A 56,041-nucleotide genomic window follows, 5' to 3' on the forward strand; every position below is an offset into this window, starting at 1 on the left:
ACGACCGTTTGATTCTCGCGGACGAGTCGAGTCGACAGCTTGTGCAGGAAATCCCGGCGCCGGTCGGCGATCCGCGCATGCACCCGGGCGACCTTCCGCCGGGCCTTCTCCCGGTTGTTGGAGCCCTTCGCCTTGCGCGACAACTCACGCTGCGCCGTGGCGAGACGGGCACGGTCACGCCGCTCATGCCGGGGGTTGGCGACCTTTTCCCCGGTGGACAGCGTCACCAGAGAGGTGATCCCGGCGTCCAGGCCCACCACGTTCGTGGTGGCGGCGGCCAGGGCGATGTGGTCCTCGCACAGCAGGGACACGAACCAGCGACCCGCCACATCCCGGGACACCGTCACCGTGGTCGGCTCCGCCCCCTCAGGCAGCGGACGCGACCAGCGGATATCCAACGGCTCGGCCATCTTCGCCAAAGTCAGCTGTCCGTTGCGCCACGTGAAAGCGCTGCGGGTGTACTCGGCCGACGCACGCGACTTCTTCCGCGACTTGTAGCGCGGGTACTTGGCGCGCTGGGCGAAGAAGTTCCCGAACGCCGTCTGCAGATGCCGCAGCGCCTGCTGCAACGGCACCGAGGACACCTCCGCCAGGAAAGCCAGTTCCCCAGTCTTCTTCCATGCCGTGAGCGCGGCGGAGGACTGCACGTAGGAGATCCGGCGCTGCTCGCCGCACCAGGCCCGCGTGCGTTCCTCCAGGGCTTTGTTGTAGACGAGGCGGACGCAGCCGAACGTGCGGGACAGCTCAGCCGCCTGCTCGCTCGTGGGGTAGAAGCGGTACTTGAACGCCCGCTTGGCCTGCCGCGTCACGCCTCACACCGTATCAACTTCCGTGAGAGCAGCGGGTGTCGGCCGGTGGACGGCGCACGCCGGTCCGCCCTGGCGGCGAACCGGCCTTTCCTGCCCTGCTCCGCAGGAGCTTCGTTTCCTCCCCGGCCTGAAGGCCGGGGTATCCACGAAGGACAGACCCGATGACCGACTCCGTTCCCAAGGCCTCCATCGCACCAGGGGTGCGGTCCTGGTGGGGGATCCCATACGCCACCGCCGAGCGGTATCGCCGCCCCGTGGTCGCGGACTTCGATCCAGACCGACCCTATGACCGCAAGGGCGTCGTCTCTGTCCAGCCCGACAGCGGCGACTGGCTCGAAGCGGACAGCGGGATGGGCGAGGACTGCCTGAACCTGAACGTGTGGGCCCCAGAGCAGCCGGCCGACAAGGCGCTCCCGGTGACCGTGTACATCCACGGCGGCGGATTCGAGTACGGCGCCAACACACAGATCACCTCCAACGCCTCCGGTCTCGCCGTGACAGGGCGTGTGGTGAGCGTGTCGATCAACTACCGGCTCGGCGCACTGGGCGCACTCTCGCTCTCTCAGTACGGCGGGCAACTCGCCGAGACCAGCAACCTCTTCCTGCAGGACATCATCGCCGCGCTCACCTGGGTCAGGCAGAACATCGCCCACTTCGGCGGCGACCCCGACAACGTCACCGTCTACGGCCACAGCGGCGGCGCCTATGCCACCTTCGGGCTGCTCGGCGCCGCCTCCGCCGACGGCCTGTACCGGCGCCTGGCCGGGTTCTCCGGCGGGCCCGCGCGCAGCATCCCGGCCTGGTGGGCCGAGGAGCTCGCGCACCGGTTCGTCACCGAACTCGGCGTCGCGGACAACCCCGACAAGTTGCTCGACCTCGACACGGCCTCCCTGGTGGCCGCCCTGAGCAAGGTCGCCCCGACGGACCTCGGAGTCCGCGGCGGGGTGGACAACAAGGCCACCGGCGTCGTCCTGGACCTCGGGCAGCCCGGGGCGGTGGTGCACGCCCATCCCATGGACGTCCTTGCCTCGGGCGCGCACCGCGATGTCGACGTGCTTCTGAGCATGGCGAGTGACGACATGGGGTGGTGGGTAGCGAACGACCTCGACCGGTTCGACCCGCACACCCTCGACCAGGTCGTCGACGAGGTCGCGGGGTGGCGTATTTCCCGTTCCCGCGCGAAGAAGATCGTCGACGCCTACGACCAGGGCGGCCGTACCCCGGCCGAGGTCCGCGCCGCGGTCATGGCGGACTACCTCTTCGGGCTCCCCGCCGCTCGGGGTGCTCTGGCGCATGCCGCGGCGGGTGGCAACGCCCATCTCCTGATGATCGGGCCGGCCGCGGGCGCGCCCGCGGTGCACGGCACCGAGATGTACGCCCTCGTCGGCCAGGACAGGCCGGGCCGCAGCGCCGAACAGGCCGAGCGGGACACGCGGATCCGCGACATCGTCCTCGACTTCGCCACCGGCGAGGAGTCGCGCCTGTGGCCCGCCGTCACGGACCGGCTCACTTCGGGCAGCGTCGGTGACCTTCCCTTCGAGGCAAATGCCCACTACCAGGCGGCCCTCGACCTGTGGGAGGGCATCGCCCGCCCCTGACGGCCGGCGGGCGACACGGAACAACGCAGGGACAACACGGAGTGAGGCACTCGGAATGAGCCAACCGACAGCAGCAGCCGGCGGCGCCGCACCGGTGACGATGCGGGCCGTCGTCGTCACCAGGCCCGGCGGTCTCGACGCACTGGAGATCAAGGATGTGCCGGTGCCCGTACGCAAGCCCGGCTGGGTGCGGATCAGGGTGAAAGCGTTCGGCGTCAACGAGTCCGAGGTCACCACCCGCAAGGGTGAGTCGGACGCGGAGGTCAGCTACCCGCGTGTGCCCGGCATCGAGGGCGTCGGCGTGGTCGATGACGCCGACGAGGACAGCGGCCTGCGGCCGGGGCAGCAGGTGGCCACGATGATGGGTGGCATGGGCCGCTCGTACGACGGCGCGTACGCCGAGTACGTGACCGTCCCCGCGGCGCAGGTCATCCCGTTCGAGACCGGTCTGCCGTGGGAGGTCGTCGGTGCGCTGCCGGAGATGTTCCAGACCGCCTACGGATCGCTGACCCGCGGCCTGGACCTGAGGGCTGGGCAGACGCTGCTGATCCGCGGCGGCACCTCCACGGTCGGGCTGAGCGCGGCCACGATTGCGAAGGACCTCGGAGTCACCGTGCTGTCCACCACCCGCAGCCCGGACAGGGCAGGGGAACTGGGGGCTGCGGGCGTGGACCATCCCCTCGTCGACAACGGCACGATCGTCGGCCAGGTGCGCGAGCTGGTGCCGGACGGTGTCGACGCCGCACTGGAACTGGTGGGTTGCTCGGTCCTCGCCGACACCCTCCGCACCGTCCGCCCGCACGGCACGGTCTGCTTCACCGGAGCCCTGGCGGGCCAGTGGACGATCCCCGACTTCAGCCCGTTCATGATCCCGGGCGGGGTGCGGCTGACCTCCTACGGCGGTGAGGCCGCCGACCTCCCGGCCGACGTCTTCGCCCACCAGCTCCAGGCCATCGCCGCAGGACGCCTCAACGTCCCGGTCGCGAAGGTCTACCACGGCCTGGAACAGGTCCGAGACGCCCAGGCCGACGTCGAGTCCGGCACCACGCCGGGCAAGCACGTCGTCGTCCTGGACGATTGAGACCCGGGCAACCGAGAAACGACAACCAACCACTCCCGATGCGCGAGGGCCGACAACGTAAGCGCCGGTGAGCACGAAATCCTGACACCGCGTGAGGCGTAAGGGGCGCCCGTGCCTGCCCCACCAGGCACCTGTTCCCCTGGCCAGGAGCTCTGATGCGTCAGCAGGATGCGCCCATGGGCAGCGGCAACGGCGGCCGGCACCGTTTCGGTCATGTTCGAGCAGGCTGCCGCCGGTCCGGGCGACCTCAGCGTGCTCGAGGGAAAAGCCGCTCGACAGCGGTCACCACCGCGGCGCGGCGGGCGGCGGTGGTGGGGTCCACGGCGTGTGCGGCGGCGGCCTCGCTGTGTTCGGGCTGTGCCACCCAGGTCGTGGCGATCTGGTTGACCAGGGCGAGGACGTCGGCCGGGTCCCAGGCGGGATCAAGCTGTCCGGCCTGCTGCGCTTGGCGGAGCTGGTCGATTTTGCGGGCGATCAATGCCTGGGAGTGATCGTCGGCAGCCGTTGTGGTGCCCGGCAGTTCGAGGCGGCCCCAGGTGATCAGGCGGTGGTGGTCCGGACGGGCGACGAAGTAGTCGAACAGGCGGCCCGCATAGCCAGGGAGGTCGGAAGGGTCCAGCTGGGTGGCCTCGGCGATGACGGCGTGCTCCCGTGCGGCGACGTCGGCATAGAGCGCGTCCTTGCTGCGGAAGTAGGCGTAGACGCGTTCCTTGCTCGTCTTGGCGAGCTTGGCGAGGCGGTCCACGCGCGCGCCGGCGATGCCGTGGCGGGCGAACTCCTCCATGGCAGCGGCGAGGATGCGCTCGCGCGTGGTGTCGCTGGCGGGGGCGGGCGCTGCTGTCTGGCCGGAGTCGCGGGACTGGGACATGACCCCAGGATAGAGCACCAAACTATTTGGTTTGGTATCTGGGCGATCGGCGCGTAGAGTCAAACGGAACAGTTCGGTTTGGCCCCTGGGGGTGAAGCCGGCGAAACACTGAGGAGTGAACTCATGCAGCACCGCAATCTGGGCTCTCAGGGTCTGCGCGTCTCGGCGCTCGGCCTGGGGACCATGGGCATGTCCATGGCCTACGGCGCCTCAAACGACGACGAGGGCATCGCGACCATCCGCCGCGCCCACGAACTCGGGATCGACTTCTTCGACACCGCCGAGCTGTACGGCGCCGGTACCGGCAGCAACGAGATCCTCCTGGGCGAGGCGGTCAAGGACTTCCGCGACGAGGTGGTCCTCGCCACCAAGTTCGGCTTCGACATGACCGCCCCGCTGCACAGCCCCGGTTACAACAGCCGCCCGGAAAACATCCGCAAGGTCGCCGAGAACAGCCTGCGTTACCTGCAGAGCGACCACATCGACCTCTTCTACCAGCACATCTCCGACCCCGACGTTCCGGTCGAGGAGGTCGCCGGCGTGGTCGGCGAACTGATCGCCGAGGGCAAGGTGAAGCACTTCGGCCTGAGCAACGTCGGCCCCCAGTACATCCGCCGCGCCCACGACGTCACCCCGGTCTCCGTGCTCCAGTACGAGTACTCGCTCTTCGAGCGGGAGGTCGAGGAAAAGATCCTTCCCGTTCTGCGGGAACTCGGCATCGGCCTGGTGCCCTACTCCCCGCTCGGCCGCGGCTTCCTCACCGGCCAGGTCAAGCCCGCGAGCGAGTATCCCGCGGACGACATGCGCAGCTGGGACGAGCGCTGGCAGGGCGAGAATTACACGTACAACCTGCGCGCCACCGAACAGCTCAAGAATCTGGCCGACACCAAGGGCATCACCACCGCCCAGCTCGCGCTGGCCTGGCTGCTCGCCCAGGGCGAGGACATCGCGCCCATTCCCGGCACCCGCAGCACCAAGCGCCTCGAGGAGAACGCCGGCGCCACCGACGTCCAGCTCTCGGCCACCGATCTGGCCCGCATCACCGAGATCCTTCCCCACGGCTCGGCAGGCAGCCGCCTCCCGGCCGCGATGCTGTCCAGCTTCACCACAGACTGACCGCGCCGGGAGCCGTCTCCTCCTGATGGGCAAGGGGCCTGCGCCGCGTTTCCGTCACGCGTCGGTCCTGGCTGTGCGGGCCGCGAAGGTGGCCGGGGTGAAATCGGTGCGGTCGCGGAAGAAGCGGCCGAAGTTCGCGGGGTCGGTGAAGCCCCTGCGGCCGGCCACGGCCCGGGCGTCCCACCGGGCTGCTCCCAACAGGCGCCGGGCTTCCAGGAGGCGCCGCTCGTCGATGAGTTCACGTACTCCCTTGCCGGTGGCGTCGCGGGCGGCACGGCTCAGGGTGCGGACCGAGCAGCCGAGCAACTCGGCGTAATCCGCAGCGTGGTGCAGTTCGCGAAAGTGCAGCTCCAAGGCATCCAGGAAGCGTCGGTATCTGTCGGCGTGGCCCGCGCCGGGGGCGGCTGTCCCGGTGGGGGCGATGCCGGGGGAGGGGAAACTTCAGTGCCGGTCGGCACCAGCATGCTGGACGCCCTTCAGGAGGCGGGTGTGGAGATCATGTACGACTGCCTGCGCGGCGAATGCGGACTGTGCCGAGTCCGCATCCTCGAGGTGGATGGCTCGGTCGACCAGGGTGACGTCTTCCTCTCCTCCCGGCAGAGGACGGAAGGCCGTCAGATGCGTGCTTGCCTGGCCCGGATCGCCGGGCCCGGGGTGACCCTCGACTGCTGAGCGACTGTTCGGGGCGGTAGTTGTGCGTCCGGTGGGTGGGCACCAAGGGGACGCGCACTAGGCGGCTGTGCTGGTGAGATCGATCGACAGGACTCCCAGCGAGGGGCATGGCGTCGGCACGAGCACGGCAAGGTAACCCGGGTGATCGACCTCTGGGAGTGGCCGGCTCAACGCTGTCATCGAGCTGCGTGGCCCGAACGCCGGGCGACCGTGCCCCTCGCCGCCGATGCCGCGTGCAGCGGTGTCGCCCCGGTTAACGGCGCTCACTCGCCGTGCGGGAGTTCTTGTGCGGCCCGGTCGGCGGCTCGTCGGCCGTCGGCGCCCGGCGCGTTCTGGACTGCGAGGATACGGACGCGCTCGCGGTCGCCGAAGGCGCGCCAGCGGTGCGGTGTGCCGCCGGGGTAGGTGAGGCTGTCACCGGGGCCCAGGTGTTCGATGCGGTGACCGGTTGGTGTCCTCAGTTCGACCTCGATCTCGCCGTCCACGACGTAGAGGAACTCGTCGCCGGGGTGCTCGTAGTAGTCCTGGAAGTCCGCGTGCATTCCCCGGTATTCGACCGGGTGGAGCTGGAGCGGGGCGGTGCCGAGCATGCGGGCGACGCCGCCGTTGTTGGCCACGGACGCCCCGTCTTCGTCTGCGGCGCGCGTCACGCGGATCGCATTGCCGGGTTCGGCCGAGGTGGCCGGGGTCACCGCCTGGACGAACAGCGCCTGCTGGGTGGTGTCGAGGGCGCGGGCGATGCGGTGCAGCGAGGGCATGCTCGGCCGGGTCAGCCCCCGTTCGAGCTGACTGAGAAACGGGTGGGAGAGGCCGGCGAGCTTGGCGAGCTGGACCAGGGTCAGGCCGCGTTCCTTGCGCAACCGCCGGATGGCGGCGCCGAGTTCGGTGCGCAGGGCGGTGTCGTTGGGGGCCTCGGCTGCCGGGGTCGTAGATCCGGGCATGCCCGGGGTGGTGGGCGGCGGCGCGGGGTCGGGGGAGGGCTGAACCGGCATAGGGAGATCCTAATGGCGACGCGGGCGACGGTGTTCGGGTGTCGAGGTGCGGACGCGGAGATGTTTTACCCCCGTGAAACACCGTCTCCGTATGCTCAATGTTGATGGCACGAACATTATCGCATTCGTGGCCGTCTCCTCGTCCCCGACGCCCGGAGTCCGTATGCCTGCGGTCACCCCACCTCAGACTGTCACCCCTCCGTCCGATCCCTCCGAATCCTCCGATGCGGACTTCCTCGATGCCATGTCCGCCCTGGCCGGCGGAGTGTGCGTCGTCACGACGACAGCGGCCGACGGCCGTCCGGCCGGATTCACCAGCACGGCTGTGATGAGCCTGAGCCGGGATCCGCAGATGCTCGCGATCGGGATGGGGAGGGCGAGCCGCACCCTGCCGCTTCTCCTCGCCGCGGGCCGGTTCGCGCTGAACGTCCTGCACGCCGATGGTGAAGGCGTCTCGCGCCGGTTCGCCGCGCGCGGGCCCGACCGGTTCGCCGGGCTGGCCTGGGACGAAGGCTCCGACGGCCTGCCCCTGCTCACCGCGCACACCACCCACATGCTGGTCTGCCGGGTGGAGCGGAACGTGCCGGCGGGCGACCACCGGCTGATCATCGCAAGTGTCGAGAAGGTCCTGCGGGGCGTCGGCGCCGAGGCCGGTTGCCTGGTCTATGCGGGCCGCAGCTACCACGCGCTCGGCGGTGCGGCATGACACCCGGCCCGGGCTGGTTCTCCGCACGGGAGACCGGCCCCGGCGTGCACCTCATCGCCGAGCCCGGCCACGTCAACAGCTACCTGGTCGTGGGCGACTCACTCGCCCTGCTCTACGACACCGGCATGGGCATCGGCGACATCGGCCGCGAGGTCCGCGCGCTGACCGGTCTGCCCCTGCTGGTGGTCAACTCCCACCATCACTACGACCACCGGGGTGGCAACGCCTCCCTGGTCGGCGAGGCCAAGGAGTTCGCGGCCCACACCGCCGGCGCCGATCTGCACGGCTCGCCGGCCCCGCGCGACTGGCTGGAGTCCTACGCGCACATCGCGCGCGGCCTGCGCGAGCGGTACGAGGAGCTCCACGCCCTGGACACGGCGGGCTTCTTCCTCACCGACTCGCGCATCGAGGTGCGTCCGGTGCCCGAACTGACGCACTGGCGGATCGAGGCCGTGCGGCCCACCCGCCTGCTGCACGAGGGAGATGTACTCGACCTCGGCGGGCGCCGGCTGCACGTCCTGCACACCCCCGGGCACTCGCCGGACGGCATCTGCCTGTGGGAGCCCGAGACCGGACTGCTGCTCGCCGGGGACACCCTGATCAGCGGCACCTTCTTCGCCCACATTCCCGGCGCCGACGTCCCCGCGTTCGCCGACTCCACCCGGCGCCTGGCCGAACTGCCGGTCGCCACCGCGCTGCTCGGACACAATCTGCGCCACCGGGAGAGCGCGGAGTTCGTCTCCCGCGTCGCGGAGGCGTTCGAGCGGGTCCGGGACGGCCTTACCCGCCCGGGCAGGTGGGCCGACATGTTCGGCACCGCCGTATGGCGCCACGACTTCGACGGCTTCGCGGTGCTCACCGTGCTCGACGAAACCCCGGCGGTGCACCCGTGATCCCACCTCTGTTGTTGCGCGGAGCCCGGCTCCCCGACGGTCTCGTGTGCGACCTGCTGCTGGAGGGCGGCCTGGTGCGCCGGGTCGCCCCGGCCGGCTCCCTGCCCGTCGGCCCGGACGAACTCGACCTGTCCGGCTACCTCCTGCTGCCCGCCCCCGCCGAGCCGCATGCCCACCTCGACAAGGCTCTGACCTGGGACCGCGTGGGCGCCCCGCCGTGCGATCTGCCCTCGGCCGTGGCCGCCTGGCGGGCCTATGCCGAGCAGGTCGACGAGGCCGATGTCGCCGAACGTGCCCGCCGGGCCCTCGACCAGTTGGTGGCGAACGGCGTCACGGCCGTGCGCACCCATGCCGATCTCCTGCCCGGAGACGACCCGCTGCGCGGACTGCGCGCCCTGCTGCGGCTGCGTGACGAGGTGCGCGGTCGGGTGACGGTGCAGGTCGCCGTCCTGCACAGTGACGCACCGGAGCCGTTGCTGCGCGAGGCGCTCGCTCTGGGTGTCGATCTGCTGGGCGGCTGCCCCCATCTGACGGATGATCCGGGCGCCGCGGTCGAGCGTGCGGTGCGGCTGGCGGACGAGTACGGCGTCGGCCTCGATCTGCATGCCGATGAAAACCTCGACCCGGCCTCCCAGGACCTGCGACTGCTCGCGGCCGCTGTCCACCGGCATGGATTTTCCGGACCAGTGACCGCCGGGCACTGTGTGAGCCTCGGGGTCATGGAGCCGGAGGAGGCCGAGAAGGTGGCCAAGGAGGTCGCCCAGGCCGGCATCGGAGTGGTCGCGCTGCCTCTCACGAACCTCTATCTCCAGGGCCGTGGCCACCCGTCGGCCACCCCACGCGGCCTGACGGCCGTACGCGTCCTGCTGGACGCGGGCGTACGCCTCGCGGCCGGCGGTGACAACGTGCGCGACCCGTTCAACCCCGTGGGCCGTGGCGATCCCTTGGAGACCGCCGCTTTGCTGGTGGCGGCGGGTCATCTCAGCCCGCCCGAGGCCGTGCACGCGGTGACGAGCGGCGCGCGGGAGGTCCTGGGGCTGCCGGAGGCCGGACCGTACGAGGGTGCCTTGGCCGATCTGCTGGCGGTGCGCGGCGCGTCCCTGTCGGAGGCGCTGGGGGCGGCGAGTCCCGACCGTGTGGTGATCCGGGCCGGGCGGGTGGTCAGCCGCACCACGGTCGTGCGGGAACTGTACTGAGGCCCCACTGACGTAACGGAGACGCGCCTTGCGTCGATACGACCCGGAAACAATCAATGTTCATGCTATCAACATTCACTGCCGTACCGGATGAGGAGTAATGACATGCCGGTCGCACTGCAGACGGCGCTGAGCTTCGACGGCGTCCACAAGCAATTCCCCAACGGCACCACCGCCCTGGCGGACGTGTCCCTGTCCGTGGCCCCGGGCGAGTTCGTGGCGGTCGTCGGACCCTCGGGCTGCGGCAAGTCCACCCTGCTGCGTCTGGCCTCCGGCCTCGACACCGCGACCGCCGGCACCGTCCGCACGGCGGACGACTCGGTCGGCTACGTGTTCCAGGACGCCACGCTGCTGCCCTGGCGCAGTGTCCTCGCCAATGTCGAACTCCCCGCCGAACTCGGCAAAGCGGCCAGGGGCGAGCGGCGCGCGGCGGCGCTGGACGCGCTGCGGCTGGTCGGCCTGGAGGGCTTCGAGAAGCAGCTGCCCCGTCGGCTCTCCGGCGGTATGCGCATGCGTGTCTCCCTCGCCCGCGCCCTGATGACCCACCCCTCGCTGTTCCTGTTCGACGAACCGTTCGGCGCCCTGGACGAGATGACCCGGCTGCGGATGCAGGAGGAACTCCAGCGCATCTTCGCCGCGCAGGGCTTCGCCGGGCTGTTCATCACCCACTCCGTCTCCGAGGCGGTCTTCCTTGCCACCCGGGTGATCGTGATGTCCGCGCGGCCCGGACGGATCACTGCCGCCTTCGAGGTCCCCTTCCCTCATCCCCGCCCGGCCGAGCTGCGCTACGAACCCGAATTCGCACGGATCGCCGGCGAGGTCTCCGCCGCACTGCGAGGAGATGCCCCATGAGCGCCACCGCCTCCACCGCCCCGGCCGCCGAGGCGGCGCCGGCCTCCACCGTCCGGAAAACCGTCTCCACCGCTCCCGTCCGACGCCGACGGGCCGCCCGGCTGATGCCGGTCGCCTCACTGGCACTGGCCGTCGGCGTCTGGTACGCCGTCAGCTACCTCGCCCTCTCTCCCGACCGCCGCTTCCTCGTGCCGCCGCCCCACCAGGTGCTCACCGTCTCCTTCCTGGACTGGAGTCACCTGCAACCCATGCTCCAGGCCCTGGGACTGACCGCCCAGGTGGCCCTCGTGGGCCTGCTGATCGCGGCACTCATCGGCATCGGCACCGCCGTCGTGATGAGCAGGACCCGCCTGCTGGAACGGCTCCTGTACCCCTACGCCGTCGTGCTGCAGACCGTGCCCATCCTGGCCATCGTGCCGCTGCTCGGGATGTGGTTCGGCTTTGGCTTCACCAGCCGGGTCATCGTGTGCGTGATCATCGCGCTCTTCCCGATGATCAGCAACACCCTCTTCGGGCTCCAGTCCGTCGACCAGGCCCATCACGACCTGTTCACCCTGCAGAAGGCGGGCCGCTGGGCACGCCTGCGCAAGCTCGAACTGCCCGCCGCCCTCCCCGCGATCTTCACCGGGCTGCGCACCTCGTCGGGCCTGTCCGTGATCGGCGCGATCGTCGGCGACATGTTCTTCAAGCAGGGCAGCCCCGGCATCGGCACCCTGCTCGACGTCTACCGCGCCCGCCTCCAGTCGGAGGACCTGTTCGCCGCGATCCTGCTCGCCTCCCTGTTCGGCGTCGCGGTCTTTGCCGTCTTCACCCTCCTCGGCCGGATGCTCGTCGGCTCCTGGCACGCCTCGGCCGCCGACGAGCACTGATCGGCCCCGTCTCCCTCTCACGCTGCTCCACTCCTCTGGCTCTCTCCCTCACCGCGCTTCCCTCTCCCCGGAGTTCGCCATGTCCGTTGTCAGCAGACGCGCCTGCGTCGCCTACCTTTCCTCCGCAATTGCCCTTGTGTCGCTGAGCGCCTGCGGCGCCGGCGCGCAGACCTCCACCGGCTCCGCCGAGAAACTGGCGGCAGCGCCGAGCGCGGATCGGCTCGCGGGGATCTGCCCCAAGACCGTCGTCCTGCAGATCGACTGGGAGCCGGAGGCCGAACACGGCCCGCTCTACAACCTGGTCGGCCCCGGCTACACCGTCGACACCGACAAGAAGCGGGTGACCGGCCCTCTCGTCATCGACGGCCAGGACACCGGCGTCAAGATCGAGGTCCGGGCCGGCGGCTCGGCGATCGGCTACCAGAGCGTTGCCTCCCAGATGTACGTCGACAAGTCCATCACCCTCGGCACGGTCACCACGGACGACGCCATCGTGGCCGCTGCCAAGCAGCCCGTCACCGCGGTGGCGGCGCTGATGAAGAAGAGCCCGCAGATGCTGATGTGGGACCCGAAGACGCACCCGGACTGGAAGACGATCGCGGACATCGGCAAGTCCGACGTCAAGGTCGTCACCAGTGAGGGCGCCACCTACGCGGAACTGCTCGTCGACAAGGGACTCATCAACAAGGGGCAGATCGACACCAGTTACGACGGATCGCCGTCCCGGTTCGTGTCCGACCCGGCCATCGCCATGCAGGGCTTCGCCACCGCCGAGCCGTATATCTACGAGCACGAGATCAATTCCTGGGGCAAGCCGGTGAAGTACCAGCTCCTGTCGGACGTCGGCTACTCCGTCTATCCCGAGGCCATCTCGGTCCGCAGCGGCGAGCTGACCAAGCTCAGCCCCTGCCTGAAGAAGCTGGTTCCGATCATCCAGAAGTCCACCGCCGACTACGCCGCCGACCCCGGCCGCGCCCTGGACCTCGTCAACGACCTCGTGACGCAGTACAACACCGGCTGGGTCTACTCCAAGAACACCGGCGTGTACGCCGCCGAGGAGATGGTGAAGCTCGGCGTCCTCGGCAACGAGGCCGACGGCAGCGTGGGCGGCTTCGACATGGCACGGGTCAAGAGCTCGCTCACCACCTTCAAGCCCCTGATCACCAGCAGCGGCGCCACGGTGCCCGCCGCCCTGACCGCGGACAAGCTCGCCACCAACCAGTTCATCGATACCTCGATCGGAATGAAGACCTCATGACCGGCGACCCCACCACCGCCATGCTCCCCGCCGCCGAACTGCGCCGGCTCACCGAACTCGTCGCCGAGAGCACACCGCAGGTCGCCGCCCAGGCCACTGCTCAGGCCACTCCCGGCATCGCAGCGTTCTGCGCCGAGGCTGCCGCCCTCCTCGGCGCGGACGCCGTGATCCAGGACGACGCCGTACTGGACAAGGCTTCCCGCGACTGGGCCCACATGTCCCCGATCCTGTCCGAAAGACTGCCCGACGCCGGACGAGCCGAAGTCGTACTCCGCCCCGCCGACCACGGCCAACTGCCCGCGCTCCTCGCCCTCGCCCACCGCCACCGGGTGCCCCTCACCCCACGCGGCAAAGGCACCGGCAACTACGGCCAGGCCATCCCGCTGCACGGCGGCGCGGTCCTGGACCTCACCGGCTGCGACCGGATCCTCGACGCGGGCGACGGCTGGATCACCGCCGAGGCCGGGGCGAAGATGTCCGACCTGGAGGCGCACGCCCGTACGCGCGGCCAGGAGCTGTGGATGTTCCCGTCCACCTTCGGCACCACGCTCGGCGGCTTCCTCTCCGGCGGCAACGGCGGCACCGGCTCCCTGGTGTACGGCACCAACGCCGACGGCTTCGTGCGGGAGGTGACAGTCGTGCCCTGCACGGCCGACGCCACCCCCGTCACCTTCCGGGGCGATGACTGCGTGCCGTACCTGCACGCCTACGGAACCACCGGCGTCCTGGCCACCGCCACCGTCAGTCTCCAGCGGGCCCGCGCCTGGACGGGCCTGTTCACCGCCTTCGACACCTGGGCCGCGGCCACCGGCGCACTCGCCGACCTCGTACGCCTGGAACCGGCCCCGCGGCTGGTGTCACTGGACGAGGCGGGCCTGGTCGAGACGTTCGCGCCGGACGCGGCACTGGACCCGGCCGCGCTGAGCGTCCGCGCCATCGTCGAGGAGGAGGCCGTCGCCGACGCCCGCGAACTGTTCGCCCGGCACGGCGGACGTGTCCTGGACGTCCGCCCCGCCCCGGAGGGCCCCGCACTGATCAGCTCCCTGTCCTTCAACCACCCTACGTACCACCTGATGAAAGCCCAGGACGGCTACTTCCACCTGGAGATCGGCGGCGACGTGCTCCTCGGCGATCCGGCTCCCGTCAAGGCCGTCTTCCCCGGCACCCTGCTCCACCTGGAGGGAATGCGCACCGGAACGGTCGGCATGCTGATGGCCCCCTACGAGGACGAGAAGACCGTCTACGCCGGTATCGCCGCCCTCCAGGCCCTGGGCGTCCGGGTGCACGACGTGCACAACTGGTACGTCGACCGGCGACTGGACACCGTCCGCGCCACCGCCCGCACCACCGACCCGCTCGGCCTGCTCAACCCCGGCCACCTCCCCACGGCCTGAGAGGCAACCCCCATGGCCTTCACCCGCTTCACCGAACTCAGCGGACCAGCCGTCACCGGCCTGTCCCCGGACACCGTCGCCGTCCTCCCGGTCGGCGCGATCGAACAGCACGGACCCCATCTGCCCGTCGCCACCGACCACTTCATGGCCGAAGCGGTCGCGGAGGGGGCCGCGCGGGCGGCGGGGGAGGACTGCGACATCACCCTGCTGCCCGGTCTGTCCTACGCCAAGTCCGACGAACACGCCTGGCATCCGGGCACGCTGTGGCTGAGCGCGAGCACCCTGTTCGCCGTCCTCGACGACCTCGGCCGTGCCCTGGCCACCGGCCCCGTGCGCCGGCTCGCCTTCCTCAACGCGCACGGCGGAAACAGTGCTCTGCTGGCCGTCGCGCTGCGCGAACTGCGCGTCAAACACGGCCTGTTCACCTTCCTGCTGCACGCCTCCCTCCCCGCCGACCAGGGCGGTACGTCCCCGGCCGGCGAGCTGGGCCTCGGCGTGCACGGCGGCCTCAACGAGACCTCCGCGATGCTTCATCTCCACCCGGACCTGGTCGACATGAGCCTGGCCCGGCGCAGTGTTCCCGAACACCTCACCGCCTACGAGCACATCGGCTTCGGCAAGCGGGTGGCGTTCGGCTGGACCAGCGACGACTTCGCCACCGGAACGGGCGTGATCGGCGATCCCACCGACGCCACCCCCGAACTGGGCCGCAAACTCGTCGAGACCGCCGTGGCCAACGCGGCCGCCGCCCTGCGCGAGTGCGCCCGCTTCAGCCCAGCTCCCTGACACCGCCCAGGAGTTCACCCGCCATGTCCGTCCCCCCGCTGCACAAGCCGTTGCGCGAGATCACAGCCCACCACATCACCGCGGGCGACACCGTCAAGCTGGCCGTCCTGACCGGCCCCCGCGACGGTTCGCCCACCACCGTCGTCTTCGAGGTCTGGGAACCAGGTGGCGCCCAGCCGCTCAACTGGCACCCCGAGTCCGTGGAGACCTTCGTCGTCCTGGCCGGCCAGGGCCGCGCCGCCAGCGATGAACACGAGCGGGACCTCGCCCCGGGCGACGTCCTTGTCCTCCCCGTCGGCTCCAAACACCGCATCACCAACACCTCCACCACCGAACGCCTCTACACCCTCACGATCATGGCCCCCGACGAGGGCTTCGCCGATCTGATCGAACGCGGCCCGCTCGCCGCCCTCGACGACCAGGACCTCGCCGTACTGCGAGCGACCGCCTGATGCCCGACGAACTGCTGAGCGCCTTCTGGTCGTACGAAGCGGCCCTGACCGCCAACGACCTGGCAGCCCTCGACCACTGGTTCAGCGACGCCCCCGACACCCTGCGGGCGGAAGGCGACATCGTCCTGACCGGACATGAGGCGATCTCGGGCTTCCGGCGCACCCGTACCGGCGGCGCCCCGCCCCGCACGGTCGAACGGGTCCACGAGGTACGGCTGGCCCCGGACCTCGCCGTCCTCACCGCCGAGACCCTGCGCGCCGACGGCTCACGCGGACTGCAGACCCAGGTCTGGCAGCGCGGCGGGGACGGCTGGCGGATCCGGGCCGCCCACGTCAGCGCCACAAGGCCGCCCGCGGCCGAACACGGTCCCTCCGGCGCCGCGTCGGTGTGGCGGGTGACCGGCGAACCGCTGGTCGCGGGAGCGCAGAACGGCCCGCTGACCGGCGTCAGGGTCGCGGTGAAGGACCTCTTCGCCGTCGCCGGACACCGGACCGGGGCCGGCAATCCGGCCTGGCTCGCCGAGGCGCCGGTGGCGCAGGAGCACGCCGACGCCGTACGTCTCCTGCTGGACGCCGGATCCGAGGTCACCGGGATCGCCCACACCGACGAACTCGCCTTCAGCCTGGCCGGCACCAACAGCCACTACGGCACCCCGGCCAACCCCGCCGCCCCCGGCCGCATCCCCGGCGGGTCCAGCAGCGGCCCCGCCTCCGCCGTGGCCCACGGCTGGGCAGACCTGGGCCTGGCCACGGACACCGCGGGTTCCATCCGCGTCCCCGCCTCCTACTGCGGACTGTACGGCTGGCGTCCCACCCACGCGGCCGTACCGGCCGGCGGTCTGCTCGCGCTGGCCCCCGCCTTCGACACGGCAGGACTCCTGGCCCGCGACCCTGGCGTACTGCGTACGGCCGCCAGGGCCCTGCTTCCGCGCACGGACCCGGAACCAGTCCACCGGCTGGTCGTCGACGACCGGCTCACCACCCTTGCCGAGCCCGAGGTCCAGGCCTCCTTCACGGCGGCCTGCCGGGCGCTGGCCCTGCGTACCGGCCTTCCCGTGGGCCGGGTGACCGCCACCGACGACCTCGACGACTGGCTCGCCGCCTTCCGGACGGTGCAGGCGGCCCAGGCATGGCGGGAACACGGCACCTGGATCGACAAGCACCCGGGTGCTCTCGCCCCGGAGATCGAGACGAGGTTCGCCGCCGGGCGGGACGTCCCGCCGGATGGCCTGGCCGCCGCCGAGGCGACCCTGGCCGAGGCGCGCGCCCGCCTCGACGCCACCGTGCCTGCGGGCACCGCCCTGCTGCTCCCGGCGAGCAGCAGCCCCGCCCCGTTCGTCGATGCCCCGCAGGCCGAGGTGGAGGCCGTACGGGCCGCCACCCTGCGCCTGACCTGCCTGTCCTCCCTGGCCGGGCTGCCCGCGGTGGTCCTGCCGCGCTTGCGGGTGCGCGGACTGCCGGTGGGCCTTTGCCTGGTCGGGGCCCGCGGCACGGACGAGGCGCTGCTGGACCTGGCCGTCGTATGAAGTCGCCCTTGTGAGCTGCCGTATGAAGGAGCATCAGTTGCTCAGCCCGACTCGCGGCCTGATCGGCCCCAACACCCGCAACAGCTGGCAGGCGGACGCAGAGGGCGTGCGCCTGGCGCGCCCCGCCCGCCCGCCCCACCTCGTCACCACCGAGGCACTGCCCCGGACAGTGACCTTCGATCTCGCGGCCACCGCCCTGATCGTCGTCGACATGCAGAACGACTTCTGCCACCCCGACGGCTGGCTCGCCTCCATCGGCGTCGATATCACCCCCGCCCGCGCGCCCATCCCCGTACTCGCCGACCTGCTGCCCCGGCTGCGAGCCGCCCGGGTCCCCGTCATCTGGCTCAACTGGGGCAACCGCCCCGACCGCGCCAACCTGCCGCCCGGCGTGCTGCACGTCTACGACCCCGACGGCCGCGGCGTCGGCATCGGCGCTCCGCTGGCCTCCGGCGCCGGCCGGGTACTGGAGCGGGGCAGCCCGTCGGCCGCCGTGGTCGACGAACTCAAGCCCGCCGACGAGGACCTGCACATCGCCAAGTACCGGATGAGCGGTTTCCAGGACACCGAACTCGACAGCGTGCTGCGCAACCTGCGCGTCGACACCCTGCTGTTCACCGGCGTCAACGCCGACCAGTGCGTCCTGGCGACCCTCATGGACGCGGCCAACCTCGGCTACGACGTCCTGCTCGTCGAGGACGCCACCGCGACGACCTCCCCGCCCTTCTGCATGGACGCCACGCTGTACAACGTGCGCCAGTGCTTCGGCTTCACCCTCACCGCCGACACCCTGAGCCGGGAACTCGAGACCGCGGCGGGTGAACCGTGCTGAACCTGCTCCAACCCGGCCATGGCCCCGTCGACGGCGACCACTATCTGACCGCCGACCCCAAGCTCATCCACTGGGGACACTTGCCCAACGCCACCGCCGAGCCTGTGCTGACCGTCGCCTCCGGCGACACGGTCACCCTCGACACGATCAGCCACGAGGGGATCCTGGCCGACCAGGGCCGCGATCCCGGCGCCTTCTTCGGTGCCGCCGGCATTCCCGCGGCCGGTCTGCTGCACGACACCGTCGAACTGGCCGCCTCCGCCCGCGAGCACGACTCCGCCGTCCACGGCCCGCATGTGGTCACCGGCCCGGTCGCGATCCGTGGCGCCCGCCCCGGCGACGTCCTGGAGGTCGAGGTCCTGCGTCTGCGCCGCAGAGCCCCGTACGGAGTGATCAGCAACCGCCACGGCAAGGGCGCTCTGCCGGGTGAATACCCCCAGATCCCGGCCGGATGGCCCGCTGGCGCTCCCGTTCCCGCGGTCAGCCTGGTGGCCACCGTCGGTCCCGACGGTCTCGGTCGGCTGCCGGTCGGCGACGGCCGCCACCTCTCCTTCCCGCTGCGCCCCTTCCTGGGCATCATGGGCGTGGCTCCTGCGACCAAGGCCGTCGTGCACTCCGTGCCGCCCGGCCCACATGGCGGCAACCTCGACGTCCGCCACCTCGGCACCGGAGCCCGTCTCTGCCTCCCCGTCCAGGTCCCCGGTGCCCTCTTCTATGCGGGTGACCCGCACTTCTCCCAGGGCGACGGAGAGGTGGCCCTCACCGCGTTCGAGGCCCCACTGCGAGCCACCCTGCGGCTGACCCTGCACACCGACCCCGCCACCCGCGCACTGGCCGCTCGCCTGCGCGCCCCCTTTGCCGAGACCGAGACCGAACACCTCGTCCTCGGCCTCGACCCTGACCTCGACGAGGCCATGCGCCACGCCGTCCGCGACGCCCTGACCTTGCTCGCCGACCGTTATCGCATCCCCGGCCACGTCGCCCTGGCCTACCTCAGCGCAGCCGCCGACTTCCACGTCTCCCAGGTGGTGGACGGAGTCAAGGGCATCCACGGCCGGCTACCCAAAGCCCACCTGGCGTCCCTCGACACACCCGCGCGGTGAGCCTCCTGTCGCCGGTGAGGGGAACGTGACCGTCCGCGTGTCCCGGGTCGCGGCGCCCGGGGGTCACCACCGACTCCTGAGCCGGTCGTCACTGATCGGCGGCTTGAACTGCTGCGTGAGCAGTGGGCGACGGCTCCGCACGAGGGCGGGGTCATCGTGATCGACGATTGCGGGGACCGCAAGGACGGCACGGCCACCGCGCAGGGGGGCCGGCAGTGGCTGGGCCGGCTGGGCAAGACGGACAACGGCATCGTCACGGTGAGCACGGTGTGGACCGACGGCCGTGTGTACGACCCGCTGCACGCCACCCCTGACACCCCGCTCACGACTTCGCCCACGGCCGGTCCGACCCGGCTTGCCGGACGAAACCGCAGCTGGCCGCCGCTCTCGCGGTCCGGGGGAAGGAGGCGGGCATCGGCTGCCGGGCGGTGGTCGCCGACTGCGCCTACTCCGTCAGCGACGACTGGTATCTCGCACTGCGGGCGGTCGGCCTGGCCTACGTGGTCCCAGTCGCAGTCGAATATCCCGGCCGTGGGCTCCCGCGCCGCAGGAACGACGCTTCCACTCCTGCCGCGGCAGGCCGGGGAACAGGTCGTGGACGGGGTGGTCGATGGCCCAGCGGGTGACGACGGTGTCGTGCCAGGTGTTGGCCATGACGTGGAAGACGTCCGCCTGTTCCAGTTCGAACCGCCAGCCCTTGCTGAAGCCGTAGGCGGCGTCGGCCGTCACCCAGCCGAATGGGATCTGGTCGGCGAGGGCCCGGTGGACCATCGCCTTGGCCACCTTCGTCTCGAAGGTGAGGGTGTCGTCGATGCCTGCCCGGCGGCACCGTTCCCGGTCGTCCGTCCAGGAGGTGGGCAGATACAACCGTCGGTCGATGAGCGTGCGTCCGCGATCTGTGGCGTAGGCGAGGAACATCCCGATCCGGCTGTTCTCGGTGCGGCCGGCGGTGCCGGAGTACTGCCTTTGCACCCCGGCTGAGCGGACGCCCTTCTTCAGGAAGCCGGTGTCATCGACGATCAGGACGGCATCGTGGTCTCCGAGATGTTCGACGACGTAGTCGCGCACGTCGTCCAGGACCTCGTCGGCGTCCCACTCGATCCGGTTCAGCAGCCGGTGGATGCGATCGGGACCCGCGTGCCCGGCTTCCTCTGCCAGCGTCCATCCGTTCTTGCGCTGCAGTGGCGCCACAAGCCCGCACATGTAGGCCAGCGCCGACTGGCGCGGCTCCTCTCGGTTGAACCGGTGCACGAACCGCCCATGCAGAGCGTCCAGTTCACCCGCCCGCAACCTGACGCCAGCAAGGTCCCCGCCCGTAACCACACCAACAACCGAGCTGGCCAGCAGTCACGGCAAGCACCGTTGCACTACTAAGCCAGTAGAGCGCCGAGGAGCAGACCGCCGATCAGGCCGACAGCGCTGACCACGAGGGCGGGCACGGCGAGCCGCTCGTGCCGGACGGTCTTGGCGATGATGGCCAGTATCAAGCCGATCACACCGAAGACGATCGGAAAGAAGAGCAACGAGATCACACCCAGCACCATCGCGATGATGCTCAGCACGTTGCCGGTCGCCGTGCCCTGCGGTGCACCGTGGGGCTGCTGCCCGGTCGGTCGGTCGCCATACTGCGTGGTCATCTGTCTCTCCTTCGACTGATCGCACTCAGACCCGATCCCGGCATGGATCGGCCACCCTACGGTTGCCCGCGATTCCCGTGTAAACACCGCGACTTGAGGTCGCGGTCACCATGACCGCAGTGGGAGCCGTACGGTCATTACTGGTGCCGCCAGGAACGATCGCGGGTGTGTCAATTTGACGGCCCTGTCTGACATTCGGTGGTGACGGAGCGTCGTGACGCGTCGTTGACATTGGCGTGAGGGATGTCAACGCGCTTGTCCAGATGGTGTTTTCGGGTCTGTGCCCGCTGGTCATAGACGATGTGGTCGATGAGGGTGAGCGGATCGTGGTGCGGGCGCGGACGCCGCTGGACATGGCGCCGTGTCCGGTGTGATGGGTGTCGTCGGGGCGGGTGCATGGCTACCACTGGCGGACTGTGGCTGACGTGCCGGTCGACGGGAGGCGGGTGGTGGTCAGTGTGCGGGTGCGGCGTCTGGTGTGCCCCACGCGCGGCTGCCGACATACCTTCCGCGAGCAGGTGCCCGGAGTGCTCGACCGGTACCAGCGGCGAACCACTCGTCTGACCAGGCAAGTCAAGGCCGTGGTCAAGGAGTTAGCGGGCCGGGCGGGGGCACGTTTGCTGGCGATACTCGCGGCGGGCGTCTCGCGGATCTTGCGGCCGTCTGGTGTGAAGGCCGCCGCGCCCCTCGAACGGGCTGACGTCGGAGGACCTGTGGGAGGACGATGGAGGCGGCGTTCACCTTGCGGGAGACGCAACCTCCGCCCGCCCAGCCCTGAGGGAGGAACAACGCCTGGAAGGGCCCGACGGCCACTGTCGTTGTCGTCGTCGATCCGTACCGTGACGGACAGTGCGGAGGTGATGTCCTCGGCGGCACGTCCGGTGTCGGCAGCCGCTTTGCGGACGCTCGCCGGATAGGCGCCCGGTCCCCGCGACGTCAGGACGCACCCGGACCGGGAGAACGATAACTCACGGGACAGTTCTTCGGTGGTCATGCTCCCTGCTGTGCTGCCGATGTTCGCGGCTGCGCATCTGGGCTGAGTTTCAATACGCCTCAAATCGAGGTCGAAAAAGGCTCAACATCTAGTATCCCATCCTGGCGGACGAGCGCCTTGCGTCAGTACCTTACATGCTATGGTCATATCTGCGATAGCACTGTTCATCATAGGTACGGCTTTGACGCTCGGGCTACGCACATGGGTTCAATGGAAACGCACCCGGGATACCGGGCACCGACACGATCCGGCGCCGCGGGTTTCCGCACAGTGGTGGTCCCAGCAACTGGTGCTCCTCAATAATGCTCTGGTCGCCGCAGGGCCGATAGCGGCTCTTTTCGGGCTCTCCCCGCTTCCCAGTCTCGATCACACGGCGCTGAATGTTTCCGGAGTGTTGATCACCGTGGCCGCCCTCACTTTCACCGTGGCGGCACAATTCCACATGGGTGATTCCTGGCGCGTAGGCGTGGACCGGGAGGAACATACATCGCTGGTGGTCGGCGGGTTCTTCGCATTTGTCCGAAACCCCATTTTCGCCGGGTTCGCGGCCGGGAGTGCAGGTATGGCGTTAATGGTGCCGAACCTTTTCTCTCTCGCCGGTTTTGTCAGTTCGGTCGTTTCCGTGCAGGTCACGGTGCGTCTGGTCGAGGAGCCTTATCTGGTTGCCATGCATGGGGAGGACTACATCCGCTACGCCGGCAAGGTCGGGCGCTTCGTCCCCGGCGTGGGGCGACTGAGGCACGCGGAAGACCGGTACGCCTCCGGCCGTCAGGTCAGTACCGAGTCGTAGCTACCGGGCATTTTGATCAGTGCACGCCAGGAGAGCAGAACGCGAATTCTTAGCTAACCACAACGCAGAAGGATCCATCATGCTGAATTTCGTTGGCGGAATGGTGATGGACCCGCGCGACCGTGTCCTGATGGTGCGCCGGGCCGATCACGTCGACCACATGGCCGGCCTCTGGTCGCTGCCGGGTGGCGCGCTCCGGCCGGGGGAGTCCGATCATGAGGCGGTGGTGCGGAAGGTCCTGGGCGAAACCGGTCTGGAGGTCGTCGTCGAGTCACCGTTCGGCACTGTCAACAGGAAGGGGCTACGGGCCACCGCCTACCGGGCCAGAGTGGTGGGCGGGCAGGTCCAGCAGGGTATCGACAAGGGCATTGTCGAGTGCCGGTTCTTCGCCCTCGACGAGGTTCCCGAGCGAACCGTGCTGGAAGCGGGCATGGCCCTTGCGTACCACCGGCTGAAGAACTCGGCGAAGCTGGGCGTCAGTGAGTATTCGGCGATCGTCGACAACCTCTTCTCCAACCTGTTCTACTCCTATCTCGACCCCGTACTCGAGACGCTGGATATCGAGAACCTTTCGGATTTCTCCTGGTTGATCAGGAGCACTCCCCGGCGTAAATTCAAATCAGTCATTCCATTTCTTATGTCGGACAGGAGTGATCGGGCCAGAGAATTCGCGCTGGTCGGAGAAATGTATATCGCACTCTGCACCATGATCGATGACATCGGCGACTCCCGCGATGAGCGCTATGGATTCCCAACCGCACACCGCCACTTCGGCCGTCCGTATGTCATTGCCCTCATTTCCGGAGCCGTCGAGTCGCTGCGCAAGGACCTCGCCAAGAGGTACGGAGACGCGTATGCGGAGACAATGTCCGACGCTCTCCTCACCTTCAGTCGTGCCCAGGCCAGGAGATTCGCCGGGGATTACCTGGACATCCCCAGCTACTTCGACAACTGCGTCAAACGGAACAACATCATGGGTGTGGCGTGGGCGGCCGGACTCCGGGAAACCGGGCAGGATTTCATGGCGGACTTCCTGTACGCCATGCACCGCGCGGTGATCCCGTCCAGCCAGATGATCAACGATTACTACGACATCGCTCGGAAGGAATTTCGCGACTTCCGCGCCGGGGTGCACAGTTACTGCACACTCAAGCTTGCCGCCGAGTATCCGGATCGAAAGGAACTGGAGGACCTACTCGCGCGCCGGACCGAACCCACAGCGGAGAGCAGGTATCACGAACTGCTGGCGGAGTACGACATCGTCGAAAAGGTACGCCGCGACATCTGCGCCGCCCTGGCGGAACTCGACGGCACCATCGAGAACGCCCCGCTCTCCGACGCTCAGAGGACCGTACTCACGTGCTGGAACGACATCCCGCGTATGAACGGGTTCGACGCCGGTGACTTCACCGACGATTTCACGGATCGGGCGCTGCGCTTCGTCGACAGCTTGGACCAGCTGTGCGAAACGCTGTCCTGAGCGGACCTGGTGGGCGGCTCGGGCTCCGACGCGATGGCCGGGGACTTTTGGTGGACCGGGGTGAGGTGATCCACCCATCTGCAGCCCGCCCTCGACGCGCGGCGCCATCGCTACCCGTGAACAAAGCCGGTGGCGACTGATCGAGAGGAGAGATAGGGGGTGCACGGCTGGGCATGGCACCGAAGAACGATGCCTGTGCCGACGCGAAGCGCGGGCTCGGTGCCTATTCGTACGGCCGCGACGCCGGCGATCAGGCCGAACGGGGTCGCCCGCGTGCGAGCACGCAGCAGATAGCGCAGCACGGCGACCACCGTGCGCCGCACGGCAGGGGCCGGTATCGCCCGGTGGGTGCAGACGTGGTCCACCCGGTTTGCGAAGTCGGGGCTGGCTGTCTTAACGGCCGCCGCCGGATGCGGGTGAGCATCGGCGGCGGCCGCGTGGTGCGAGAACGGCGCTGGCTCCCCTCACATCGCCGCCTCGCACTGACCGTCCTTCCCACCCTCCCCAGGGTGTGCGGGAGTTCACCCTGGGCTCGAAGCGGAGCGGGGAGGACGAAGGGCTGGAGCTGCGTTGTCGGCGATGCGGCTCCAGCCGCTCACAGTGGCCGGATATTCGCTACGGCCCGGAGGCCGATGTCTGCGGGCCGACAGTCCGTCGCCGGCCGCGTGGCCCGTTGAGGGGTGAGGGCCCTGTTCGGAGCATAGATGGGGTCGTGGCGGTCCGGCAGCATGCGATTCAGACGGCTGCGGCAGGCGGGAGGGCTCCGGTCGCCTCCGTAGGACGGCACCGTATTCGTCAGCCCGCGGCGGCCGGGCGGCCTGAAGATTTAGATGGCCGCGAGGGGCGCGGATGAAGGTGTGGTCTGTATTGCGGCGCACTGTGTGGCAGTGCGTGGTGACGACGCCGTCGTGCAGCGTCAGGCTCTGCGCTGTGCTCTGGCTTGTGCCGGCCACGGCAATGTGGCCGGGGAGTTCGATCGCAGCGCGTTTGGCTGCGAAGTCGGCTGCTTGTTGGGCGAGTTCGTGGTTGCCCACGGACCACCGTCCGTCGTTCATCGACCGGCACGTCTGCGGCTGTCCGCCAGTGATAGCCGTGCACGCGTTGCGACGGGGTCCCACACACCGGGTAGACCGGCTCGCGAGCGGTTCTGGAGTCGCCGCTTCGCCACCGGATCCGTGGTGCTCGACTGTGCAGAGCAGCGGGGCGAGTTGTGCCCAGGTATCGATTGGAGTCCGGTGGCGGAGGCGTTGAGAGGCCCGCCCCGCATGCGGCCGCTGTTGACCCGGGAGGCGGTCGACGACGTGCTCCTGGAGGTCGTGGTCGACTTGGTGCTCGCCGATGCCGGGAGGTGACGGGCGGGGCGCGTCCTGCGGCGGTCGGCGGTGCTGTCAGTCGCATGGCGGCTCAGCTGGAGCCGCGGCGGCGAGTGTGGGTGCCGCGCGAAGCTGGGGAGGAGCTGCCCGCCAGGAGCGCGGCGGCAGGGGGACGTCGATTCGGAGCCGGGCCCGTCACGGGCCCGGCTCTTGGCTGCAGTTGCCGCGGGCTTGCGCCCGTCAGCGCTTCTTGTACGCGGCGGTGACCTCGACCTCCACCAGCCAGCCCTTGACGGCCAGCGACGCGACCTCCATTGTCGCGCGCGCGGGACGGCCCTTGTTGGCGACCAGCGGTGCCTTGGGGGCGGAGGTGCCCATCGGGACCGGGACGATCTCCTTCGAGGTGAGGTCGATGTTGGCGAAGTACTGGCGGTACGCGCGGTTCCATCCTGCGTAGTCTGCGGTGTCGGAGCCGGGCGGTTTCATCAGGTAGCACTTCATCGTGATGACGTCGGCCAGGGTCAGGCCCGCCGCTTCGAGGTTGGTCTTGATGTTGCGCAGGACGACGAGTGCCTGGGCCTCGGTGACCGTGACTCCCGTGGTGCCCTGAGTGAGGGCCGGGTCCGTGTAGAGCTCGGGTGAGCCGGCCGGCGCGGACGGGTTGAGCGTGGTCGGACCGAGGCCGCTGCTCTGGTAGGCCGCCACCTCACCGCCGGTCGCCACTCCGGTGGCGATGGCCGGGTTGGACTGGCCCTCGGGCAGCATGACGCGGACCTCTTTGGGGCCGGGCCACCAGCCCTTGCCCTCGGCGAGCGCGGTGCCGCCGGTGAGGAGCGAGGCGGTCAGGACCGTACCGATCGCAACCTTCGTGCGTCGCTTCATGCGGCCATCGCCCTTACGTGGATGTCGGTCACGACCTTGCGGGCCGAGGTGAAGGCGCCGTGTTGCCAGGCGATGACATGGCTGAGCCAGTCGCCGGCGAAGTAGACGTGCCCGGCGGGCTGGTTGAGCAGCTTGTACTCGGGACCGGTCTGCGAGGGCCAGCCCACCCAGCCGGCCTCGATGTGAGGCGTGCGGTGCCAGGCCACACTGAAGGAGTGATCGAGTTCGGTGCGGTACTTGTCGCCGTGGATCTTCACTCCCCGGCTCACCGCCCGCGCCACGCGCTGGGCGTGCGGCAGATCGCTGTACGCGACGGCGTTGGCACCGAAGTTGTAGTAGCCGATGAGTGTGCCGCGGCGGCCCTGGTAGCCGTACGAGGGGTACCAGATGGTGGACAGGTCCGTGTCGGTCGGCGTGATGCCACCGTAGATGTGCTCGTCCGTCTCCCACCAGCGGCTGCGGTACTCGAGCCCGACCTTGCCGACGGGGGTCGGGACGGCGTACTTCAGCGCCGCGGTGATGTCGGCCCCCAGGTTGTGCTTGAGGCGGGCCATGACCATCGGCGGCATCGCCGCGACGACGAAGTCGGCGCGCTGGGTGCGGGTACGGCCGCCGGTGTCCTTGTACGTGACCTCGGCACCGTCCGGCAGGTCCTTGACCTCCACCACCGCGGCGCCATAGGTGATGCGGTGCTGGCCGATCGCCTTGGCCAGAGCGTACGGGATCGCGTCCATGCCGCCCACCGGCTGGAACATCAGCATGGCCTGGTCGTAGCCGAGTTCGAAGGCGAAGCGCTGCCCCACGCCGCTGGCGACGACGTCCGACAACGACGGCACCGGGCCGAGGACCGTGCCGTCCTCGAAGGCCGCGCCCGGTTCAACGGAGTAACCTCGCCGGTCGGTGCCGGTGTAGGCATAGCCGTCGGCCTTGCCCTTGATGGCGCCGAAGCTCTGCAGGAACGCGATCAGCCGTTCCTTGTCCTGGGCGGTCAGTCGCGCGTCGAGAGCGCCCTGGTCGGTGGCCTTGGCGAGCAGTTCGGAGAGGTAGCCGTAGACGTCTGCCTTCGCCGTGCGCCAGCGCATGGGCTTGCCCGCGAGGGCGGCACTGCTCTCGTGGTAAATGTATGCGTTGGCGTTCTGGTTGGTGAACACCTGGAGTTCGACACCGAGTTCGCGGCAGTACTCGAGAGTGACGTGGGACTGCGGCAGCCGGGCCGGGCCCGCGTTCATGTACTGGCCCTTGGTGAACGACGCCGTCTGGGTACGCCCGTCGAGGTCGGTCAGCTTCGTGCCGCCTCGGACCGTCCAGTTACGGCCCCCGGGACGATCGTTCGCTTCCAGAATCCGGCAGTCGTATCCGGCCTTGCCCAGCTCGTACGCCGTTGCCAGACCGGCTATGCCGCCGCCGAGTACGAGTACCTTCTTGCCGCCGCGCCCGGTGAGCGAGAAGTCGCTCTGCTGGGGCGCCCGGTACTCGTCCGCCCGTACGTCGGGCACCGGGGCGAGCCCGAGTGCGCCCATCGCCGAGTACAGAACTCCCGCGCCACCTGCGACGCCGACGGATCTCAGGAAGTTGCGGCGGGATGCGGGGGATTGCTCTGCAGCCATCAATTCCTCCTCATCCGAACCCCGGGGCGCGCGCCGTCCGGGGAGCGGTCGTTCGGTCAACCCGGTCACGTGGGGGGCGAGTTACTGAGGAGACCGGAGGTGCGTCGCCATGAGCCTCCGTCAGGACTGTTACATCGCCATGCCACTGACGTAACCGGTCCGAGCCGCACGCTGCGAACCAGGAGTGAAGAGCGGGGCGGGGTAGAGCGGTACCGACCGGGGTGGTGTGTGTCAACGGCCATTTCGTTCGGCTCTGATCAATCTGGAGGACGTCTCGGTAGAGCAGTTCTGCCGTGTCGTCGACGTCGAGGCCGGTCGCGACGGCTCGCCTGGCCGCGCTGAGGTCGTGCAGCGGGCCAGGAGGAGTCCGGTGGGTGGCCACCGCGTGCGCGACGTCGATGATCCTCGTGATCATCTCCTGCTGGAAAGGCTCGGCCCAGGACAGGGGCTTGCCGCCGAACGGAGTGCCCCGTACCAGGCTGAGGGGGCCTTCTCCAAGTCCGGCACACCGGCTGGTCCTTGGGACAGCTCTGGTGTCGGCGGTCAGTGGGAATTCCCCAGCGCCGGCCACTTGGCGGGGAGCTATCTGGCCGCCGGTGGTCACTCTGCGTTCCCGGATGGTTCGTCGTTCTTGATCGGTCCCGGCGGCAGCTCGGGCCTGGTTCCGGTGGCACCTGGATGGGGTTGTTGCACATGCCGTAGCGGCATGTGGTGGGGTCGGGGCACCACAGCACGAAAGGCTCTGTCTGCGATGTACCCCTCCCTCACGCCTCCCCGGCAGGTCAAGATCGGTGATGCCGCTGCGTTCGCCGGGATCACCCCACGCGCCATCCGCCACTACCACGAGATCGGTCTGCTGCCGGAGCCCGAGCGCGGCGGGGACGGCCGCCGCCGCTACGGCTATGACGACATGACCCGCCTGCTGTGGATCCGCAAGATGGCTGATGCCGGTATCAGCCTGGACGACATGCGGGCCGCCTTCGGCGAAGCCCGGGACGAAGCCGGAGACGAAGCCCGGGACCAGGCCCCGGATATCGAGTCGGTCCTGAGCAGGCTGGAGGAAACCCTGGCGGCGCAGGAGGCCGCCATCAAACGTCGGCGCGCGGCTGTCCAGCGCCTGCAGGCGGTGGGCAGCCCGCTGGGGCTGCTTTCCGAACTGGTCACGGACCGGCTCAGCCACCTGCCCCCGGGCGCGTTGCGCCCCTCCGACCTGGATGCCCTGCTGGTCACGGAACGGATTTTCGGGCCGCTGGGCGCCGCCATCCAGGCCGGCACGTTCATCGTGCTGGCCACCCACCCCGAGCTGCGGGCCGAGGAGGACCGTCTTGAGGCGGCCGAGGCCGCCCTCGACGACGGTGTCGATCCCGACGACCCGCGGGTCGAAGAGCTCGCCGTTCAGCGATGCGCTCACCAAATGGCCCTGAATCAGGCTATCGAGGCAGCTGGTCTCGACGCGGCCGAGGAGGAGATCTTCGAGGTCTACGACGCCGACCTGACAGGGGAGGAGGGCACAGAGATGAGTGCCGCCGCAGCGATCACCAAGATGCCTTACGACTTCTCTCCTGCCCGGATGCGCTGCGTGGAACTCGCCGGACGGCTCTTGGGCGAGGCCCTTGCCGACGTCGACTGCGCGGACAGGTGATCGCCTGTGCCTGGCACTGACGTGGCCCGACAACCGGTCGCGTTCATCCGGATGTGACCGATCGGGTCAGACGTCGAGCCCGGGCCGTAACCAGGAGTGGCATCACAACTGGCCGTGCGTGGGGATTCCGAACGGTTCTGATCCACTTCTTGTGGGGTGGTGACGTTGCGTCACGAGCTCGTGGAAGAATGCCTGTTCGTGTGATTGCAGCGTGCTCTCGGTGGCCTTCCCTCATCTGGCGTCGGTGATGGTGGAACAGGTCCTGGTCGACGATGGCGGGGTGGCGCTCACGGCGCGTACGGCGACCCGGGAGACTGCCTGCCCCGGGTGCGGCACGCTGTCTGGCCATGTCCACGGCGGGTATCGGCGACGGTTGGCCGACCTGGCAGTGGCTGGGCGGAAGGCCGTGATCAACCTGGGGGTGCGGCGGTTCCTGTGCCAGGCGGCGCCGTGCGCACGCCGTACGTTCGTCGAGCAGATAGACGGGCTCACCGAGCGGTTCGCGCGCCGCACTCCCGCACTCCGTCGGACGTTGGAGCGGATAGAACTGGCGCTCGCGGGACGTCCGGCGGCCCGGCTGGCCGCGCTCCTGTCGGTCCCCGTCAGTGCGAACTCGCTGATCAGGATGGTGCGCAGGCTCCCGGACAAACAGTCCTCAGTCGCTCCGCGAGTGATGGGTGTGGATGATTTCGCGTTCAAGAAGGGCCAACGTGTACGGCACGATCATCTTGGACGTGGAGACCGGCGAGCGTGTGGACGTGTTACCCGACCGCACCTCGGAGAGACTCACCGCCTGGCTGCGCGCCCATCCCGGAGCCGAGATCGTGTGCAGAGACCGAGCCAGCGCCTACGCCGAAGCCGTCCGCACCGCCTGCCCCGACGCCACGCAGGTCGCGGACAGGTACCACCTCTGGAAGAACCTATGCGAAGCCGTCGAGAAGCGCGTCGCCCAGCACCGCACGTGCCTCACCGAGCCCGCCGAGGACACGAGCACCAATAGCCCCGCCGCCCTGAAGGCCGGGCCCGGCCGCCGATGGCGTACCACAAGAGCCCGTGGATGGGCTGCGCACGATCAAGCGACGCGAGCGCCACGCAGCGGCGCATGCCCTGTACGACAAGGGCGTGCAGAGCGAGGTGATCGCCAAGACCCTCGGGCTCGACCGCAAGACCGTGCGCCGCTACGCGCACGCCGCCACCCCCGAGGACGCATCCTCGCGCGAGCCCTCACCTCGCACGGAAGGTGTGCTCCGTCCGCGGGTGGTCGGCGTCCGGGAGGTGTTCAGGGTCCCGGCCCTTTTGAGAAGGGTCGAAATGCTTGTTCGCTCGTACCGGTGTGCGTGAGTATCGGTGCGCCGTCAGCGGTCCTGCCTGGTGCGCGGGGGCGAGGTCTGGCGGCCGTTCATCAAGAGGCCCCGCCGGGGCTGTCAGCTTTCGACCAGGGGATGACGATCCTCGGCAAGGTCGTCGGCGTCCTGCGTGTCCTCTGAGGTGCCGGAAACCCTAGGAGATCCCGTTGTCGCTCCTGCCAAGCTGAGCCCCACCGAAGGGGAGTAGGTCAGAGGCGCGCCCGATTGTTTGACGGGCCGGTGAGGTGGGACGCGCCTGCCGCCCACACCAGCAGGTGCTCACGACCGCTCTCCGGCCAGCCCACCAGGTCGGGGACCACGGCGAGCGGCGCCGGACCAGCTGCTCGACCACCTCGTCGGCTACGGCCTGCATCCCGGCGTAGCGCGGGCGCAATGCCCGGGGCGTCAGCTCCCCGTGCGCACACTGCGCAGGTGCTCCTGCAGCGCGCCGTTGCTCAACAGCGTCGCCACGGGAACGCCCTCGGGCGGGGGCGTCCATCGCGACGCCCCGCCGGAGTAGAACGTCTCCTGATCACCCAGCGCGGCGCGGTCCTCGGCGTAGAGCGGCAGCGCGTACATCTTGTGGCCTCCAGGCAGAGGACCGGAGCGGTTGGCAATGCCAGGAGTGGGCACAGCCGCCTTCGGCAGGAACTCGTTGTCCAGGGCTCCGGCGCCGCGACGGAGTCATGCCGCGGGGCTGCGGCTGAACGCGCACAGCCACGCATGGACCGGTCGGCGAGACGTCTGAGGCCGCGGCATGTCCCCGGGCGCCGATCCACAGGTCTTTCCAAGGCGTAGCACAGGAGGCTCCAGGCAACTCCGACAGGATCGGAACATGCCTGCCACTTCCGGAAATCACGAGGCCCTGATCCGCGTGCTGATCGTTGATGACGAGCCCGGGCTTGTCGAGACGCTGTCCGTGGTCGTCAGCGAGGCGGGCTGGCGGCCCTACGTGGCGGTCGACGGGGAGAGCGCGCTGAGCACCGCACACGGCTGTGCACCGCACGCCGTCATCCTGGACGGAATGCTGCCTGGCCTTGACGGCGTGCAGGTGCTGCGGCGGCTGCGCTACGAGAATCCCCACCTGCCCGTGCTCATGCTCACCGCCCGGGACGCACTGGAACACCGGATCGACGGCCTCTCCGCGGGTGCGGACGACTATGTGACGAAGCCGTTCTCGTTGGAAGAGGTCGTGCTGCGGCTGCGCGGCCTGCTGCGCCGGGCCGGCGTCGAGGACGGGAAGGCTGACAAGTCCGTCCTGACTGTCGGGGATCTGGTCCTGGTCGAGAAGACGCGGGAGGCGCACCGCGACGGGACGCCCATCGAACTGACCGCCAAGGAGTTCGACCTGCTGTGGCTGCTGATGAGCCACCCGCGGCAGGTGCTGAGCAAAGCCCAGATCCTCGACCTCGTGTGGAGCAGTTCCTTCGATGCCAGTGGAAACCTCGTGGAGGCGTACATCTCCAACCTGCGTAGGAAGATCGACAAGAGCCGTCCTCCGATGATCCATACGCTGCGCAGGATGGGCTACACCATCAGGCCGGCCGGGGAGGACAGATGAGTCCCAGGATGCCCGGGCGCTCCCTGCGCACACGTCTGTTGCTGTCCATCGGCCTCACGCTCGCCGTTGTGTGTGCCGCGATGGCGCTCACCACCATCTACGCCCAACGTGCCTATCTGCTGGGCAACCTGGACCAGCGAGTCAGCGACGCCGCCGAGCGCAGCCAGGGCGGTCTCCAGCGCCGGACGGGAGACGCCACGGACCTGGGCTTCCTGAACGAGCGGGGACAGCCGGCAGGCACCATCGCCGCCCGCCTCGACGCCGAGGACGATGTCGTCGCCGCCGAGTTCGTCGACCAGGACGCCGTTCCGCAACCCCTCACTGCCGCCCAGGTCGCCGCGCTGGACGGCATCCCCACGGACGGATCCCTCCACACCCGGGCGGTCCCCGGCTTGGGCACCTACCGTGTGACCGCCATCGACGGCGAGGGCCAGCCGGTCCTCGTCGGCCTGCCCATGGACGACGTACAGAACATGATCAACGGCCTGGTCGCGGTCGAGGCCGGTGTGGCAGCCGCCGGGCTGGCCGTCGCCGGGTGCATCTGCGCCGTCGTCATCCGGCGCCAGCTCCGGCCGCTGAGCAGGGTGGCCGCCACGGCGGTCGGGGTCTCCCGTGCCCAGCTGAGCCACGGCAAGGTCACCGGACTCCTGCGGGTGCCCGAACGAGATACCGACTTCAGGACCGAGGCCGGAAAGGTGGGCGCCGCCCTCAACCGCATGATCGACCACGTCGAGTCCTCACTCGCCGAACGCCAGCGCACCGAGGAACGCATGCGCCGCTTCCTCGCGGATGCCAGCCACGAATTGCGCACGCCGCTCGCCTCCATCGTCAACTACGCGGCCCTGATGGACCGCGGCTCGGACAAGATCGAACCAGAACTCGCCTGGCGCCGCGTCTCCGCCGAGTCCGTGCGCATGACCGCTCTGGTGGAGGACCTTCTGCTGCTCGCCCGGCTCGACGAGGGACGGCCACTCAGGCGGGCAGAGGTGGATCTCGCCACCCTGGTTGCCGAGGCCATGTGGGATGCGCGGGCCGCCGGCAGTGAACACGAGTGGCAGATCGCGGTGTTCCTTGACGCCCCCGCAGTGGTGATCGGCGACGCGGCACGACTGCACCAGGTGGTGGCCAACCTGCTCGCCAACGCCCGCATGCACACGCCGCCCGGAACCACGGTGACGGCCACCGTCGAGGCGGCGGAGCGGTCATGCGTCATCCGGATACACGACGACGGGCCCGGCATCCCGCCCGACCTCCTCCCCACGGTCTTCGAACGTTTCACCCGCGCCGACACCTCCCGCTCCCGCACCACGGGTGGGGAGGGCGGAACCGGCCTGGGGCTGGCCATCGTCAGCGCCATCACTTCGGCTCACGAGGGTCGCATCAGCGTCGAGAGCGAGCCCGGCCGTACGGTGTTCACGATCGAACTGCCATCCGCGGTCACCGCCGACGCGCTGCCGCCGCAAAGCGGCTGACACCGCACGAGGCACGGGCCCCAAACGGCTCCAGGACCGCGCCGAGGGGCGGGGAACACCCGCCTGCGAACTCTCAGCGATCTCACATACAACCAGGTCACCCCACGGTTGCAGGACAGTCCACGCCACGTTACCCAACCCCTGGAAGCCTCAATTCAGTTTCAAATCAGGTTGCTCCGCCAGAGTCGTTCTCGCACGGCCGTCCGACATGGACGTGCCAACGACGAAGGGAGCCGACGACTATGTCCGATCTTGACACCGGGGAGTCCGCGGCGCACGAGCCGCAGTCGGAGACCGGTCGCCGAGCTCACGCGAGCCGCCGCAACTTCATGCGGAAGGTCTTCTTCGCCAGCGGCGCCACGGCCGTCGCGACGATGGGCGGCGCCGGCGCCTGGGCCGCGCTGGCCGACGACGCCACCGGCACGGCCGACCCCACCGCCTCCGCCACGCCCAGTGGGGCGCCCAGCGGCGGTCCGGGCGGCGGCGCCGCCGGTCCCGGCAACCAGTCGATCACCGAGGACTTTTTCGGCCTGACCACCGACGGCAAGCGGATCGATGACCTCTTCACGATCCACTCCACCGGCGTCCAGACAGCTCCGGTGATCGCCGCCGCGAACGCCTTCCTGGCCGGGCTCACCGACACCCAGAAGTCCTCGACGCAGTTCACGGTCCACTCCACCGAGTGGCGACTGTGGAGCAACATCGACTCCTACGAGCGCCAGGGCGTGGCCCTCGCCGACCTGACGGATGACCAGAAGGCCCTGGGTACCGCCCTGTTGAAGTCGGCGCTCAGCGCCGATGGCCTGGAGACGACGGAGAAGATCCGAAAGATCAACCAGGCGGCCGGCGAGGCCATCGGCAATACGAACGCCTTCAACGAGGACGCCTTCTACTGGACCGTGATGGGCACCCCGTCCGACAGCGAGCCCTGGGGCTTCCAGTTCGACGGCCACCATCTGGTCATCAACTACTTCATCCTCGGCGACCAGGTCGTCATGAGCCCTTGCTTCTGGGGCTCCGAGCCCACCTCGATGGAGATCGACGGCGAGACCGTGACGGTCTGCCACGAGGAGGTCGTCGCAAGCCTCGCCTTCATCAACTCCCTCACCGACGCCCAACAAGCCGTCGCCATCGAGTCCTCGACCAAGTCGAACGAATCCATGAAGGCAGGTGCCTTCTCGGACAACACGATCCAGGCATACACGGGCCTGCGTGGCAACAAGCTGACTGCCGGCCAGAAGAAGAAACTGCTCGGCATCGTCGAGGCCTTCGCTGGCCGCGCCAAGGCCGACGTTGCGAAGGCCCGGATGGCCGAGGTCCGCAATCACCTCAACGACACCTACGTGACCTGGGCCGGAGGCATCGAGGCCGACTCTGCCTTCTACGTCCGGGTGCACAGCCCGGTTGTCTGGATCGAGGTCGACTGCCAGGCCCCCGGCCCGCTCGCGGGCGCGTACGGAGCCACCCAGGGCAGCGGCGCGACCCAGATGCACGTGCACTCCGTCATCCGTACCCCCAACGGCAACGACTACGGAAGAGAGCTCCTTCGACAGCACTACCTGACGTCGCCGCACCACCAGTGACGTAGCAACCGAGCATTCCCCCGTCATCGCAAGGGCCGTACCCACTCCGGGTGCGGCCTCGTGCTTCACACAGAACAACAGCCCTCCACCGTTCACCGGGCCTCGTCGCCCCGACGAACTTCCGCCACAAGTCATTGAAATGTCGCAGCAGAATCGGCGCCCGACCAGCTCTGTGCAAGTCGGCCAACTGCCAAGCCTTGTGCACCGCAAACAAGGTTTCAGAGAACTGGCTACTCAAATCCCCAGTGCGCTCCGGCGCCGATGATCACACCCATCGATTACGGAAGTAGTCGTCGTCCCACTTCGACCCGGATTCGACCCACATGCGCAAGGGTAGGCGTGAGCCCCGTGGCTTGTCCGCCCCCGAGGCCGAGGCTGGGATCGTAAGGCCGAGTGAGGCCTCGGGCCTCAACTCGAGTGGAGCCTCGGGTCACACCTCCCCCTGGACTGTCCGCGTCCTGCCCCCGTTCGCCAGCCGCAAGCACCTCCCCTCGAAGCTCGCCCGGCTACGCGAGCTCGACGGCCGCACCAGCGTGCTCACCCGCGGCGAGGGCACAGAATTCGACAGCCTTCGCGAATGCGTCCCCGGCGACGACACCCGCTCCATCGACTGGCGCGCCACGGCCCGCCAGTCCGCAGTCGCCGTACGCACCTGGCGCCTCGAACGCGACCGCCACATCCTCGTCGTCCTCGACACTGGCAGAACGTCAGCCGGCCGTGTGGACGACCCGTCTGACCTCTCCCGTCGTCTCTATGTCTCCCAGACGATCGCCGGAGCCGCAGCGGCTGCCGGGACCGTCGGTTACGGCACCTGTGGCGTGCTGCGCGGGCCCGAAGTCAAGCGGGTCACCGTCGGCCTCCTCGACCGTGTCGAATCCGGCGAACAGCGCTCCGAACGGCGCACGACGCTCACCGCACTCGACGTTCTACAAGCTCGCTGACCAGTCCGACTGCGCTGAGAAGGTGTCAGGCGGGTTCGCTGGTCTTCATATCGGTTACGGTGTTGCTGTTATGGCTGTTTGAGGAGGTGGGACGTTCCGTGGCAGAACCAGTTCCTGCGCGGGCGGGCGCGGCGTCGGCTCGGCGTTCTCCCGGGCGGCCGCCGGTGCCGTTGGAGCGCATCGTCGCTACAGCACTGCGGATCGTGGACGAGGATGGCTCCGACGCTCTGTCGATGCGGACGCTGGCTCAGCGTCTGGGCTCGGGCACGGCGACGCTGTATCGGCACTTCGACAACCGGGCGGCCCTGATCGCTCACGTCGTGGACCGCATGTTCGGCGTCGTGGAGCTGAACAGCGACGAGCTCCTCGCGATGGGCTGGGAGCGGGCGCTGCGGACGGTCGCGCACGCCATGTTCGACGCCTTGGCCCGGCACCGGAACGCGGCGCGCTTGATGGTCGAGCAGATTCCGCTGGGGCCGAACGCCATGGCGCTGCGGGAGAGCTGTGTCGCGGTGTTGCTCGACAGTGGTTTCCCGCCGCGAGTTGCCGCGTACGCGTACGCGACGCTGGCCCGCTACGTCCTCGGGTTCGCCGTACAGGTCAACGGGCCTGGCGGCGCGGGACGCCCCGACGACACACAGGCGGAGGCCGCCTTTCGGGGCGTGGATCCGGATCTGTTCCCGGCCACCGTCGCCGTTGCCGGGGTGATGCCGGTTCCGATCGAGGACGAGTTCTCATTCGGCCTCGACCTGCTTCTCATCGGGCTTGCTCGCCTGCGCGACGAGGCCTGACCGAGCGACGTGATCACTCGGACCAGTTCTGGAATCGGACCGCTCCTTCAGGCAGATCGTGCTCCGCGGTCAGTGGCAGCTCCACGGCGGTGAGCATGTCCCGGTAACGTTCCGCCAGTTGGGAAGGGAGCTTTCTGCTGAAAACCACCAACTCCCGGAAGTAGCCGGACCCGATCCGCCGTGCATGGCGCGACCAGCGCAGCGGTACCGCGTTCTCCGGTGCCACCGTCACTCCGATTCCCTCTACCGCGAACAGGAGCGCGGCCGACACCTGGCCCGTGCGCGCCACGGCACGCGGAGTGAACCCGAAGTGGCGCGTCAGGCGGTCCACCACTTCGCTCATGCCCTGTTCCGGCTCGTACAGCACCCAGTCGGCAGAAGCGAGTTCGGCCGGGCTCGCCGACCTGCCTGGCGGGTACTCGGCGGAGCCGATCACCACCATCTCCTCGTACCCGAGGGAATGGACCGGGCCTTCCCACGGGTGGGGTCGTGGACCGACCGCGATGTCGCCCTGCCCGCCGCGCATGGCCTCCTCGAGGTCCCGGCGGTGTGAGTAGTCGTGCAGCCGCAGCAACGTCGAGGGGTATGTCGAGTGCCAGCGTCCCGCGGACGGCGGCAGGATGCCCGAGGCGACGGACCGCACGGTCAGGACATGGACGTCGCCCTTACGGCCCTCGACCACCTCGCGTACCGAGTCCCGGGCGTCCTGGACGATTCGGAGGACGTCCTGCGCCCGCGGGAGAAAGACTCGGCCGGCGGGGGTCAGCGTCACTCCCTGTCTGCCACGTTCCAGCAGAACCGCGCCCAGTTCCTTCTCCAGGGCTCCGACCTGCTGGGAAAGGGAGGGCTGCGTGACATAGAGGCGTGAGGCCGCTGCGCTGAAGGAGCCGGCCTCCCACACGGCGAGGAAGTACTCCAGCTGACGTAGCTGCATCCGATTAAGCTACTGGAGCGGAGGTCGCGGGTCGCGTGTGCGGTGTGCCGATACTGGTCGGCGTCGGCGCGCACACTCCGGTACGCGGGGGGCACTGCGCATCATGCCGTGACCACCACCCTGCTGTCCTTGCGGGCCAGTCGGGTCAGCAGGTAGTCGACCTCGCTGCGTGCGCGCGCAGACAGTGCCGCCCCGGGCTTGCGCTGGCTGTCGGAGGCCAAGATTCCGCGACGCTTCATCACATACTTGCGCACCGCCAGGCCGACGCCTGGTTGCTGTTCGTAGCGCAGCAGGGGCAGGTGGGCGTCGAAGACGTCGTGGGCGGCGTCACGGTCGCCGGCGGCGGTGTGGCGTACCACGTCGACGAGGAGTTCGGGTACGCAGTAGCCCGTCATGGCGCCGTCGGCTCCGCGTTCCGTCTCGAAGTCCAGGAAGAGGCCGCCGTTTCCGCACAGGATCGACAACCGGGGCATCGCTCCGTCGGCCTGCAGCTTGCGGAGTGCGCTGATCTTGTCCAGGCCCGGCCAGTCCTCGTGTTTCAGCATCACGCATCCGGGTGCGGCGGCTGCGATGCGGGCGATGACAGTGGGGGTCATGACGACGGAGAAGGAGAGCGGGTAGTCCTGGATCACGAAGGGCACGTCCCCGCCGATGGCGGTCGACGCGCCCTCGTAGTAGCTCACGATCTGGTCGTCGATCCGCAACGTGTTCGGCGGGGCGATCATGACGCCGGTGGCACCGGCCGCCATGACGTCGGCCGTCAGGGCCCGCATGGCGGCGTAGCCGGGTGCGGAGACGCCCACGACGATCGGCAGGTCGGTGCGCTTGATGACGTACTGGACGATGCGCACGCTCTCCTCGTGGGACAACTTGGGTGCTTCACCCATCTGCCCCAGCAGGGTCAAACCGGTGACACCGGCGGATCCGTAGAAATCGATCAGCCGGCCGAGTGAATCGAAGTCGATCGCACCCGACTCATCGAAGGGAGTCGGTGCGATCGCGTAGACGCCCGTGGTGTCGCGGGACAGTGCTGCCATTTATGCCTCCTTGAATTCCGATTTCTGTTTTCAGAGGCTCGCGATGAGGCCGCCGTCGACACGAATGACCGAGCCCGTGATGTAAGAGGCCTGACTGCTTGCGAGAAAAGCGACGGCTGAGGCGTATTCGCGCGGGTCGCCGTAGCGGCCCACGGGGATCGAAGCGACGCTCTCGGCGGAGGTCTCCTCGACGGACCTGCCCTCCCGCTCGGCCTTGGCCTCGTCGAGGAACTTCGTCCGCCGGGTGCCGATCCGGCCGGGAACGACCACATTGCAGGTGACGCCGTCGGCCGCCACTTCCCGCGACAGCGTCTTGGACCAGCCGAGCAGGCTGCCCCGCAGGGCGTTCGACAAGCCCAGGTTGGGGATGGGGGCGATCACGCCGGAACTGGCGCTGGTGATGATCCTGCCCCAGCCGCGGCTCCTCATCACCGGTGTCACCCTGTCGCTGATCGCGATCACCGACATCACCATGGACCGGAAGTGCCGCAGCCAAATCTCCGGCTCCTGCCCGCCCACCGGCGAGGGCGGCGGCCCTCCCGTGTTGTTGACGAGGATGTCCACAGGGCCGAGCGCCTCCTCGACCGTCGTGATGTGCCGGTCGATCGCGCCCAGATCCCCGAGGTCCCATTCCACAGACACGGCCTTTCCGCCCGAACAGGCCACCGCTTCGACGGTGCGCTCGGCAGCCTGGGGACTGATGTCCGCCACGGCGACACCGGCGCCCTCCGCGGCGAGGGCCTGCGCGATGGCGCCGCCGAGGCCCCCTCCGCCGCCCAGTACCAGTGCGGTCTTGCCTGAGATTCCCAGATCCACAGCTTCACTCCTCGGGCGGGGACGGTTCCTCGGCCGTACGGCCGACGGCGCTGTCCGCCGTTTCCGGACGACTCTTCCATGGGCTGGCGGTCAGCCTCCAATAGGAATTCCTCGCGAGACGTATAAGGGATGCCTATACGCCGGGGATGGGAAATCGGCATTGCCGACGTGCACGATGGGGTGGGGAAAAGGACTGTTTCGATTCGCCGATTCCCGTCGTATGCCCATGGTCATGACTGGAGGCCCCTATGTCCTTGCCGAAAACCATGCAGGCCGCGGTGCTGGGTGACCCCGGCACCCTTGCCGTCACGACACTGCCCGTGCCGCAGGTGGGGCCGGAGGATGTCCTGGTGCAGGTCCGGAGGGCGTCCCTGTGCGGAACGGACCTGAAGATCCGAAGTCGGCACTTTTTCAAGGACGGCGGCCCCGTGGTGGGGGAGTTCGTCCCGGGTCACGAATACGCGGGTGTCGTGGCCGCGGTGGGCAGCGCCGTGGACGAACTCCGCATCGGTGAACGGGTCGTGACGGAAGCTCACCGCGGTTGCATGCGCTGTGCCAACTGCCTGGCCGGGCACTACACGGACTGCCTCAACTACGGCCTGCGGCACACCGGGCACCGAGTGCAGGGGATGACAGTCAACGGCGGTTTCGCACAGTACGCGCTCAACCATGTGTCGACCCTCCACCGGCTGCCGGACAGCGTCGGCTTCGACGCGGCGGTCGTCCTCAGCACGGTCGGTACGGTGATACACGCGTTCGACGTGCTCGGCACCCTCCTCGTGGGATCCACCGTCGCGGTGCTCGGCCCCGGACCGATAGGTCTCCTCGCCACGCAGGTCGCGCGTGAACTCGGCGCGAGGACCGTCGCCCTGGTCGGCACCCGGGAGGCGAGACTGGCCATCGGGAAGTCCTTCGGCGCGGACCTGGTCGTCAACGCCCGGACAGAAGATGCCGTCGCCGCGGTCCGGGAGGCGACCGGCGGGATCGGCGCAGACATCGTCCTGGAATGCTCCGGCGCCCCGAGTGCGGTGGACGACGCCCTGCGCATGGCCAAGCGTTCCGGGAAGGTCGTCCTCGTCGGGTTCTTCGAGCAGTCCGTGCGGGCCGACCTGAACCACGCGGTGATGAACGGCATCTCGATCCAGACGGTCCGCGGGGAGGGCACCGGCTCGCTGGCCCGCGCTGTCAGTCTCGCGGCCCGCGGCAGGCTCCGCACCGCGGAACTGGTCACCCACCATTTCGCGTTGACCGACGTCGCGGAAGCCTTCGACACCTACGCCGAGCGCCGGGGCAACGCCATCAAGGTCATGCTGGACATCTCCGAGGACCCGGAGTCCACCCGTGCCCGGTGACGGAACGGCCCCGGCGCCCCACATCCCGGCAGCCGGGCGGGAGAAGGCGGCGACCGCCATGGCCGAAGCCGCAGCCGCCTGGCGGGGCACCCTGAGCGAGGACCAACTCCTGCTCGCCGCCTTCGACTCACCGCTCCACCCGGACGCGGAAGCCGACCGGCTGCGCTGGTTCTACACGCCCACGGAACACGGCGGGCTCGCCATCCGGGACCAGAACCCTCGCCAGCAGGGCCTGGCCATGCAACTGGTGGCCACTGGACTGTCCACCGCGGGCTACGCCACGGTCACCACCGTGATGGGCCTGGAGAATGTGCTGGACCAGCTGGAAGGGTGGACCGTTCACTGGGGCAGGCAGCGCGGTCGGGACCCCGGCCTCTACTGGCTCCGGATCTTCGGCCGGCCCGGCGATCGCGTCTGGGCATGGCGACTCGGCGGCCATCACATTTCCCTGAACAACCTCGTCGTCGCCGGCCGGCTCGTCTCCACGACCCCCTGCTTCCTCGGCGCCGACCCCGCCACCACCGAGCTCCTCGGAGGCACCCTGCGCCCACTTCAGGGCCCCGAGGACACCGCACGCCAACTGGCCGACAGCCTCGACGCGGACCAGTTCCGGCGAGCTCTGCTCCACCCCTGCGCCGTGTCCGACATCGTCTCCGGCAACCGGCCACACGTCCGCCACGGCGACACGATGATGCACATGCAGGACCTGTGGCGGGGACGGTTCGAAGATCCCGACCTGGACCGGCTCGTCTACGACATCGACCGCCGGGCGGAGGCGGCCAGCGGATACACCGACATCGACCATGCGCGCGTGGCTATCACGATCCCGCCCACAGGCATCAGCGGCCGTGACCTCGACGAAGGGCAGCGGCACCTGCTGCGCCGTCTCGTAGCCCTCTACACCGGACGGGCACCCGAATTCCTCGCCGACGCCTACGAGACCCACTACGCGTCCGACACGGTCCTCGACCTGGTCCACTTCGGCTGGGCGGGCAGCACGGACGTCGGGAAGCCGCACTATTACCGGGTGCAGGATCCCCGCATCCTGATCGAGTACGACAACACCCAGCGCCACGCCAACCACGCTCACTCGGTGTGGCGTGACCTGACCTCCGACTTCGGACTGGACGTACTGGCCGAGCACCGGGCGCACATCGCACACGAGTGAAGGGCATACGGGAGCGTCGTTTGCTCCTCACGCCGTGGTGCCGAAGGGGGGACTGCCGCGTTGGGTCAGGCATGGGCGCCGAGCCCGGCTTCGACGCCGTCGAGAATCGACTGCAGTCCGAAGGACACATATGGGCCAGGGGTGTCCGCGAGTGCGGAGCCGATCGCGAACGCGATGATGCTCTGGGTGGCTTGCTCAGCATCCTGCCTGGTGAGTCCGGCCTTTTGGCAGACTGCGAGGAGGCGTTGGTCATAGCGGTGCCTGGCGGGGCCGTCGAGCGGTTGGATCGTTATGGCGGTCAGGATCCACGGGTGCCGGACACACATCGAACGCAGGTTGTCGGCCATGGCCAGGACGGCCACGCGCCATGGGAGGCCGTCGAGACAGAGTGGAGCCTGCCCCCACACGCTGTCGACGGCCAGCAGGAGCAGTTCGTGTCTGCTTTTGATGTGCCAGTACAGTGCCGCCCCCGTGATGCCGAGACGACTGCCGACCCTTCGCATGGTCAGGTTCTCGATGCCGCCCTCGTCCAGAAGGACGATGGCGGCCTGGACGATCTGCTCCTGGTCCAGAGGATCGCGGGTCGTGCCTGTCGCCGCCGTCATGGTCCTGTTCACGTCGCCTTCTGCTGAGTGTAGGGGGCATGGATTCGAGGGCTGGGGACGACGGCCGTCGTGCCGGCGAGGACGGAGTGCCGTGGTCGCCGGCACGTGGTTCCTGCTTCGCGTCTGTTGAGGGTGTCAGCCCTGTGGGCCCGCGGGCCCGATGCTGCGCAGCAGCCGTTCTCCGGACTCGCGGAGCTGGTCCTTGACCTCGTCGAGCTGGGACGTGAGCAGGGCGTGGTCGCGTTTGCGCCAGCTGCCGGCGACCATCACCGCTTCGATGTTGGCGATGTCGGCGTGCAGGACCGTGGCGACCGGGTCGTGTGCCGGCCACAGGTTGAATGCCCGGGCGTCGACGGCGACCAGGTCGGCTTGCATGCCCACCTCGATCCGGCCCACCCGGTCGGCCAGCCCGAGTGCCTTGGCGCCTTCGACGGTGGCCCAGGTGAGTGCCTGTTTGGCGGTGAGTGAAGCGGTGCCGGCGTGCATGCCGGTCGTCTGTCGGTGTTGGGCGTGGTCCAGGCCGCGCTGGTGGGCCAGGGCGATGCGGGCTGCGGTGAGGAGCTTGCCGGGTACGGCGGTGTCGATGTCGGTGCCCAGGGAGGGCGCGGCGTGCAGGCGCAGCAGGGACCCGGTGATGGGTGTGCCGTGTCCTTGGCCCAGTTCGTTCTCTGGGGTGGTGGTGAAGGTGACGCCCGCTTCGAGGAGCATCTTGAGCCAGTCGTCGGGCAGGTCGATCCCGTGCACGATGTTGGTCAGAGGGCTGAACAGTCCGGCGGCGCGCACCGCTTCCCAGCCGGGTGCGGGTTCTCCGCCGCTCTGGTGCATGGAAACGACGAGGCCGCGTTCCGAGCCGGCTCGGAAATCGGCGACCGCCGTCTCGGGGGAGGAGTACTGCGGCCCCTGCAGGGCCATGCCCAGGGTGAGGAGGGAGTGGTCGCGGACGGGGCCATCGAGCAGCCGGTCGATCTCGGTGAGGGGGTGGGGGGTGTCCGGCGCGCGGTAGGGCGTGCCGTGCAGGAAGACGGCGCGGATGCCTGCCTGGGCCAGGCCTTCGACGGCGGCGTCGGCGTGTTCGGGGGACAGGACGTTGTGACACCAGTCGCCGAGGGTGGTCGTGCCGCAGTTGAGCTGGTTCAGTGCGCCGGCGAGATTGCTGATGTGCATGTCGGCAGGGGTGTAGTGCCCGACGCACTCGCCGTGGAGGTGGGTGAGGTACTCCATCAGCGTCCAGTCGGCGCCCGCGGAGCGCAGAGCGGTCTGCCAGGTGTGCAGGTGGGCGTTGACCAGGCCGGGGATGACGATGCGGCCGGAGAAGTCGACGATTTCGGTGTCGGGCGCCTCGATGTTCTCGCCCACGGCGGCGATGCGGTCACCGTCGACGAGGACATCGGCGTGCTCGGCGTCCGGACGGCCCGGCACCATCGTGATGACCTGCGCCCCGCGCAGCAGTACGCGGCTCATGCGGTGGACCTCCAGTCAAGGGAGGTGCGGCTCTGCTGTGACATGGTGCGGCTCCTTGCTTATGGCGTCATTGCCCGCGCGGCGGTTTGTGTGGTGGTGAGGAGGTCCCGGGTGGCGATGTGCCCGATGTAGCCGTCGGGACGGATCAGCACCAGCGTGTCGCCGTCCAGGCCGTAAGCGTCCTTCAGCGTGTTCTCAGGGTCGGAAAGGGTGAGGTTGTCGGCGGCGCGCGCCCCGACGGTCAGCCGCTTCAGCTGAGCGCCGACGGTCGGCCAGGCGAGCATGTCGAGGTCGCGGGCGGCGCTGGCGCCGTAGGCGATAGCGGTGAAGTGGGGCCCGCGGAGGGCGTCGAACAGGCGGGTCCCGGTCCCGTCGGTGCGGAGCAGCTCGGCGTCCGGGGCGCGGTCACCCGCGCGCAGCGTCGAGGTACGCATGCCGTCGGCGGGTGCGAGCGGACCGCCGTAGTAGGTAAGGGCGAGTTGCTGCTCGTCCTTGCCACGCTTCATGCTCGACGGGTCGAGCTTGGCGATGCCTCCCCACTTCTCCGTGGACAGGCCCAGCACCCCGGCGGCGATCGGCTGCCGCTCGGCTTCATAGGTGTCCAGCAGCGCCGCGTTCGCCCCGGCGAGGACCTGACTGATTTTCCAGCCGAGGTTGTAGCCGTCCTGCATGCCGGTGTTCAGTCCCTGGGCGCCGGCCGGGGTGTGGACGTGCGCGGCGTCACCGACGAGGAAGACACGTCCCCGGCCGTAGTTCTCCGCCAGGCGGATGTTCGGTCGGAACACCGACGTCCAGTGGATGTCGTGCAGCTGAATGCGCCGGTCGTGGGTGTGGGAGTGGATCCGCTGGAGGATGTCGTCCTTGTCCGAGGGAGGTTCCTCGTCGGGTCCGAGGCTGATCATCCACTGGAACATGTCGCTGCCGGGGAGTGGACAGGCGCCGATGCGCTTGCCGCCGCGGCCGGGCCACATGTGCCACCGGTTGCGGGCCAGCCCGGTCACGGTGGCATCGACGATGAGCATCCGGTCGCTCTCGTGCGTCGTCCCGACGAATCCGATGCCGAGTTGCTTGCGCACCGCGCTGGAACCGCCGTCGGCGCCTACGAGGTACCGGGCGACGATCTCCTCGTTGCCGTCCGCGCCCTCCACCTTGGCGACCACCGTGTCCTCGTCCTGCGTCAGCTCGGTCAGCTCCCTGCCGAACTCGATCTCACGGCCGAGTTCGCTGAGCCGGGCGTGCAGTGCGCGGTCCGTGCGGAACTGAGGGATCAGCCAGGTGTTCGGGTAGGGGACGTCCGGGGCGGCCTCCTTGTGGGGGAACATCTTCCAGGGCACGGCGATGGGGCCCGCATGGATCCCGAGCTTGGGGTAGATGCTGCCGCCGGCCAGTACCTCGTCGAGGGCACCGAGGTCTTCGAGGACTTCGAGGCTGCGGGGCTGGACGCCCTTGGCGCGGGATCCCTCGAAGGCGTGGGGAGACCTGTCGATGATTCGTACGTCGAGTCCCCGCCGTACGAGGTCGATCGCCACAGCTGAGCCCGAAGGGCCCGCACCGATGACCAGTACGTCGACGACCTGCGGGTTGTTCATGAGTCGAGCCTTTCGGCGCGTGCGGCCACGAACGGGACGATCTGATCGGCGACGTGGCGCGGGCGTTCAAATGGGGCCATGTGCCCGCACTTGGGAATGACATGATGATGCTGGGGCTTCAGCAGGGCGCGAGCCGTGTCGAGGTGGGCCAGGGGTGTGACGTCGTCCTCGTCGCCCCACAGGAGCAGCGTGGGAATGCCCAGTGCGCCCGTCTGGCGGAAGAGGTCGTCACGGCCGGAGACCGGCAGGTGTTGCAGCGTGTCGAAGACCGCGTACAGCGAACCCTCGAAGCGGAAGGCGTCGAGGACCATGTCCGTCAGTTTCGCGCCGAGCAGGGGGTCGCGGACGTTGTGCCCGAGGTGCTCCTCGAGTATCCGGCGGCCGCGCCGCCGGGCGACGACACCGGCCAGCAGATCGTTGCGCAGGAGCCGGTGCGGGGAGGTCGGCCGCGGTTTCGCGAGACCTGCGGGTCCGGCGATGGTCAGGGTGGACACCGACGAAGGGTGCCGGGCGGCGTAGGTCATGGCGACCAGCGCTCCCATGGAGGTGCCCACGAGGTGCAGCGGGCACGTGGTCAGGCCGAGGCGTTCGGTCAGCTCGGTCAGCTGTCGCGCGAAGAGGGTTTCGTCGTAGCGCGCCCGCACTCGGTCCGAGTAGCCGCGGCCGTACGCGCTGCAGGTCAGAGTTCGCAGCCCGCGGGCGTTGAGCTCGGTGACGAGTTCGTCCCAGTAGAAGAGCGGGATGGTCAGGCCGCCCGCCATCACGACCGTCTCGCCGTCCTCGGGGCCCTTCAGTTCGTAGTGCGTGACGCCGTCGGACAGTTCGACGAAACTGCCGCGCAGGGCTTGCCGCGATTTGGCGGTGAGCCGTCGGTCCTCGTCCGGTGCGACGAAGTACTTCATGGAACGGGCCTCCTTGGCCTCAGTGCGTGGGGGTGTCGGTGGGGGAGCGCAGGAACGTCGCGATCGCGTCCGAGACCCACTGGGGCTCCTCTTCGGGCAGCAGGTGACCGCTGTGGGGGTGCACTTGTTCTGCGGCGCCGGGGATGTCACGGGTGAAGTGCTGGCCGTCGATGCCCGCGCTGCGCAGGACGAGCGTGGGTGTCGTGATGTGGGGGATCTGCGCGCTGCGGTCGGGTTGGTCCGTGTTGCAGAAGTCGACGAAGGCCGAGCGGTTTCCGGGCCGGTTCATGAGCTGGTGGGCGCGGTCCACCATGGTGTCGTCCACGATCGTCGAGTGCGAGCCGACGTTCGAGCGCAAGTTGCGCTCGATGGCGCGGCGCGGCATCACCCGCCGCAACAGGGGGCGCAGTAGTGGGTTGCGCGTCAGGCGCATGCCGGCCGGGATCTCTTTCTCCGGGTATCCGGTGGCGTTGACCAGCACCAGGCCGGTCAGCCGCTCGGGGTGGTCCAGCGCGAGATTCCAGGCAATGTTGCCGCCCAGTGAATTGCCCGCCACCGCGTAGCGCGGCACGCCCAGGGTCTCCAGGAAGTCCGCCACCGTTGCGGCGTAGGCCGGGATGCGGTAGTCGCGGTCCGTGCGAGGACCTGTCAGGCCGAAGCCCGGCAGGTCGGGGCGGATGACGTCGAGCGACTCCGACAGCAGGTCGGCCGCACGGTCGAAGTGCTGGAGCGACGACGCGCTGCCGTGCAGCAGGACCAGTGCCGGGCCGCTGCCGGCTCGTTTGTAGTGGATCCGCGATCCACCCACCACGACGAAGCGGGAATCGGGCTGCGGCTCAGACCAGGTGCTCATAATGGATACACTGTTACCGATAAGGTGGTCGTGTCAAGTGCAGGCCTCCGGAAGCCGCGGCCCCGCGGCCTGCGACGTCGAGCGCGCGCTGCAGTAAGGGCTCACCTGGGTTGCGTCCGGAGTCGCGTGGGGCGCTCGTCCTGGCATGGCCTCGGGCGGCGTCCGCCTGCGGTAGATGCCGCCCGAGGCCATGGCCGCCCGGTGGACGAGCCGCTGGTCCCTCATCCAGAAACGTGGGCGAGGTGTGCGCTGGCGTGAAGTCGCGGCGTCTGCCGGTGGCGGCGTGCCAGACGAAGTCGCTCGACGCCGGTGGTGCCGCTGAGTGCACGCGGCGTCACTCCCAACGTCGCGAGGTTCTGCCGTCAGCGCGACCAGGAGCTCGTGGCCCGCCCGTGCCTGCGGCCCTCACTCTCCAGCGCAGCCTGCTGGGCCGAGCTGGGCGAGGAGAACCCGGAGAGAATCCGCAGTTCTGATGAGATCATCGCACCGGGGCTTCCACTGGTTTCCGCTGCAGAACATCGCTCTGCCGCCTGTTCCCATCGGGTTCTTCCTCGGCTGGGCGGGAAGTCTGCTCAGCCGTCGGTCTCCCGCTGATCAGGACCGCTATGTCGAGACGCAGACCGCACTGCTGATTGGCCGCAGACCGATCGCCTCGCCGTGAGGTGCTGTGGGAAGACACGGACATTGCGCGGTTCGCGTCGGCGCGACAGCTCTGGCCGACGCGATCGGTCTAGTCTCCCTGCGGGCGGCGAACCACTACACCGGGATGCAACTGGAATTCGGCGGCAGTGTGGTGGAGGCCGCGGCGGCGTACAACTGTGACGTGCTGGTGTCGGACTGATTCCCCGAGGTTCAGCCGTCCTGCATGCCGTGGTCAGGCCTTGGGTGCCGGCGCGGCGGAGACGGGCGCACCGAGGCCCCGTGACAGGGCGCGGGCTGTGGCCCGCAGAGCGGGAGAGATGAACCGTGGCTCTGTGTGGCCTGCCGGTACGACAACCGAGAGTGCGGCGACGACGTCTCCGTCCGCGCCTCGTACCGGGGCTGCGGCAGCGAGCAGCGGGCGAGGCTCCTGTCGGTTGACGACGGCGATTCCGATGCGGCGCACCTCGGCTAGGGCGCGGCGCAACGCGGCGGGGGACAGGGGTACGCCTTCCGGTTCGTGGACCAGTGGCTGGGCGAGGTAGGTCTCCTGGAAGTCCGGGTCGGCGTGGGCCAGGAGAACGAGACCGACGCCGGTGGAATGCAGCGGCAGGCGGCCGCCCACGCGGTACAGCACGTCGACGGCCTCACGCGCCGACAACCGTTCGACCAGGAGAGCCTCCATGCCGTCCAGGACTGCGAACAGCACGTGCTGGTGCGTCGCCTCGTACAGGTCCTCCATGAACGGGAGCGCCACCGTGCGCAGTCCGTGGGCGCGCGGGGCGAGCGAGGCCACCTCCCACAGGCGCAGACCGACCACGAAACGGCCGTCGGCGTCCCGTTCCAGAGCCCCCCAGTGGAGCAGGCGCCGGGCGAGCCGGAGGGTCGTACTGGGCGGGGTGTCCGTGACCCGGCTCAGTTCGGCGAGGGTCATGGCGCGGCGACTCTCGTTGAAGGCCGTGAGCAGAGCGAACGCCCGGTCGATCACCGGATCACCCTGAGCCGGCCGGCGGCCCCGAGAGACGCTGGGGGGGTTCGTCATGCCCGCAGTCTCACCCGCCGGGACGCTTCTCGTACATTGCGGCACGGTTTCGATCGCATGCCATTCAATGGAATTGCCGCTGGTGCCGATCGGATCGGTCTCCCACTCTTACCCACACGTCGACCAGACGCCTCTCGGGTTCCGAGCCGAGCCGATTCCGAGGAGACCCATGACTGCGGAGTTCAGACACAACGGTGCGGAGCAGTTCTCCCTTCCGGGCAAGCCTGTGCCCTTCTTCCTGGTGGCAGGTGAGGGGGAGCGGGCGCACCTGTTCGACTCGCTGATCACCGTGTTGCTCAGCAAGGACGAGACCGACGGACAGTTCGGACTGTTCACCTACTGCGCTCCCAAGGGCGACGCGATCCCCACACATGCGCACGCCGATGTCCACGAGACGTTCTTCATGCTCTCCGGGCGGGCTCGCGTGTGGGTCCAGGACGCGCAAGGTGAGCAACACGAGAAGCTGCTGGGGACCGGCGACTTCGGCTACGTCCCGGCGGGCTGCCTGCACACCTTCCGTGTGGAGGCCGACGACACCCGGATCATGGGCGTGTCCAGCGGCGGTTTCGAGCGCTTCTTCGCCGCGTCCGGCACCCGTACGGACTCCCTGGAACCGCCCCGGCCGCCGTATATCCCCTCGCCGGAACAGATCGGCCGCGCGGCGCGCGAGTACGGCAACGACTTCCGGTTCGACCTGCGTCCCTTGGACGGCTGACATGGCCGGGCGCGCCACGCCGCTCCCCACCGCGGAAGTCACACCGGCGGGCACCCGGCTGCTGCGAGGAGTCGAGTACGCGGCACCGGACGGTTTCCGCCCGCTCCTGCTCGATCTCCACCTCCCCGCTGCGCACCCTGCCGGGGGCCCCGTGCCGGTCGTTGTCTTCCTGCACGGTGGCGGCTGGCGGACCGGGAGCCGCGCTCGGTTCGGGCCGGCCTTCGAGGCGTGGGAGGTCAGTCCGTTCGACCTGCTCGCGGCGGCCGGCTTCGCCGTCGCCTCGATCGACTATCGGCTCAGCGCGGAGGCCGTCTTCCCCGCTCAACTGCACGACGGCAAGGCCGCCTTGCGCTGGGTACGAGGGCACGCCGAGGCGCTGGGGCTCGATGCCGAACGGGTCGTGCTGTGGGGCGAGTCGGCGGGCGGCCACCTCGCCGCACTGCTCGCACTGACTGCCTGCCGACCGGAGCTGGAAACCGACCCCGTGGTGGCTGGTGGGTACGCCGACGTGGTCGGTGTCGTGGACTGGTACGGGCCAGCCGACCTGCGGACCATGCAGAGCCAGTCCCGCCCCGACGCCGTGACCGTGCCCGACGCGGCGGATTCCCGGGAGGCCCAGTTGATCGGTGCGCCCGTCCCCGACGCGCCCCGGCTTGCTGCGGAGGCGAGCCCGGTCACCTACGTCTGCGCCGCCGCTCCGCCCTTCCTGCTCGCCCATGGCACAGCGGATCGGTTTGTCCCGAGCGCCCAGAGTGAACAGCTCGCTGCCGCGCTGATGGCGTGCGGCGGTGAGGTGACCTTGCGGCTCATCGACTCCGTGGACCATCTGTGGGCCGGTCTGCCCAATCCGCGGACCGTCTTCGACGAGGCCCTGGACTTCGCCCTGCGCGTCTGCGCCCCGATCACGGCACACACACCCCGCCGGCCCACCGCCGTGCGCGCCTTCTGACTTCACCCCCCGTCCCCGCCCCCGGCGTCGCCCCGCTCAGGCCGTAGGCAAAGGAGCCTCATGTAATGAATCGTTTCAATTCGAGTTCGGCAAGAAGCACCATCCTCCTGGCAACCGCCCTCACCCTCACCCTCACCGGAGTCACGGCCTGCAGTTCGTCCTCCGCGAGCGGTTCCTCGGCGTCCGCGTCGGACACCCTCGCGATCGGCATGGACGGCGACTCGGCCGCGAATGGCTACGATCCCGCCAAGTACACGGAGATGCGGCAGTTCTTCGAGAGCGTGTACGACTCGCTCTTCGTCAAGACCGCCGACGGCGGCGTGAAACCGAGCCTGGCCACCAAGTTCGCGTACAACAAGGACAAGACGCAGCTGACCCTCACGCTGCGCAAGGGGGTGACGTTCGCGGACGGCAGCAAGCTCACCGCCGCCGTGGTCAAGAAGAACCTCGACCGACGCAATGACGCCGCCCTGGTCGCATACGGGAACATGGCCAAGGGCGGGCAGGCCGAGATCAAGCAGGTCACCGCACCCGACGACCAGACCGTCGTCCTCACCTTCGCCAAGGCCCAGCCGACCTTCCAGGAGCAGCTCGCCTCCGACGCCGGAATGATCGTCAGCGCCAAGGGACTGGCCGACAGCAAGGCGCTCGGCGTGGCCCCCTACGGCTCGGGTCCGTACACCCTCGACAAGTCGGGCACGGTCAAGGGCAGCAAGTACACGATGGTGCGCAGGAAGGGTTACTGGAACTCCGCCGCCTTCGCCTACGACACCGTCGTCTACCGTGCTCTGCCGGACCCGCAGGCCCGAGCCAACGCCCTGGTCTCCGGTCAGGTGGACGTCGCCGCGGTCGCCGGATCGACCTCCTCGTTCGTCAAGTCGCGCGGCACGGGGCTGTCCTCCCTGGGCGGCACGGTGGTGACCCTGCCGGTCTTCGACAAGAAGGGCACGGTCTCCAAGCCGTTCGGTGACGAAAGGGTCCGCCAGGCCATCCAGGTCGCGATCAACCGCCAGGACCTGGTGAGCGGTCTCCACAAGGGCGACAAGCCGACCTCCAACGCCTTCCCGTCCTCCTTCGACGGGTACGATGCCGCGCTCAACACCACCTGGGGCTACCACCCGGACAAGGCCAAGAAGCTCCTCGCCGAAGCCGGATACGCCAAGGGCTTCTCCTTCACGGTGATCACCAGCCAGGCCAATCAGACCGACCTGGAAGCGATCCAGAAGCAGCTCAAGGCGGTCGGGATCGACATGAAGCTCAAGGCCGCCGCCTCCACTGAAGAGGCCTTCGCGGCCGTGAGCACCACCCCGCTCGGTTACCTCGCGTTCAACTGGCCGGAACCGGTGGTCGCCATGCAGGCCGTCGTGCTCGGCGGGTTCCTGAACACGCAGAAGGCGACCGACAAGCAGCTCACCGAGTACACGGACGCCGCCGCGGGCGCGACCGGCGCGAAGCGGACCGAGGCGCTCACCAAGCTCAACGCCCGCCTGGTGGAGACGGGCTGGCTGATCCCGCTGTACGAGAGCTACTCGTACGCCGGTTACAACACCAAGAAGGTCAAGCCCCTCACCTTCGCGGGTAACGACGCCTACCCGCTGCTGTCCTCGATCAAGCAGGCCTCCTGATGACCGGATCGGTCGGGGACCACTCGAAGAGGAAGGAGGAGGCTCCGTGACCAGATTCCTCGCCCGGCGGGCCGCGATGGCGGTTCTGACGCTGCTGGCGGTGATCGTCCTGACCTTCGCGCTCGTTCACTCCATTCCCGGCAGCCCGGGCGCGGTGATGCTTGGCCCGGGAGCCTCCGCGCAAGACATCCGCGCCCAGAACGACTTGCTCGGCTGGAACCAGCCGCTGGCCGTCCAGTTCTGGGACTGGATCACCCACGCGGTCCGCGGCGACCTGGGCACCTCCCTCACCGGAGGCAACGAGGTCGGCCCGGACCTGGCGTCCCGGCTCCCGGTGACCGCGGCCATCGCACTCGGTGCCACGGCTCTGAGCGGTGTGCTCGGCATCGTCTCGGGAGTGGTGGCGGCGGTCCGCGGCGGCCTCGTCGACCGGTTCATCACCGCCTTCTCCGGGATCGTGGTGTCCCTGCCGACCTTCTGGCTGGGCATCCTGCTGGTCTATGTCACCTCCATCCGGCTCGGCTGGCTCCCGGCGACCGGCTACACGCCCTTTGCGGATTCTCCTGTCGACTGGGCGAAGAGCCTGGTCCTTCCGGTGCTCAGCCTGGCGATCGGCGGGGCTGCCCTCGTGGCCCGGCAGGCGCGTGCCTCCATGGTCGAGGCCCTGGGGCAGGAACACATCAGGACCCTGCGCGCGACGGGGATTCCGCCCTGGCGGCTGCTGTACGTGCACGCGTTGCGCAACGCGAGTGTGCCCGTGGTGGCGGGGCTCGGCATGCAGTTCGTCGGCCTGTTCGGCAGCACCGTCATCGTCGAGCAGATCTTCGCCTTGCCGGGTCTGGGACAGGTCGCCCAGGCCGCCGTCACCTCCCACGACTTCCCGTCCGTGCAGGGAGTCGTGATCATCGCGACGGTCGTCGTCGTGGTCACCAACGTCGCGCTCGATGTGCTGATCAGCGCGCTGAACCCGAAGTTGCGTGCGGCATGAGCGAATACCTTCAGGCGAAGCCGGCCGGACAACTGCTGGAAGACCCCGAGCACACCGTCACCGAGGCGTCGCGGCCCGTCCGGCACCGGCTGCCCTTGCTGCTGCGAAGGCCGGGCGGCGTTTTCGGGCTCGGCTGGCTGGCACTGCTGGTCGTGCTCTCGCTCACGGCGTCCTGGTGGATTCCGTACGGGACCAACGACCAGCAGCTGTCGGCCGCGTTGCAGGGGCCCAGTGCTCAGCACTGGCTCGGCACCGACGAGCTGGGGCGCGACCTGCTCAGCCGTATCTTCGCCGCCGGGGCGAGCACGTTCGGAGCCTCGCTGCTGACCGTGGTCGTGGCCTACGCCATCGCCGTACCCCTGGCCCTCGTCGCCGCCGAGCGTGGCGGGCACACGGAGACGGTCATCAGCCGCACCACCGAGATCATGATGGCCCTGCCGGGCACGGTGATCATCCTCGCGTTCATCGGGGTGTTCGGTGTCGACACCGTGCTCATCATGACCGTGCTGGGTGTGCTGATCTCCTCCGGGATGTACCGGGTGCTGCTGGGCGTGGCACGCTCGCTGCGCGAGCAGTTGTACGTGGCCGCGGCCCGGGTCAACGGCCTCGGCTCCTGGCGGGTCAACCTCCGCCATGTGCTGCCGGGCATGCGGACGGTCCTGGCCGTGCAGGCGGCCCTGCTGTTCGGGATCGGCCTGTTGATCCAGTCCGGCCTCGCCTTCATGGGCTTCGGCCCGAAGCCGCCCGCGCCCAGCTGGGGTGCCATGATCGGTACGGCATCCCAGCACATCTACGACGCGCCCTGGCTGATGGTGCCCTCCGGACTGGTGCTGTCCCTGACCGTGATCGCCGCCAACCTGATCGCGGACGCCCTGACCGACCCGGAGGAAGCGCCCAGACTCGCCCAGCGGGCCGCGAAGCCGAAGGGCGGGGCGGCCGCCGGGCCGGCTGAGCCCGACGGATCGGGAGTACTGGACGTACGCGACCTGACCGTGGCCGTCGAGGACGGACCGGTGCTGGTCAGCGGTGTCTCGTTCCGGGTCGAGCCCGGCCGGGTGCTCGGCCTGGTCGGCGAGTCCGGCTGCGGGAAGACCATGACCGCGCTGGCCGCGCTTGGACTGCTGCCCGCCGGAGTCGCGGTCACCGGCGGCGCGCTGCACTGGCAGGGCCGCGACCTGGCAGGCCTCGACGAGCGACACCTGCGCCCGGTCCGCGGACGCGAGATCGCCTACGTCTCGCAGGAGCCGATGGTCGCCCTCGACCCCATGTTCTCCGTCGCCTACCAGCTCACCGGACCGCTGCGGCGACTGCGCGGACTGTCCCGCGCGGAGGCGAGGGACGGCGCCGTGAGCCTGCTGGAACGGGTGGGAATCGTCGACCCTCAGGCCGTCATGCGCAGCTACCCCCACCAGTTGTCCGGCGGGATGGCCCAGCGAGTGGCGATCGCCCTCGCCCTGACCGGCGGCCCGAAACTGCTGGTGGCCGACGAGCCGACCACGGCCCTCGACGTGACGGTGCAGGCGGAGATCCTCAGCCTGCTGCGCTCACTCGTCAGCCAGTCGGGCACCTCGGTCGTGATCGTCACCCACGACCTCGGTGTCGTCGCCGATCTCTGCGACGACGTCGCGGTGATGTACGCCGGCGAGATCGTCGAGTCCGGAACGGTGACCGAGGTGATGGACGCCCCCCGCCACCCCTACACCAAGGCGCTCCTCGGGGCGAACCCGCACGCGGGCGAGGCCGTGACGCCCTCGCACCGGCTGACGGCCATCCCCGGCCAGGTGCCGGCCGCCGGCAGTTGGCCGCGGGGATGCCGCTTCCAGGACCGCTGCCCCTGCGCGACAGACGCCTGCGGGCAGCCCGTGGCGCTGGAAGCGGCCGACCGAGGCGGCACCATCCGCTGCGTCCGCGCCGGCGAACTCGCGGCGGCCGCCGCCCACCCGGACGAGAGGACCCCGGCATGAGCACCACCACGGCCCCGGCCGACCCCGCGCAGACCCTTGCCCTCGACGTGCGGGACCTGACCGTCCACTACGGCCGCCGTTCCCGGCGCAAGCCCGTGCCTCCGGCCGTCGACGGCGTGTCGTTCTCCATTGCCCCCGGCGAGACCATCGGCCTGGTCGGCGAGTCGGGCTCGGGCAAGTCGACCATCGGCAAGGCGGTCCTGGGCCTTCAGTCCGTGACCGGTGGATCGATCTCCTTCTTCGGAGACGACATCACCCATGCCGCCCCGGCCCGGCGGCGCTCCCTCGCTGCTCAGTTGCGGGTGGTGTTCCAGGACCCGTACTCCTCCCTGAACCCCGCCATGACCGTCGGCGATACCC

The 56,041-nt window shown here is 69.2% G+C and carries 50 protein-coding genes and 9 pseudogenes (1 of these 59 cut by a window edge); 40 read left to right on the forward strand and 19 right to left on the reverse strand.

Annotated features, from left to right (window positions below; translation table 11 throughout):
• Nucleotides 1-809 (reverse strand): RNA-guided endonuclease InsQ/TnpB family protein (locus tag ACIOHP_RS41490; protein ID WP_401895628.1); only part of this gene is annotated, 809 nt, incomplete at its 3' end.
• 161 nt (nt 810-970) lie between these two features.
• Here ACIOHP_RS41490 and ACIOHP_RS41495 point away from each other — a divergent pair.
• Together ACIOHP_RS41495 and ACIOHP_RS41500 are read left to right on the forward strand one after the other, a co-directional pair.
• Nucleotides 971-2,407: a carboxylesterase family protein gene (locus tag ACIOHP_RS41495; protein ID WP_401895630.1), complete on the forward strand. Its 1,437-nt coding sequence runs from the start codon at nt 971-973 to the stop codon at nt 2,405-2,407.
• A gap of 55 nt (nt 2,408-2,462) precedes the next feature.
• On the forward strand, nt 2,463-3,488 hold the full coding sequence (locus tag ACIOHP_RS41500; RefSeq protein ID WP_401895631.1) for an alcohol dehydrogenase catalytic domain-containing protein: 1,026 nt from the start codon (nt 2,463-2,465) through the stop codon (nt 3,486-3,488).
• A gap of 247 nt (nt 3,489-3,735) precedes the next feature.
• Here the strand turns inward: ACIOHP_RS41500 and ACIOHP_RS41505 are convergent, their stop codons facing one another.
• On the reverse strand, nt 3,736-4,356 hold the full coding sequence (locus ACIOHP_RS41505; protein WP_401895633.1) for a TetR family transcriptional regulator: 621 nt from the start codon (nt 4,354-4,356) through the stop codon (nt 3,736-3,738).
• Nucleotides 4,357-4,479: 123 nt separating this feature from the next.
• Here ACIOHP_RS41505 and ACIOHP_RS41510 point away from each other — a divergent pair, with 123 nt between their 5' ends.
• On the forward strand, nt 4,480-5,472 hold the full coding sequence (locus ACIOHP_RS41510; protein ID WP_401895635.1) for an aldo/keto reductase: 993 nt from the start codon (nt 4,480-4,482) through the stop codon (nt 5,470-5,472).
• 54 nt (nt 5,473-5,526) lie between these two features.
• Here the strand turns inward: ACIOHP_RS41510 and ACIOHP_RS41515 are convergent.
• Nucleotides 5,527-5,904: pseudogene (locus ACIOHP_RS41515) on the reverse strand (helix-turn-helix domain-containing protein); the annotation flags it as partial.
• Nucleotides 5,905-5,916: 12 nt separating this feature from the next.
• Here ACIOHP_RS41515 and ACIOHP_RS41520 point away from each other — a divergent pair.
• Nucleotides 5,917-6,144 (forward strand): 2Fe-2S iron-sulfur cluster-binding protein, encoded by a 228-nt coding sequence (locus ACIOHP_RS41520; protein WP_401895636.1) that lies wholly within the window; start codon nt 5,917-5,919, stop codon nt 6,142-6,144.
• A 263-nt stretch (nt 6,145-6,407) separates the two neighbouring features.
• Here ACIOHP_RS41520 and ACIOHP_RS41525 read toward each other — a convergent pair whose 3' ends face one another.
• Nucleotides 6,408-7,136 (reverse strand): helix-turn-helix domain-containing protein, encoded by a 729-nt coding sequence (locus tag ACIOHP_RS41525; protein ID WP_401895639.1) that lies wholly within the window; start codon nt 7,134-7,136, stop codon nt 6,408-6,410.
• 244 nt (nt 7,137-7,380) lie between these two features.
• Between ACIOHP_RS41525 and ACIOHP_RS41530 the strand changes: the two genes are divergently transcribed.
• The 14 genes and pseudogenes from ACIOHP_RS41530 to ACIOHP_RS41595 all read left to right on the forward strand — a co-directional run bounded on the left by ACIOHP_RS41530 (nt 7,381) and on the right by ACIOHP_RS41595 (nt 19,629).
• A complete protein-coding gene (locus ACIOHP_RS41530) occupies nt 7,381-7,842 on the forward strand; it encodes a flavin reductase family protein (protein ID WP_401895641.1) in 462 nt (153 codons plus the stop codon).
• Nucleotides 7,839-8,735: an MBL fold metallo-hydrolase gene (locus ACIOHP_RS41535; protein ID WP_401895642.1), complete on the forward strand. Its 897-nt coding sequence runs from the start codon at nt 7,839-7,841 to the stop codon at nt 8,733-8,735. Before ACIOHP_RS41530 ends, ACIOHP_RS41535 begins: the two co-directional genes overlap by 4 nt.
• A complete protein-coding gene (locus ACIOHP_RS41540; RefSeq protein ID WP_401895644.1) occupies nt 8,732-9,931 on the forward strand; it encodes an amidohydrolase family protein in 1,200 nt (399 codons plus the stop codon). The genes ACIOHP_RS41535 and ACIOHP_RS41540 overlap by 4 nt, the downstream gene beginning before the upstream one ends.
• Nucleotides 9,932-10,036: 105 nt before the next feature.
• Entirely contained in the window at nt 10,037-10,783 is a 747-nt protein-coding gene (locus tag ACIOHP_RS41545) for an ABC transporter ATP-binding protein (protein ID WP_401895646.1), read from the forward strand.
• Nucleotides 10,780-11,652 carry an ABC transporter permease gene (locus tag ACIOHP_RS41550; RefSeq protein WP_401895648.1) on the forward strand — a complete coding sequence of 291 codons (873 nt, stop codon included), beginning with the start codon at nt 10,780-10,782 and terminating at the stop codon, nt 11,650-11,652. The genes ACIOHP_RS41545 and ACIOHP_RS41550 overlap by 4 nt, the downstream gene beginning before the upstream one ends.
• Before the next feature lie 136 nt (nt 11,653-11,788).
• On the forward strand, nt 11,789-12,910 hold the full coding sequence (locus tag ACIOHP_RS41555; RefSeq protein ID WP_401895650.1) for a hypothetical protein: 1,122 nt from the start codon (nt 11,789-11,791) through the stop codon (nt 12,908-12,910).
• The gene (locus ACIOHP_RS41560; protein WP_401895652.1) at nt 12,907-14,304 is read left to right on the forward strand and encodes an FAD-binding oxidoreductase; all 1,398 of its coding nucleotides are present in this window, start codon (nt 12,907-12,909) and stop codon (nt 14,302-14,304) included. Before ACIOHP_RS41555 ends, ACIOHP_RS41560 begins: the two co-directional genes overlap by 4 nt.
• Nucleotides 14,305-14,316: 12 nt before the next feature.
• Nucleotides 14,317-15,090, forward strand: a complete 774-nt coding sequence (locus ACIOHP_RS41565; RefSeq protein ID WP_401895654.1) for a creatininase family protein — start codon at nt 14,317-14,319, stop codon at nt 15,088-15,090.
• 23 nt (nt 15,091-15,113) lie between these two features.
• Nucleotides 15,114-15,542, forward strand: coding sequence for a cupin domain-containing protein (locus tag ACIOHP_RS41570; protein ID WP_401895655.1), 429 nt, complete (start codon nt 15,114-15,116; stop codon nt 15,540-15,542).
• Entirely contained in the window at nt 15,542-17,068 is a 1,527-nt protein-coding gene (locus ACIOHP_RS41575) for an amidase (protein WP_401895657.1), read from the forward strand. The genes ACIOHP_RS41570 and ACIOHP_RS41575 overlap by 1 nt, the downstream gene beginning before the upstream one ends.
• 37 nt (nt 17,069-17,105) lie before the next feature.
• Nucleotides 17,106-17,900 carry a cysteine hydrolase family protein gene (locus tag ACIOHP_RS41580; RefSeq protein ID WP_401895658.1) on the forward strand — a complete coding sequence of 265 codons (795 nt, stop codon included), beginning with the start codon at nt 17,106-17,108 and terminating at the stop codon, nt 17,898-17,900.
• Nucleotides 17,894-19,003, forward strand: coding sequence for an acetamidase/formamidase family protein (locus ACIOHP_RS41585; RefSeq protein WP_401895660.1), 1,110 nt, complete (start codon nt 17,894-17,896; stop codon nt 19,001-19,003). The genes ACIOHP_RS41580 and ACIOHP_RS41585 overlap by 7 nt, the downstream gene beginning before the upstream one ends.
• Nucleotides 19,004-19,159: 156 nt before the next feature.
• A pseudogene (locus ACIOHP_RS41590) lies at nt 19,160-19,240 on the forward strand (hypothetical protein); the annotation flags it as partial.
• Nucleotides 19,241-19,377: 137 nt separating this feature from the next.
• A complete protein-coding gene (locus ACIOHP_RS41595; RefSeq protein ID WP_401895911.1) occupies nt 19,378-19,629 on the forward strand; it encodes a hypothetical protein in 252 nt (83 codons plus the stop codon).
• Here the strand turns inward: ACIOHP_RS41595 and ACIOHP_RS41600 are convergent.
• Both ACIOHP_RS41600 and ACIOHP_RS41605 read right to left on the reverse strand, forming a co-directional pair.
• A pseudogene (locus ACIOHP_RS41600) lies at nt 19,523-20,326 on the reverse strand (IS701 family transposase); the annotation flags it as partial. The gene ACIOHP_RS41595 and the pseudogene ACIOHP_RS41600 overlap by 107 nt on opposite strands.
• 47 nt (nt 20,327-20,373) lie before the next feature.
• The gene (locus tag ACIOHP_RS41605; protein WP_328491558.1) at nt 20,374-20,640 is read right to left on the reverse strand and encodes a hypothetical protein; all 267 of its coding nucleotides are present in this window, start codon (nt 20,638-20,640) and stop codon (nt 20,374-20,376) included.
• 263 nt (nt 20,641-20,903) lie between these two features.
• On the opposite strand from ACIOHP_RS41605, the pseudogene ACIOHP_RS41610 reads away from it, so the two are divergent.
• From ACIOHP_RS41610 to ACIOHP_RS41620, 3 genes and pseudogenes are all read left to right on the forward strand, one after another.
• Nucleotides 20,904-21,290 (forward strand): annotated as a pseudogene (locus tag ACIOHP_RS41610) (transposase family protein); the annotation flags it as partial.
• 483 nt (nt 21,291-21,773) lie between these two features.
• Nucleotides 21,774-22,424, forward strand: a complete 651-nt coding sequence (locus tag ACIOHP_RS41615; RefSeq protein WP_401895661.1) for a methyltransferase family protein — start codon at nt 21,774-21,776, stop codon at nt 22,422-22,424.
• A gap of 79 nt (nt 22,425-22,503) precedes the next feature.
• A complete protein-coding gene (locus tag ACIOHP_RS41620) occupies nt 22,504-23,904 on the forward strand; it encodes an NUDIX domain-containing protein (protein WP_401895663.1) in 1,401 nt (466 codons plus the stop codon).
• Between the two features lie 110 nt (nt 23,905-24,014).
• Here ACIOHP_RS41620 and ACIOHP_RS41625 read toward each other — a convergent pair.
• A pseudogene (locus ACIOHP_RS41625) lies at nt 24,015-24,308 on the reverse strand (lantibiotic dehydratase); the annotation flags it as partial.
• A 774-nt stretch (nt 24,309-25,082) separates the two neighbouring features.
• Between ACIOHP_RS41625 and ACIOHP_RS41630 the strand changes: the two are divergent.
• Nucleotides 25,083-25,256: a TetR/AcrR family transcriptional regulator C-terminal ligand-binding domain-containing protein gene (locus ACIOHP_RS41630; protein ID WP_401895664.1), complete on the forward strand. Its 174-nt coding sequence runs from the start codon at nt 25,083-25,085 to the stop codon at nt 25,254-25,256.
• 201 nt (nt 25,257-25,457) lie between these two features.
• Here ACIOHP_RS41630 and ACIOHP_RS41635 read toward each other — a convergent pair whose 3' ends face one another.
• Nucleotides 25,458-26,099, reverse strand: coding sequence for a Rid family hydrolase (locus ACIOHP_RS41635; protein ID WP_401895666.1), 642 nt, complete (start codon nt 26,097-26,099; stop codon nt 25,458-25,460).
• Nucleotides 26,096-27,706: a flavin monoamine oxidase family protein gene (locus ACIOHP_RS41640; protein ID WP_401895668.1), complete on the reverse strand. Its 1,611-nt coding sequence runs from the start codon at nt 27,704-27,706 to the stop codon at nt 26,096-26,098. Before ACIOHP_RS41640 ends, ACIOHP_RS41635 begins: the two co-directional genes overlap by 4 nt.
• 751 nt (nt 27,707-28,457) lie before the next feature.
• On the opposite strand from ACIOHP_RS41640, the gene ACIOHP_RS41645 reads away from it, so the two are divergent.
• The 4 genes and pseudogenes from ACIOHP_RS41645 (at nt 28,458) to ACIOHP_RS41660 (ending at nt 30,689) form a co-directional block, all read left to right on the forward strand.
• Complete coding sequence (locus ACIOHP_RS41645; RefSeq protein WP_401895669.1) at nt 28,458-29,348, forward strand: MerR family transcriptional regulator; 891 nt, start codon at nt 28,458-28,460, stop codon at nt 29,346-29,348.
• A gap of 247 nt (nt 29,349-29,595) precedes the next feature.
• Nucleotides 29,596-29,781, forward strand: a pseudogene (locus ACIOHP_RS41650) (transposase family protein); the annotation flags it as partial.
• Between the two features lie 250 nt (nt 29,782-30,031).
• Nucleotides 30,032-30,310, forward strand: a pseudogene (locus ACIOHP_RS41655) (transposase); the annotation flags it as partial.
• Between the two features lie 91 nt (nt 30,311-30,401).
• On the forward strand, nt 30,402-30,689 hold the full coding sequence (locus ACIOHP_RS41660) for a hypothetical protein (protein ID WP_401895919.1): 288 nt from the start codon (nt 30,402-30,404) through the stop codon (nt 30,687-30,689).
• Nucleotides 30,690-31,099: 410 nt separating this feature from the next.
• Here ACIOHP_RS41660 and ACIOHP_RS41665 read toward each other — a convergent pair whose 3' ends face one another.
• Nucleotides 31,100-31,273, reverse strand: coding sequence for a hypothetical protein (locus ACIOHP_RS41665; protein WP_401895672.1), 174 nt, complete (start codon nt 31,271-31,273; stop codon nt 31,100-31,102).
• Between the two features lie 256 nt (nt 31,274-31,529).
• Between ACIOHP_RS41665 and ACIOHP_RS41670 the strand changes: the two genes are divergently transcribed.
• From ACIOHP_RS41670 to ACIOHP_RS41690, 5 genes and pseudogenes are all read left to right on the forward strand, one after another.
• Entirely contained in the window at nt 31,530-32,255 is a 726-nt protein-coding gene (locus ACIOHP_RS41670; protein WP_401895675.1) for a response regulator transcription factor, read from the forward strand.
• Complete coding sequence (locus ACIOHP_RS41675) at nt 32,252-33,727, forward strand: sensor histidine kinase (protein WP_401895676.1); 1,476 nt, start codon at nt 32,252-32,254, stop codon at nt 33,725-33,727. The genes ACIOHP_RS41670 and ACIOHP_RS41675 overlap by 4 nt, the downstream gene beginning before the upstream one ends.
• 242 nt (nt 33,728-33,969) lie before the next feature.
• Nucleotides 33,970-35,310, forward strand: coding sequence for a DUF3500 domain-containing protein (locus ACIOHP_RS41680; protein ID WP_401895677.1), 1,341 nt, complete (start codon nt 33,970-33,972; stop codon nt 35,308-35,310).
• 261 nt (nt 35,311-35,571) lie between these two features.
• Nucleotides 35,572-36,104: pseudogene (locus tag ACIOHP_RS41685) on the forward strand (DUF58 domain-containing protein); the annotation flags it as partial.
• 311 nt (nt 36,105-36,415) lie between these two features.
• Nucleotides 36,416-37,042 carry a TetR/AcrR family transcriptional regulator gene (locus ACIOHP_RS41690; RefSeq protein WP_401895912.1) on the forward strand — a complete coding sequence of 209 codons (627 nt, stop codon included), beginning with the start codon at nt 36,416-36,418 and terminating at the stop codon, nt 37,040-37,042.
• Between the two features lie 13 nt (nt 37,043-37,055).
• Here ACIOHP_RS41690 and ACIOHP_RS41695 read toward each other — a convergent pair whose 3' ends face one another.
• From ACIOHP_RS41695 to ACIOHP_RS41705, 3 genes are all read right to left on the reverse strand, one after another.
• The gene (locus ACIOHP_RS41695) at nt 37,056-37,976 is read right to left on the reverse strand and encodes a LysR substrate-binding domain-containing protein (protein ID WP_401895680.1); all 921 of its coding nucleotides are present in this window, start codon (nt 37,974-37,976) and stop codon (nt 37,056-37,058) included.
• A 101-nt stretch (nt 37,977-38,077) separates the two neighbouring features.
• Nucleotides 38,078-39,013 (reverse strand): dihydrodipicolinate synthase family protein, encoded by a 936-nt coding sequence (locus ACIOHP_RS41700; RefSeq protein WP_401895683.1) that lies wholly within the window; start codon nt 39,011-39,013, stop codon nt 38,078-38,080.
• A gap of 30 nt (nt 39,014-39,043) precedes the next feature.
• Complete coding sequence (locus tag ACIOHP_RS41705) at nt 39,044-39,829, reverse strand: SDR family oxidoreductase (protein ID WP_401895685.1); 786 nt, start codon at nt 39,827-39,829, stop codon at nt 39,044-39,046.
• 248 nt (nt 39,830-40,077) lie between these two features.
• Here ACIOHP_RS41705 and ACIOHP_RS41710 point away from each other — a divergent pair, with 248 nt between their 5' ends.
• Together ACIOHP_RS41710 and ACIOHP_RS41715 are read left to right on the forward strand one after the other, a co-directional pair.
• A complete protein-coding gene (locus ACIOHP_RS41710; RefSeq protein WP_401895687.1) occupies nt 40,078-41,181 on the forward strand; it encodes a zinc-binding dehydrogenase in 1,104 nt (367 codons plus the stop codon).
• On the forward strand, nt 41,171-42,349 hold the full coding sequence (locus tag ACIOHP_RS41715; RefSeq protein ID WP_401895689.1) for a DUF3500 domain-containing protein: 1,179 nt from the start codon (nt 41,171-41,173) through the stop codon (nt 42,347-42,349). Before ACIOHP_RS41710 ends, ACIOHP_RS41715 begins: the two co-directional genes overlap by 11 nt.
• Nucleotides 42,350-42,414: 65 nt before the next feature.
• Here ACIOHP_RS41715 and ACIOHP_RS41720 read toward each other — a convergent pair whose 3' ends face one another.
• From ACIOHP_RS41720 to ACIOHP_RS41740, 5 genes are all read right to left on the reverse strand, one after another.
• A complete protein-coding gene (locus ACIOHP_RS41720) occupies nt 42,415-42,966 on the reverse strand; it encodes a TetR/AcrR family transcriptional regulator (RefSeq protein ID WP_401895690.1) in 552 nt (183 codons plus the stop codon).
• A 123-nt stretch (nt 42,967-43,089) separates the two neighbouring features.
• A complete protein-coding gene (locus ACIOHP_RS41725; protein ID WP_401895692.1) occupies nt 43,090-44,415 on the reverse strand; it encodes an amidohydrolase family protein in 1,326 nt (441 codons plus the stop codon).
• 59 nt (nt 44,416-44,474) lie between these two features.
• Nucleotides 44,475-46,004 carry an FAD-dependent oxidoreductase gene (locus ACIOHP_RS41730; protein ID WP_401895694.1) on the reverse strand — a complete coding sequence of 510 codons (1,530 nt, stop codon included), beginning with the start codon at nt 46,002-46,004 and terminating at the stop codon, nt 44,475-44,477.
• On the reverse strand, nt 46,001-46,906 hold the full coding sequence (locus ACIOHP_RS41735; RefSeq protein WP_401895697.1) for an alpha/beta fold hydrolase: 906 nt from the start codon (nt 46,904-46,906) through the stop codon (nt 46,001-46,003). The genes ACIOHP_RS41730 and ACIOHP_RS41735 overlap by 4 nt, the downstream gene beginning before the upstream one ends.
• A 19-nt stretch (nt 46,907-46,925) precedes the next feature.
• Complete coding sequence (locus tag ACIOHP_RS41740) at nt 46,926-47,759, reverse strand: alpha/beta fold hydrolase (protein ID WP_401895699.1); 834 nt, start codon at nt 47,757-47,759, stop codon at nt 46,926-46,928.
• Between the two features lie 721 nt (nt 47,760-48,480).
• On the opposite strand from ACIOHP_RS41740, the pseudogene ACIOHP_RS41745 reads away from it, so the two are divergent.
• Nucleotides 48,481-48,594 (forward strand): annotated as a pseudogene (locus tag ACIOHP_RS41745) (LacI family transcriptional regulator); the annotation flags it as partial.
• Between the two features lie 39 nt (nt 48,595-48,633).
• Here the strand turns inward: ACIOHP_RS41745 and ACIOHP_RS41750 are convergent.
• Entirely contained in the window at nt 48,634-49,440 is an 807-nt protein-coding gene (locus tag ACIOHP_RS41750) for an IclR family transcriptional regulator (protein WP_401895700.1), read from the reverse strand.
• A gap of 169 nt (nt 49,441-49,609) precedes the next feature.
• Between ACIOHP_RS41750 and ACIOHP_RS41755 the strand changes: the two genes are divergently transcribed.
• From ACIOHP_RS41755 to ACIOHP_RS41780, 6 genes are all read left to right on the forward strand, one after another.
• Nucleotides 49,610-50,155: a quercetin 2,3-dioxygenase gene (locus ACIOHP_RS41755; RefSeq protein ID WP_401895703.1), complete on the forward strand. Its 546-nt coding sequence runs from the start codon at nt 49,610-49,612 to the stop codon at nt 50,153-50,155.
• Between the two features lies 1 nt (nt 50,156).
• Entirely contained in the window at nt 50,157-51,104 is a 948-nt protein-coding gene (locus tag ACIOHP_RS41760) for an alpha/beta hydrolase fold domain-containing protein (protein WP_401895706.1), read from the forward strand.
• A 65-nt stretch (nt 51,105-51,169) separates the two neighbouring features.
• Nucleotides 51,170-52,729, forward strand: coding sequence for an ABC transporter substrate-binding protein (locus ACIOHP_RS41765; RefSeq protein WP_401895708.1), 1,560 nt, complete (start codon nt 51,170-51,172; stop codon nt 52,727-52,729).
• A gap of 46 nt (nt 52,730-52,775) precedes the next feature.
• A complete protein-coding gene (locus ACIOHP_RS41770; protein ID WP_401895711.1) occupies nt 52,776-53,717 on the forward strand; it encodes an ABC transporter permease in 942 nt (313 codons plus the stop codon).
• The gene (locus ACIOHP_RS41775; protein ID WP_401895713.1) at nt 53,714-55,681 is read left to right on the forward strand and encodes a dipeptide/oligopeptide/nickel ABC transporter permease/ATP-binding protein; all 1,968 of its coding nucleotides are present in this window, start codon (nt 53,714-53,716) and stop codon (nt 55,679-55,681) included. The genes ACIOHP_RS41770 and ACIOHP_RS41775 overlap by 4 nt, the downstream gene beginning before the upstream one ends.
• On the forward strand, nt 55,678-56,041 hold the beginning of the coding sequence (locus tag ACIOHP_RS41780; RefSeq protein WP_401895716.1) for an oligopeptide/dipeptide ABC transporter ATP-binding protein. It continues 635 nt past the right edge of the window; 364 of the gene's 999 nt are visible here — the first part of the coding sequence; it begins with the start codon at nt 55,678-55,680; its stop codon lies beyond the right edge, outside the window. Before ACIOHP_RS41775 ends, ACIOHP_RS41780 begins: the two co-directional genes overlap by 4 nt.

This window comes from Streptomyces sp. NPDC087859 (genome assembly GCF_044742595.1).
In the GTDB taxonomy this organism is placed as follows: Bacteria; Actinomycetota; Actinomycetes; order Streptomycetales; family Streptomycetaceae; genus Streptomyces; species Streptomyces canus_F.

What these genes read in the sequence shown, in the direction of transcription:
- ACIOHP_RS41740 (WP_401895699.1), bottom strand. Translation starts at nt 47,759, where the DNA reads ATGAGCACCTGGTCTGAGCCGCAGCCCGATTCCCGCTTCGTCGTGGTG.
- ACIOHP_RS41615 (WP_401895661.1), top strand. Translation starts at nt 21,774, where the DNA reads ATGGTCATATCTGCGATAGCACTGTTCATCATAGGTACGGCTTTGACG.
- ACIOHP_RS41735 (WP_401895697.1), bottom strand. Translation starts at nt 46,906, where the DNA reads ATGAAGTACTTCGTCGCACCGGACGAGGACCGACGGCTCACCGCCAAA.
- ACIOHP_RS41560 (WP_401895652.1), top strand. Translation starts at nt 12,907, where the DNA reads ATGACCGGCGACCCCACCACCGCCATGCTCCCCGCCGCCGAACTGCGC.
- ACIOHP_RS41645 (WP_401895669.1), top strand. Translation starts at nt 28,458, where the DNA reads ATGTACCCCTCCCTCACGCCTCCCCGGCAGGTCAAGATCGGTGATGCC.
- ACIOHP_RS41665 (WP_401895672.1), bottom strand. Translation starts at nt 31,273, where the DNA reads ATGTACGCGCTGCCGCTCTACGCCGAGGACCGCGCCGCGCTGGGTGAT.
- ACIOHP_RS41510 (WP_401895635.1), top strand. Translation starts at nt 4,480, where the DNA reads ATGCAGCACCGCAATCTGGGCTCTCAGGGTCTGCGCGTCTCGGCGCTC.
- ACIOHP_RS41755 (WP_401895703.1), top strand. Translation starts at nt 49,610, where the DNA reads ATGACTGCGGAGTTCAGACACAACGGTGCGGAGCAGTTCTCCCTTCCG.
- ACIOHP_RS41765 (WP_401895708.1), top strand. Translation starts at nt 51,170, where the DNA reads ATGAATCGTTTCAATTCGAGTTCGGCAAGAAGCACCATCCTCCTGGCA.
- ACIOHP_RS41750 (WP_401895700.1), bottom strand. Translation starts at nt 49,440, where the DNA reads ATGACGAACCCCCCCAGCGTCTCTCGGGGCCGCCGGCCGGCTCAGGGT.
- ACIOHP_RS41500 (WP_401895631.1), top strand. Translation starts at nt 2,463, where the DNA reads ATGAGCCAACCGACAGCAGCAGCCGGCGGCGCCGCACCGGTGACGATG.
- ACIOHP_RS41545 (WP_401895646.1), top strand. Translation starts at nt 10,037, where the DNA reads ATGCCGGTCGCACTGCAGACGGCGCTGAGCTTCGACGGCGTCCACAAG.
- ACIOHP_RS41575 (WP_401895657.1), top strand. Translation starts at nt 15,542, where the DNA reads ATGCCCGACGAACTGCTGAGCGCCTTCTGGTCGTACGAAGCGGCCCTG.
- ACIOHP_RS41525 (WP_401895639.1), bottom strand. Translation starts at nt 7,136, where the DNA reads ATGCCGGTTCAGCCCTCCCCCGACCCCGCGCCGCCGCCCACCACCCCG.
- ACIOHP_RS41495 (WP_401895630.1), top strand. Translation starts at nt 971, where the DNA reads ATGACCGACTCCGTTCCCAAGGCCTCCATCGCACCAGGGGTGCGGTCC.
- ACIOHP_RS41695 (WP_401895680.1), bottom strand. Translation starts at nt 37,976, where the DNA reads ATGCAGCTACGTCAGCTGGAGTACTTCCTCGCCGTGTGGGAGGCCGGC.
- ACIOHP_RS41725 (WP_401895692.1), bottom strand. Translation starts at nt 44,415, where the DNA reads ATGAGCCGCGTACTGCTGCGCGGGGCGCAGGTCATCACGATGGTGCCG.
- ACIOHP_RS41730 (WP_401895694.1), bottom strand. Translation starts at nt 46,004, where the DNA reads ATGAACAACCCGCAGGTCGTCGACGTACTGGTCATCGGTGCGGGCCCT.
- ACIOHP_RS41640 (WP_401895668.1), bottom strand. Translation starts at nt 27,706, where the DNA reads ATGGCTGCAGAGCAATCCCCCGCATCCCGCCGCAACTTCCTGAGATCC.
- ACIOHP_RS41535 (WP_401895642.1), top strand. Translation starts at nt 7,839, where the DNA reads ATGACACCCGGCCCGGGCTGGTTCTCCGCACGGGAGACCGGCCCCGGC.
- ACIOHP_RS41605 (WP_328491558.1), bottom strand. Translation starts at nt 20,640, where the DNA reads ATGACCACGCAGTATGGCGACCGACCGACCGGGCAGCAGCCCCACGGT.
- ACIOHP_RS41670 (WP_401895675.1), top strand. Translation starts at nt 31,530, where the DNA reads ATGCCTGCCACTTCCGGAAATCACGAGGCCCTGATCCGCGTGCTGATC.
- ACIOHP_RS41570 (WP_401895655.1), top strand. Translation starts at nt 15,114, where the DNA reads ATGTCCGTCCCCCCGCTGCACAAGCCGTTGCGCGAGATCACAGCCCAC.
- ACIOHP_RS41505 (WP_401895633.1), bottom strand. Translation starts at nt 4,356, where the DNA reads ATGTCCCAGTCCCGCGACTCCGGCCAGACAGCAGCGCCCGCCCCCGCC.
- ACIOHP_RS41760 (WP_401895706.1), top strand. Translation starts at nt 50,157, where the DNA reads ATGGCCGGGCGCGCCACGCCGCTCCCCACCGCGGAAGTCACACCGGCG.
- ACIOHP_RS41710 (WP_401895687.1), top strand. Translation starts at nt 40,078, where the DNA reads ATGTCCTTGCCGAAAACCATGCAGGCCGCGGTGCTGGGTGACCCCGGC.
- ACIOHP_RS41700 (WP_401895683.1), bottom strand. Translation starts at nt 39,013, where the DNA reads ATGGCAGCACTGTCCCGCGACACCACGGGCGTCTACGCGATCGCACCG.
- ACIOHP_RS41675 (WP_401895676.1), top strand. Translation starts at nt 32,252, where the DNA reads ATGAGTCCCAGGATGCCCGGGCGCTCCCTGCGCACACGTCTGTTGCTG.
- ACIOHP_RS41550 (WP_401895648.1), top strand. Translation starts at nt 10,780, where the DNA reads ATGAGCGCCACCGCCTCCACCGCCCCGGCCGCCGAGGCGGCGCCGGCC.
- ACIOHP_RS41530 (WP_401895641.1), top strand. Translation starts at nt 7,381, where the DNA reads ATGTCCGCCCTGGCCGGCGGAGTGTGCGTCGTCACGACGACAGCGGCC.
- ACIOHP_RS41680 (WP_401895677.1), top strand. Translation starts at nt 33,970, where the DNA reads ATGTCCGATCTTGACACCGGGGAGTCCGCGGCGCACGAGCCGCAGTCG.
- ACIOHP_RS41620 (WP_401895663.1), top strand. Translation starts at nt 22,504, where the DNA reads ATGCTGAATTTCGTTGGCGGAATGGTGATGGACCCGCGCGACCGTGTC.
- ACIOHP_RS41775 (WP_401895713.1), top strand. Translation starts at nt 53,714, where the DNA reads ATGAGCGAATACCTTCAGGCGAAGCCGGCCGGACAACTGCTGGAAGAC.
- ACIOHP_RS41635 (WP_401895666.1), bottom strand. Translation starts at nt 26,099, where the DNA reads ATGAAGCGACGCACGAAGGTTGCGATCGGTACGGTCCTGACCGCCTCG.
- ACIOHP_RS41565 (WP_401895654.1), top strand. Translation starts at nt 14,317, where the DNA reads ATGGCCTTCACCCGCTTCACCGAACTCAGCGGACCAGCCGTCACCGGC.